Source organism: Pseudomonas sp. 24 E 13, from assembly GCF_900004715.1.
Lineage (GTDB): Bacteria > Pseudomonadota > Gammaproteobacteria > Pseudomonadales > Pseudomonadaceae > Aquipseudomonas > Aquipseudomonas orientalis_A.
Window position 1 is genome coordinate 123,539 of the sequence record NZ_CVTO01000145.1, and the last position, 56,339, is coordinate 179,877.

54 protein-coding genes and 1 pseudogene (1 of these 55 cut by a window edge) are annotated in these 56,339 nt (G+C 61.1%); 31 read left to right on the forward strand and 24 right to left on the reverse strand.

The window, feature by feature from the left end; translation table 11 throughout:
- Positions 1 to 126: 126 nt before the first annotated feature.
- Together BFP90_RS20450 and BFP90_RS20455 are read right to left on the reverse strand one after the other, a co-directional pair.
- The gene (locus tag BFP90_RS20450; RefSeq protein ID WP_065897847.1) at positions 127 to 786 is read right to left on the reverse strand and encodes an HAD family hydrolase; all 660 of its coding nucleotides are present in this window, start codon (positions 784 to 786) and stop codon (positions 127 to 129) included.
- The gene (locus BFP90_RS20455; RefSeq protein ID WP_065886751.1) at positions 783 to 1,325 is read right to left on the reverse strand and encodes a gamma carbonic anhydrase family protein; all 543 of its coding nucleotides are present in this window, start codon (positions 1,323 to 1,325) and stop codon (positions 783 to 785) included. Before BFP90_RS20455 ends, BFP90_RS20450 begins: the two co-directional genes overlap by 4 nt.
- Before the next feature lie 101 nt (positions 1,326 to 1,426).
- On the opposite strand from BFP90_RS20455, the gene prlC reads away from it, so the two are divergent.
- Both prlC and BFP90_RS20465 read left to right on the forward strand, forming a co-directional pair.
- Entirely contained in the window at positions 1,427 to 3,478 is a 2,052-nt protein-coding gene (gene prlC, locus BFP90_RS20460; RefSeq protein ID WP_065895261.1) for an oligopeptidase A, read from the forward strand.
- Positions 3,475 to 3,750, forward strand: coding sequence for a YheV family putative zinc ribbon protein (locus BFP90_RS20465; protein WP_065886753.1), 276 nt, complete (start codon positions 3,475 to 3,477; stop codon positions 3,748 to 3,750). The genes prlC and BFP90_RS20465 overlap by 4 nt, the downstream gene beginning before the upstream one ends.
- Positions 3,751 to 3,858: 108 nt before the next feature.
- On the opposite strand, the gene BFP90_RS20470 is transcribed toward BFP90_RS20465, so the two are convergent.
- Positions 3,859 to 4,518, reverse strand: a complete 660-nt coding sequence (locus BFP90_RS20470) for a dual specificity protein phosphatase family protein (protein WP_065897848.1) — start codon at positions 4,516 to 4,518, stop codon at positions 3,859 to 3,861.
- Positions 4,519 to 4,790: 272 nt separating this feature from the next.
- Between BFP90_RS20470 and BFP90_RS20475 the strand changes: the two genes are divergently transcribed.
- The 6 genes from BFP90_RS20475 (at position 4,791) to BFP90_RS20500 (ending at position 12,360) form a co-directional block, all read left to right on the forward strand.
- Positions 4,791 to 5,543, forward strand: a complete 753-nt coding sequence (locus BFP90_RS20475) for a gluconate 2-dehydrogenase subunit 3 family protein (RefSeq protein WP_065895263.1) — start codon at positions 4,791 to 4,793, stop codon at positions 5,541 to 5,543.
- A gap of 2 nt (positions 5,544 to 5,545) precedes the next feature.
- Entirely contained in the window at positions 5,546 to 7,330 is a 1,785-nt protein-coding gene (locus tag BFP90_RS20480) for a GMC family oxidoreductase (protein WP_065895305.1), read from the forward strand.
- Between the two features lie 12 nt (positions 7,331 to 7,342).
- Positions 7,343 to 8,641 carry a cytochrome c gene (locus BFP90_RS20485; protein WP_065897849.1) on the forward strand — a complete coding sequence of 433 codons (1,299 nt, stop codon included), beginning with the start codon at positions 7,343 to 7,345 and terminating at the stop codon, positions 8,639 to 8,641.
- A 70-nt stretch (positions 8,642 to 8,711) separates the two neighbouring features.
- Positions 8,712 to 9,770 (forward strand): PA0069 family radical SAM protein, encoded by a 1,059-nt coding sequence (locus BFP90_RS20490; RefSeq protein ID WP_065895265.1) that lies wholly within the window; start codon positions 8,712 to 8,714, stop codon positions 9,768 to 9,770.
- Between the two features lie 225 nt (positions 9,771 to 9,995).
- On the forward strand, positions 9,996 to 10,727 hold the full coding sequence (locus BFP90_RS20495) for a carbonic anhydrase (RefSeq protein WP_065895266.1): 732 nt from the start codon (positions 9,996 to 9,998) through the stop codon (positions 10,725 to 10,727).
- 85 nt (positions 10,728 to 10,812) lie between these two features.
- Positions 10,813 to 12,360 (forward strand): SulP family inorganic anion transporter, encoded by a 1,548-nt coding sequence (locus tag BFP90_RS20500; protein WP_065897850.1) that lies wholly within the window; start codon positions 10,813 to 10,815, stop codon positions 12,358 to 12,360.
- A 137-nt stretch (positions 12,361 to 12,497) separates the two neighbouring features.
- On the opposite strand, the gene BFP90_RS20505 is transcribed toward BFP90_RS20500, so the two are convergent.
- On the reverse strand, positions 12,498 to 13,145 hold the full coding sequence (locus tag BFP90_RS20505; RefSeq protein WP_065895268.1) for a hypothetical protein: 648 nt from the start codon (positions 13,143 to 13,145) through the stop codon (positions 12,498 to 12,500).
- A 370-nt stretch (positions 13,146 to 13,515) separates the two neighbouring features.
- Here BFP90_RS20505 and coxB point away from each other — a divergent pair, with 370 nt between their 5' ends.
- The 4 genes from coxB to BFP90_RS20525 all read left to right on the forward strand — a co-directional run bounded on the left by coxB (position 13,516) and on the right by BFP90_RS20525 (position 17,898).
- Entirely contained in the window at positions 13,516 to 14,643 is a 1,128-nt protein-coding gene (gene coxB, locus BFP90_RS20510) for a cytochrome c oxidase subunit II (protein ID WP_065895269.1), read from the forward strand.
- Between the two features lie 58 nt (positions 14,644 to 14,701).
- Entirely contained in the window at positions 14,702 to 16,288 is a 1,587-nt protein-coding gene (gene ctaD, locus BFP90_RS20515; protein ID WP_065895270.1) for a cytochrome c oxidase subunit I, read from the forward strand.
- A 135-nt stretch (positions 16,289 to 16,423) separates the two neighbouring features.
- The gene (locus tag BFP90_RS20520) at positions 16,424 to 16,975 is read left to right on the forward strand and encodes a cytochrome c oxidase assembly protein (protein ID WP_065895271.1); all 552 of its coding nucleotides are present in this window, start codon (positions 16,424 to 16,426) and stop codon (positions 16,973 to 16,975) included.
- A 35-nt stretch (positions 16,976 to 17,010) separates the two neighbouring features.
- A complete protein-coding gene (locus BFP90_RS20525; protein ID WP_065897851.1) occupies positions 17,011 to 17,898 on the forward strand; it encodes a cytochrome c oxidase subunit 3 in 888 nt (295 codons plus the stop codon).
- Between the two features lie 6 nt (positions 17,899 to 17,904).
- Here BFP90_RS20525 and BFP90_RS20530 read toward each other — a convergent pair whose 3' ends face one another.
- Positions 17,905 to 18,108, reverse strand: coding sequence for a twin transmembrane helix small protein (locus BFP90_RS20530; RefSeq protein ID WP_057725706.1), 204 nt, complete (start codon positions 18,106 to 18,108; stop codon positions 17,905 to 17,907).
- Between the two features lie 31 nt (positions 18,109 to 18,139).
- On the opposite strand from BFP90_RS20530, the gene BFP90_RS20535 reads away from it, so the two are divergent.
- Genes BFP90_RS20535 through BFP90_RS20555 form a run of 5 tightly spaced genes read left to right on the forward strand, consistent with a single transcriptional unit; the run spans position 18,140 to position 22,063 of the window.
- On the forward strand, positions 18,140 to 18,904 hold the full coding sequence (locus BFP90_RS20535; protein ID WP_065895273.1) for an SURF1 family protein: 765 nt from the start codon (positions 18,140 to 18,142) through the stop codon (positions 18,902 to 18,904).
- A complete protein-coding gene (locus tag BFP90_RS20540) occupies positions 18,870 to 19,454 on the forward strand; it encodes a hypothetical protein (protein WP_065897874.1) in 585 nt (194 codons plus the stop codon). The genes BFP90_RS20535 and BFP90_RS20540 overlap by 35 nt, the downstream gene beginning before the upstream one ends.
- Positions 19,455 to 19,464: 10 nt before the next feature.
- The gene (locus tag BFP90_RS20545) at positions 19,465 to 20,544 is read left to right on the forward strand and encodes a COX15/CtaA family protein (protein ID WP_065897852.1); all 1,080 of its coding nucleotides are present in this window, start codon (positions 19,465 to 19,467) and stop codon (positions 20,542 to 20,544) included.
- Positions 20,532 to 21,431 (forward strand): heme o synthase, encoded by a 900-nt coding sequence (gene cyoE / locus BFP90_RS20550; RefSeq protein WP_065897853.1) that lies wholly within the window; start codon positions 20,532 to 20,534, stop codon positions 21,429 to 21,431. The genes BFP90_RS20545 and cyoE overlap by 13 nt, the downstream gene beginning before the upstream one ends.
- Positions 21,428 to 22,063 (forward strand): SCO family protein, encoded by a 636-nt coding sequence (locus BFP90_RS20555; protein ID WP_065897854.1) that lies wholly within the window; start codon positions 21,428 to 21,430, stop codon positions 22,061 to 22,063. The genes cyoE and BFP90_RS20555 overlap by 4 nt, the downstream gene beginning before the upstream one ends.
- 161 nt (positions 22,064 to 22,224) lie before the next feature.
- Here the strand turns inward: BFP90_RS20555 and BFP90_RS20560 are convergent, their stop codons facing one another.
- Genes BFP90_RS20560 through BFP90_RS20570 form a run of 3 tightly spaced genes read right to left on the reverse strand, consistent with a single transcriptional unit; the run spans position 22,225 to position 24,728 of the window.
- Complete coding sequence (locus tag BFP90_RS20560; RefSeq protein ID WP_065886768.1) at positions 22,225 to 22,995, reverse strand: MetQ/NlpA family ABC transporter substrate-binding protein; 771 nt, start codon at positions 22,993 to 22,995, stop codon at positions 22,225 to 22,227.
- A gap of 51 nt (positions 22,996 to 23,046) precedes the next feature.
- Entirely contained in the window at positions 23,047 to 23,721 is a 675-nt protein-coding gene (locus tag BFP90_RS20565; protein ID WP_065897855.1) for a methionine ABC transporter permease, read from the reverse strand.
- Positions 23,721 to 24,728, reverse strand: a complete 1,008-nt coding sequence (locus BFP90_RS20570) for a methionine ABC transporter ATP-binding protein (RefSeq protein WP_065895278.1) — start codon at positions 24,726 to 24,728, stop codon at positions 23,721 to 23,723. Before BFP90_RS20570 ends, BFP90_RS20565 begins: the two co-directional genes overlap by 1 nt.
- Before the next feature lie 265 nt (positions 24,729 to 24,993).
- Here BFP90_RS20570 and katE point away from each other — a divergent pair, with 265 nt between their 5' ends.
- On the forward strand, positions 24,994 to 27,135 hold the full coding sequence (gene katE / locus BFP90_RS20575; RefSeq protein WP_065897856.1) for a catalase HPII: 2,142 nt from the start codon (positions 24,994 to 24,996) through the stop codon (positions 27,133 to 27,135).
- A gap of 109 nt (positions 27,136 to 27,244) precedes the next feature.
- Here katE and BFP90_RS20580 read toward each other — a convergent pair whose 3' ends face one another.
- From BFP90_RS20580 to zur, 4 genes are read right to left on the reverse strand one after another with little or no spacing between them, the layout of a single operon-like run.
- Positions 27,245 to 27,964: a PA5502 family lipoprotein gene (locus BFP90_RS20580; protein WP_065895280.1), complete on the reverse strand. Its 720-nt coding sequence runs from the start codon at positions 27,962 to 27,964 to the stop codon at positions 27,245 to 27,247.
- A gap of 37 nt (positions 27,965 to 28,001) precedes the next feature.
- Positions 28,002 to 28,790 carry a zinc ABC transporter permease subunit ZnuB gene (gene znuB / locus BFP90_RS20585; protein ID WP_065897857.1) on the reverse strand — a complete coding sequence of 263 codons (789 nt, stop codon included), beginning with the start codon at positions 28,788 to 28,790 and terminating at the stop codon, positions 28,002 to 28,004.
- On the reverse strand, positions 28,783 to 29,562 hold the full coding sequence (gene znuC / locus BFP90_RS20590; protein WP_065895281.1) for a zinc ABC transporter ATP-binding protein ZnuC: 780 nt from the start codon (positions 29,560 to 29,562) through the stop codon (positions 28,783 to 28,785). The genes znuB and znuC overlap by 8 nt, the downstream gene beginning before the upstream one ends.
- On the reverse strand, positions 29,562 to 30,044 hold the full coding sequence (zur, locus tag BFP90_RS20595) for a zinc uptake transcriptional repressor Zur (RefSeq protein ID WP_065895282.1): 483 nt from the start codon (positions 30,042 to 30,044) through the stop codon (positions 29,562 to 29,564). The genes znuC and zur overlap by 1 nt, the downstream gene beginning before the upstream one ends.
- Positions 30,045 to 30,102: 58 nt before the next feature.
- Between zur and BFP90_RS20600 the strand changes: the two genes are divergently transcribed.
- Positions 30,103 to 31,032, forward strand: a complete 930-nt coding sequence (locus BFP90_RS20600) for a zinc ABC transporter substrate-binding protein (protein WP_065895283.1) — start codon at positions 30,103 to 30,105, stop codon at positions 31,030 to 31,032.
- A 143-nt stretch (positions 31,033 to 31,175) separates the two neighbouring features.
- Here the strand turns inward: BFP90_RS20600 and BFP90_RS20605 are convergent, their stop codons facing one another.
- Both BFP90_RS20605 and BFP90_RS20610 read right to left on the reverse strand, forming a co-directional pair.
- Complete coding sequence (locus BFP90_RS20605; RefSeq protein ID WP_065897858.1) at positions 31,176 to 32,129, reverse strand: homoserine kinase; 954 nt, start codon at positions 32,127 to 32,129, stop codon at positions 31,176 to 31,178.
- A gap of 56 nt (positions 32,130 to 32,185) precedes the next feature.
- A complete protein-coding gene (locus BFP90_RS20610; protein ID WP_017528747.1) occupies positions 32,186 to 32,476 on the reverse strand; it encodes a DUF2782 domain-containing protein in 291 nt (96 codons plus the stop codon).
- A gap of 74 nt (positions 32,477 to 32,550) precedes the next feature.
- Here BFP90_RS20610 and polA point away from each other — a divergent pair, with 74 nt between their 5' ends.
- Positions 32,551 to 35,346: a DNA polymerase I gene (gene polA, locus BFP90_RS20615; protein WP_065897859.1), complete on the forward strand. Its 2,796-nt coding sequence runs from the start codon at positions 32,551 to 32,553 to the stop codon at positions 35,344 to 35,346.
- A gap of 269 nt (positions 35,347 to 35,615) precedes the next feature.
- Here polA and yihA read toward each other — a convergent pair whose 3' ends face one another.
- Complete coding sequence (gene yihA / locus BFP90_RS20620) at positions 35,616 to 36,257, reverse strand: ribosome biogenesis GTP-binding protein YihA/YsxC (protein WP_042943980.1); 642 nt, start codon at positions 36,255 to 36,257, stop codon at positions 35,616 to 35,618.
- A gap of 211 nt (positions 36,258 to 36,468) precedes the next feature.
- Between yihA and BFP90_RS29290 the strand changes: the two are divergent.
- The 6 genes and pseudogenes from BFP90_RS29290 to BFP90_RS20645 form a co-directional block, all read left to right on the forward strand.
- Positions 36,469 to 36,570: pseudogene (locus BFP90_RS29290) on the forward strand (cytochrome); the annotation flags it as partial.
- 33 nt (positions 36,571 to 36,603) lie between these two features.
- Positions 36,604 to 37,215 (forward strand): c-type cytochrome, encoded by a 612-nt coding sequence (locus BFP90_RS20625; RefSeq protein WP_065895286.1) that lies wholly within the window; start codon positions 36,604 to 36,606, stop codon positions 37,213 to 37,215.
- A gap of 168 nt (positions 37,216 to 37,383) precedes the next feature.
- Positions 37,384 to 38,019: a thiol:disulfide interchange protein DsbA gene (dsbA, locus tag BFP90_RS20630; RefSeq protein WP_065895287.1), complete on the forward strand. Its 636-nt coding sequence runs from the start codon at positions 37,384 to 37,386 to the stop codon at positions 38,017 to 38,019.
- 10 nt (positions 38,020 to 38,029) lie between these two features.
- Positions 38,030 to 38,908, forward strand: a complete 879-nt coding sequence (locus BFP90_RS20635) for an endonuclease/exonuclease/phosphatase family protein (RefSeq protein WP_065895288.1) — start codon at positions 38,030 to 38,032, stop codon at positions 38,906 to 38,908.
- Positions 38,905 to 40,953: a GGDEF domain-containing protein gene (locus BFP90_RS20640; protein ID WP_065897860.1), complete on the forward strand. Its 2,049-nt coding sequence runs from the start codon at positions 38,905 to 38,907 to the stop codon at positions 40,951 to 40,953. The genes BFP90_RS20635 and BFP90_RS20640 overlap by 4 nt, the downstream gene beginning before the upstream one ends.
- Before the next feature lie 89 nt (positions 40,954 to 41,042).
- Positions 41,043 to 41,819, forward strand: coding sequence for an N-acetylmuramoyl-L-alanine amidase (locus tag BFP90_RS20645; RefSeq protein ID WP_065897861.1), 777 nt, complete (start codon positions 41,043 to 41,045; stop codon positions 41,817 to 41,819).
- A gap of 8 nt (positions 41,820 to 41,827) precedes the next feature.
- Here the strand turns inward: BFP90_RS20645 and BFP90_RS20650 are convergent, their stop codons facing one another.
- Positions 41,828 to 43,615 (reverse strand): ATP-binding protein, encoded by a 1,788-nt coding sequence (locus BFP90_RS20650; protein WP_065895291.1) that lies wholly within the window; start codon positions 43,613 to 43,615, stop codon positions 41,828 to 41,830.
- Positions 43,616 to 43,625: 10 nt separating this feature from the next.
- Positions 43,626 to 44,972 (reverse strand): sigma-54-dependent response regulator transcription factor AlgB, encoded by a 1,347-nt coding sequence (gene algB / locus BFP90_RS20655; RefSeq protein WP_057725682.1) that lies wholly within the window; start codon positions 44,970 to 44,972, stop codon positions 43,626 to 43,628.
- Positions 44,973 to 45,376: 404 nt separating this feature from the next.
- Between algB and BFP90_RS20660 the strand changes: the two genes are divergently transcribed.
- From BFP90_RS20660 to BFP90_RS20680, 5 genes are all read left to right on the forward strand, one after another.
- Positions 45,377 to 45,661, forward strand: a complete 285-nt coding sequence (locus BFP90_RS20660) for a hypothetical protein (RefSeq protein WP_065895292.1) — start codon at positions 45,377 to 45,379, stop codon at positions 45,659 to 45,661.
- Positions 45,662 to 45,739: 78 nt separating this feature from the next.
- Entirely contained in the window at positions 45,740 to 45,904 is a 165-nt protein-coding gene (locus BFP90_RS20665; protein ID WP_003187386.1) for a DUF1328 domain-containing protein, read from the forward strand.
- A gap of 2 nt (positions 45,905 to 45,906) precedes the next feature.
- Positions 45,907 to 46,374, forward strand: coding sequence for an inhibitor of vertebrate lysozyme family protein (locus BFP90_RS20670; RefSeq protein WP_065886785.1), 468 nt, complete (start codon positions 45,907 to 45,909; stop codon positions 46,372 to 46,374).
- A 715-nt stretch (positions 46,375 to 47,089) separates the two neighbouring features.
- Positions 47,090 to 48,421, forward strand: coding sequence for a glutamate/aspartate:proton symporter GltP (gltP, locus tag BFP90_RS20675; protein ID WP_065886786.1), 1,332 nt, complete (start codon positions 47,090 to 47,092; stop codon positions 48,419 to 48,421).
- Positions 48,422 to 48,518: 97 nt separating this feature from the next.
- Positions 48,519 to 49,748, forward strand: a complete 1,230-nt coding sequence (locus BFP90_RS20680) for a nucleoside recognition domain-containing protein (RefSeq protein ID WP_065895293.1) — start codon at positions 48,519 to 48,521, stop codon at positions 49,746 to 49,748.
- Positions 49,749 to 49,788: 40 nt separating this feature from the next.
- On the opposite strand, the gene BFP90_RS20685 is transcribed toward BFP90_RS20680, so the two are convergent.
- From BFP90_RS20685 to BFP90_RS20715, 7 genes are all read right to left on the reverse strand, one after another.
- Positions 49,789 to 50,400: an ABC-type transport auxiliary lipoprotein family protein gene (locus BFP90_RS20685; RefSeq protein ID WP_065897862.1), complete on the reverse strand. Its 612-nt coding sequence runs from the start codon at positions 50,398 to 50,400 to the stop codon at positions 49,789 to 49,791.
- A complete protein-coding gene (locus tag BFP90_RS20690) occupies positions 50,397 to 51,335 on the reverse strand; it encodes an MlaD family protein (protein WP_065886788.1) in 939 nt (312 codons plus the stop codon). Before BFP90_RS20690 ends, BFP90_RS20685 begins: the two co-directional genes overlap by 4 nt.
- A 1-nt stretch (position 51,336) precedes the next feature.
- A complete protein-coding gene (locus BFP90_RS20695; RefSeq protein ID WP_065895295.1) occupies positions 51,337 to 52,140 on the reverse strand; it encodes an ABC transporter ATP-binding protein in 804 nt (267 codons plus the stop codon).
- Positions 52,137 to 53,285 carry an ABC transporter permease gene (locus tag BFP90_RS20700; protein WP_065897863.1) on the reverse strand — a complete coding sequence of 383 codons (1,149 nt, stop codon included), beginning with the start codon at positions 53,283 to 53,285 and terminating at the stop codon, positions 52,137 to 52,139. The genes BFP90_RS20695 and BFP90_RS20700 overlap by 4 nt, the downstream gene beginning before the upstream one ends.
- A gap of 54 nt (positions 53,286 to 53,339) precedes the next feature.
- A complete protein-coding gene (locus BFP90_RS20705) occupies positions 53,340 to 54,371 on the reverse strand; it encodes a DUF5924 family protein (protein WP_065897864.1) in 1,032 nt (343 codons plus the stop codon).
- Positions 54,372 to 54,441: 70 nt separating this feature from the next.
- Positions 54,442 to 55,824, reverse strand: a complete 1,383-nt coding sequence (locus tag BFP90_RS20710) for a M16 family metallopeptidase (protein WP_065897865.1) — start codon at positions 55,822 to 55,824, stop codon at positions 54,442 to 54,444.
- A 58-nt stretch (positions 55,825 to 55,882) separates the two neighbouring features.
- Positions 55,883 to 56,339, reverse strand: partial view of a Na/Pi cotransporter family protein gene (locus BFP90_RS20715; RefSeq protein WP_065895299.1) — the end only. Its footprint extends 1,202 nt past the window's final position; the window shows 457 of its 1,659 coding nt (coding positions 1,203-1,659); its start codon lies beyond the right edge, outside the window; it ends in the stop codon at positions 55,883 to 55,885.

Sequence of the window (56,339 nt, forward strand, 5' to 3'; positions counted from 1 at the left end):
TGGGGCAAGAGCGTTTTGCTTACTTTTGCGCTTTTCAAAAGTGAGCCGCCGTCAGGGCGGAACCCTAAGTTGCCGTTACCTAAAGAATGGATATGTACTCGATCTGATCCAACATCCTGGTCGGCCTCAAGTCCGCCGCAAAAACGCCTGATGCATTTCTGCCAACGTCTCAAAATGCCAGGTCGGCGCTTCGGCATTCAGCTCTTCAAAGCTGCCAAACCCATAACCCACTGCCACCGAGTCGAGCCCATTGCTGCGCGCGCCGATCAGGTCATGCTTGCGATCACCGATCATCAAGGTGGTTTCCGGGTCCAGCCCTTCTTCACGCATCAGGTGGGCGATCAGCTCGACCTTGTTGGTGCGTGTGCCATCCAGCTCGCTGCCGTAAATCACCTTGAAGTGCTTGGCAAAGTCGAAATGCCGCGCGATCTCACGGGCGAATTCCCACGGCTTGGAGGTCGCCACATACAGTTGGCGGCCCTGGCTGTTCAGTTCTTCGAGCAATGGCATCACGCCGTCGAATACCTGGTTTTCATACAGCCCCGTGACCTTGAAGCGCTCGCGATAGAAATTCACCGCTTCCCAGGCTTTGGCCTCGTCGAAGCCATAGAACTGCATGAACGCTTGCAGCAACGGCGGGCCGATGAAGTGTTCGAGCCGGGTCAGGTCCGGCTCGTCGATGCCCAGTTTGCCGAGGGCGTACTGGATCGAACGGGTAATGCCCTCGCGCGGGTCGGTGAGGGTGCCGTCCAGGTCGAACAGCACGGTCTGGTGGTGCAGGGTCATTGGTCGAATCCTTGCGCGATGTGCAGGTCTTTTAGCTTCACGTAGTTCGCCGCGCTGTAGGTGAAAAAGGCACGCTCCTTGTCGGTCAACGGGCGGACCTGTTTAACCGGACTGCCGACATACAAAAAGCCGCTGTCGAGTTTCTTGCCCGGCGGCACCAGGCTGCCGGCCCCGATGATCACGTCATCCTCCACCACGGCGCCGTCCATGACGATGCTGCCCATGCCGATCAGGATGCGGCTGCCCACGGTGCAGCCATGCAGCATGACTTTATGGGCGATGGTCACGTCGTCACCGATCAACAGCGGGAAACCGTCCGGGTTGAACGGGCCGGCGTGGGTGATGTGCAGCACACAGCCGTCCTGCACGCTGGTGCGCGCACCGATACGGATGCGGTGCATGTCGCCGCGAATCACCGTCAATGGCCAGACCGAGCTGTCGGCGCCGATTTCGACATCGCCGATCACCACCGCCGAAACATCGACAAACGCCCCGGTGCCCAGGGTTGGCGTGTGATTCTGATAGGTGCGAAGGGTCACGATAGCCTCTCTCTGTTGTACTGATAGCTGCGGTGGGTGTTGATTGTAATTAAGATGGCCCCATCTTTGTCTTATCTGTTTCTTCAGCCAAGGTGCCAACCGTGAGCGCGAACAACCCTCTTCTGCAGCCCTACGACCTGCCGCCGTTCTCGGCGATCCGTGCCGAGCATGTCCAGCCGGCCATCGAACAGATCCTGGCCGACAACCGTGCAGCGATCGCAGACATCCTGCAAAGCCAGGGCAAAAATCCGACATGGGCGGGCCTGGTCCTGGCCATGGACGAGCTTAATGATCGCCTGGGCGCGGCCTGGAGCCCGGTCAGCCACCTCAACGCCGTGTGTAACAGCGCCGAGTTGCGCGAAGCCTATGAGGCTTGCCTGCCGGCATTGAGCGCCTACTCCACCGAGATGGGGCAGAACCGTGAACTGTTCCAGGCCTTCGAAGCCCTGGCCAACAGCCCCGAAGCCGCCGGTTTCGATGTGGCGCAAAAAACCATCCTGGAACACGCCCTGCGCGACTTCCGCCTGTCGGGTATCGATTTGCCGCCCGAGCAGCAGAAGCGCTACGCCGACGTGCAAAGCAAGCTGTCGGAGCTGGGCAGCAAATTCTCCAACCAGTTGCTGGACGCCACCCAGGCCTGGACCAAACACGTCACCGACCAGGCCACCCTCGCCGGCCTGACCGATTCGGCCAAGGCGCAAATGGCCGCCGCCGCACAGGCCAAAGGTCTGGATGGCTGGCTGATCACCCTCGAATTTCCCAGCTATTACGCGGTAATGACCTACGCCCAGGACCGTGCCCTGCGTGAAGAAGTCTACGCGGCCTACTGCACACGCGCGTCGGACCAGGGCCCGAATGCCGGTCAGAACGATAACGGTCCGGTGATGGAACAGATCCTCGACTTGCGTCAGGAACTGGCTCAATTGCTGGGCTACGCGTCGTTCGCCGAACTGAGCCTGGCCACCAAAATGGCCGAGTCGAGCGATCAGGTGTTGAGTTTCCTGCGCGACCTGGCCCGGCGCAGCAAGCCGTTCGCCACCCAGGACCTGCAGCAGCTCAAAGCCTACGCCGCTGAACAGGGTTGCCCTGATCTGCAAAGCTGGGACAGCGGTTTCTACGGCGAAAAACTGCGCGAGCAGCGCTACAGCGTGTCCCAGGAAGCCTTGCGCGCCTACTTCCCGATCGACAAGGTATTGGGCGGCCTGTTCGCCATTGTGCAGCGCCTGTACGGCATTGAAATCGCCGAACAGAAAGGTTTCGACGCCTGGCACCCGGACGTGCGCCTGTTCGAGATCAAGGAAAACGGCCAGCACGTCGGCCGCTTCTTCTTTGATTTGTATGCCCGCGCCAACAAGCGTGGCGGTGCCTGGATGGACGGCGCCCGCGACCGTCGCCGCACCATTGATGGCGTCCTGCAAAGCCCGGTGGCCAACCTGGTGTGCAACTTCACCCCGGCCGACAGTGGCAAGCCTGCCCTGCTGACTCACGATGAAGTCACCACCCTGTTCCACGAGTTCGGTCATGGCCTGCACCACCTGCTGACCCGCGTTGAACACGCCGGCGTATCCGGTATCAATGGCGTGGCCTGGGATGCGGTGGAGTTGCCGAGCCAGTTCATGGAGAACTGGTGCTGGGAGCCTGAAGGCCTGGCGCTGATTTCCGGTCACTACGAAACCGGTGAACCGCTGCCCCAGGACCTGCTGGAAAAAATGCTCGCGGCGAAGAATTTCCAGTCCGGCCTGATGATGGTGCGCCAGCTGGAGTTCTCGCTGTTCGACTTCGAACTGCACGCCACCCACGGCGACGGTCGCAGTGTGGCGCAGGTGCTCGACGGTGTGCGCGATGAAGTCTCGGTGATGCGTCCGCCGGCCTACAATCGTTTCCCCAATAGCTTTGCGCATATCTTCGCCGGCGGTTATGCGGCGGGTTACTACAGCTACAAGTGGGCCGAAGTGCTCTCGGCGGATGCCTTCTCCAAGTTCGAAGAAGACGGCGTGCTCAATGCCCAGACCGGCCGCGCCTTTCGGGAAGCGATCCTCGCACGGGGCGGTTCCCAGGAACCGATGGTGTTGTTCGTCGACTTCCGCGGACGGGCGCCGTCGATTGACGCACTCTTGCGCCACAGCGGCCTGAGTGAGGACGCGGCAGCATGAGTGAAGGGCCTGTGATTACCAAAAAGCAATTTATCGCCGGGGCGGTCTGCCCGGCGTGCAGCGAGCCGGACAAGCTGAAGATGTGGACCGAGGACAATGTGCCGCACCGCGAATGTGTGGCCTGCGGCTATACCGATACGCTCAATGATCAGGGGCTGTCAGTGCCCAGGGAGTTGGGCACGCGGGTCAATACCTCGGCGTTGAAAGCGCCGGCGGACCCGAAGGTGCAAGCGGTGCAGTTCTTTCCTAACCCGAAGCTGAAAAAAGACTAAAGCGGCACTTAACTGTAGGAGCGAGCTTGCTCGCGAAAAACGTTAACGATAACGCGTGTTTCCCGGATAAACGTGGCGTAATCGAGTTTTTCGCGAGCGAGCGCGCTCCTACAATTCTTTATCTTCCTTGCCCGTTGTGGTGATCCAATCTTTCATCGAGCACAGCGCAAACGCGCTGGTGCTGCAATCGCCATTCGCCAAGGCTGTGCGCAACTTGTCGATATCGGCTTTCATCATGTAACGAACGCCATCCTTGAAGCCGTTACTGCTGCCATAGCCGCCCAGAGTCATCTCGTTGAGTGCGTCTTCCTTGCTCCATCCCTGAATCACTACCCGATACATCGCGGCCATCAGCCCGGTGCGGTCAGAGCCGTGTTTGCAATGCATCAACACCGAGCCGTTGGCCTGAGCCTCTTGAATCGCTCGCAGTGCCGCCAGCACATCGGAATCGTCGACATGGTTGGTACGATAAATAATTTGCACCTGCTTTATATCCGCTGACTTCAGCCAAGCCGAATCGGACTCCGGCAAAAAGTTGATCACCGTGCCAATCTTCAGTTTTTCCAGCACGGGCACTGCATCACTGTCTGGCAACGCGCTGCGATAGAGCGTGGGCGTCATCTGGTGCAGATTGTATTGATCACCCACTGGCTGGGCCCACTCAGGCGAGCGAATGGAAGAGGTGGTGCTATCGGCGTGGACATTAACGGCAGTGATCAGGGCCATCAGTGCCAAGCCGAAGGCCGGCAACAGTCGAATCTTGAACATTTTTAACGTAACCGAATTGGGCAATGTGGATGATGTCCAGAGTCGTACGCACGGGGTGAATGGGGCGTGAGGTGCTCGTCAAAGAATTGTGAATCATCAGATCTGATCCGCTGTTTTTGTTATTGAAGAGATTCTTCCCAATTCTTAGCCTGCTATCATTTGTAAATATTGTTTGCGAAAGTGTTCTGTCTTTGGATCCCACTCGTTGGCAAACCTTCACGCTGCTCCCAGAAGCGGCTGATATACCCGTGACCACATGATGAGGTGCACCCATGTCTGATCAAGATCAAGACAACCCCCGGCGTGATTTTTTGCGCAAATCCTTGACCTTGATCCCGGTGGTCACGGTTGCCAGTACCGGCCTTGGCGGTTCGATGCTGATGGCCACGCCCGAGCCTGTCCAGGCCGCGCCAGTCCAGCCGGCTCCCAGTGACAAGGCGTATGAACCGACTTATTTCACCGCCGAGGAATGGGCGTTTATCAACGCCGCCGTCGAGCGTTTGATTCCCGCCGATGCCCAGGGCCCAGGCGCTCTGGAAGCCGGTGCGCCGGAATACATCGACCGTCAGATGAACACCCCGTACGCCAGTGGCGCGCTGTGGTTCATGCAAGGCCCCTTCAATGCCGACGCCGCGCCGGAGATGGGCTGGCAGAGCAAATTGGTGCCCAAGGAGATCTATCGCCTGGGTATCGCCGCGACGGATGCCTGGTCGAAGGCGTTCAACGGTAAAGCTTTTGCTGCGCAAGACAGCGCTACCCGAGACGACATGTTGCGCCGCCTTGAGGCGGGTGGCAGTGAAGTGAGCGCTCACTTCGCGGCAGTGCCGCCAAAGATGTTCTTCAACCTGCTGTTGCAGAACACCAAGGAAGGCTTCTTCTGCGACCCCATCCACGGTGGCAACAAAGGCATGGTCGGCTGGACCATGATCGGTTTCCCCGGCGCCCGCGCCGATTTCATGGATTGGGTGGAGCGCAACGAGCAATACCCCTTCCCGGCTGTTTCCATTCGCGGCGAGAGGGCATGAGCGTGGCGACCATCATGAAGAAAGTGGACGCGGTGATCGTGGGCTTCGGCTGGACCGGTGCGATCATGGCCAAGGAACTGACCGAGGCCGGCCTCAACGTGGTAGCGCTGGAGCGCGGCCCGATGCAGGACACCTACCCGGACGGCAACTATCCCCAGGTCATCGACGAATTGACCTACAGCGTGCGTAAAAAGCTCTTCCAGGACATTTCCAAAGAAACCGTGACCATTCGCCATAGTGTGAATGACGTCGCCCTGCCCAACCGTCAGCTCGGCGCCTTCTTGCCGGGTAACGGCGTCGGCGGTGCAGGCCTGCACTGGTCGGGCGTGCATTTTCGCGTCGACCCCATCGAGTTGCGCATGCGCAGCCACTACGAAGAACGCTATGGGAAGCACTTCATTCCCAAGGACATGACCATCCAGGACTTCGGCGTCAGCTACGAAGAACTGGAGCCGTTTTTCGACTACGCGGAAAAAGTCTTTGGCACTTCCGGCCAGGCCTGGACCGTCAAGGGTCAATTGGTCGGTGAAGGTCGCGGCGGCAACCCCTATGCACCGGATCGCTCCAACCCCTTCCCGCTGGAGGCGCAGAAAAACACGGTCTCCGCGCAGTTGTTTCAGAAAGCGGCTGCTGATGTGGGTTACAAACCCTACAACCTGCCGTCGGCCAATACCTCCGGGCCCTACACCAACCCTTACGGCGCGCAGATGGGGCCGTGCAACTTCTGCGGCTTCTGCAGTGGCTACGTGTGCTACATGTACTCCAAGGCGTCGCCGAACGTGAACATCCTGCCGGCGTTGCGCCAGGTGCCGAATTTCGAGTTGCGGCCCAACTCCCACGTGCTCAAGGTCAACCTCGACAGCACCGGGAAGAAAGCCACCGGTGTGAGCTATGTCGACGGCCAGGGTCGCGAGTGCGAACAACCGGCGGACCTGGTGATCCTCGGCGCATTCCAGTTCCACAACGTGCGCCTGATGCTGCTGTCGGGCATCGGCAAGCCTTACGACCCGATTACCAATGAAGGCGTGGTCGGCAGGAACTTTGCCTACCAGAACATGGGCACCATCAAGGCGTTCTTCGACAAGGACACCCACACCAACAACTTTATCGGCGCGGGCGGCAATGGCGTGGCCATCGACGACTTCAACGCCGACAACTTCGACCACGGCCCCCACGGCTTCGTGGGCGGCTCGCCGATGTGGGTCAACCAGGCGGGCAGCCGGCCGATTGCCGGCACTTCCAACCCGCCGGGCACGCCGGCCTGGGGCAGCGCGTGGAAGCGTGCCACCGCCGATTACTACACCCACCAGGTGTCGATGGATTCCCACGGTGCGCATCAGTCCTACCGCAGCAATTACCTGGATCTGGACCCGGTTTACCGCGATGCCTACGGCCTGCCGCTGTTGCGAATGACCTTCGACTGGCAGGAAAACGACATCAAGATGAACCGCTTCATGATGGAAAAAATGGGCAAGGTCGCCCAGGCCATGAATCCCAAGGCCATCGCCGTGTTGGGCAAAAAAGTCGGCGAGCATTTCAATACCGCGTCGTACCAGACCACGCACCTCAACGGTGGCGCGATCATGGGCACCGACCCGAAAACCAGCGCGTTGAACCGCTACCTGCAGAGCTGGGATGTACACAACGTGTTTGTCCCGGGGGCGTCTGCTTTCCCACAAGGTTTGGGCTACAACCCTACCGGTCTGGTGGCAGCTTTGACCTATTGGTCGGCTCGGGCAATCCGCGAGCAGTACCTGAAAAACCCCGGCCCGCTGGTTCAGGCATAAGGAGCGATGACCATGAAAGCACTCGTTATCGCCTCTCTGGCGCTGCTGAGCAGTTGCTCGGTCAGTGCGGCTGAAACCGACCTGATCAAGCAAGGTGAATACCTGGCCCGCGCCGGTGATTGTGTGGCTTGCCACACCGCCAAGGGCGGCAAGCCATTCGCCGGCGGCCTGCCGATGGAAACCCCCATTGGCGTGATTTACTCCACCAACATCACACCGGACAAGACCGGCCTGGGTGACTACAGCTTCGAAGACTTCGACAAGGCCGTGCGCCATGGCGTCGCCAAGAGCGGTAGTACGCTTTACCCGGCAATGCCCTACCCGTCTTACGCACGCGTCAGCGACAGCGATATGCAGGCGCTATATACCTACTTCATGAAAGGCGTCGAGCCGGTCGCCCAGCAGAACCGGGACAGTGATATTCCCTGGCCGTTGAGCATGCGCTGGCCCCTGGCGGCATGGCGCTGGATGTTCGCGCCATCGGTCGAGGAGCATCAGGTACCGACCACCGCCGATCCGGTGGTCAGTCGTGGCGCCTACCTGGTCGAAGGCCTCGGCCATTGCGGTGCGTGCCATACACCGCGCGCCCTGACCATGCAGGAAAAAGCCCTGAGCGCCGCCGACGGCAGTGCATTCCTGTCCGGCAGCGCGCCGCTGGAAGGCTGGATTGCGAAAAGCCTGCGCGGCGACCACAAGGACGGCCTCGGCAGCTGGAGCGAAGAGCAACTGGTGCAATTTCTCAAGACCGGTCGCAGTGATCGCAGCGCGGTGTTCGGCGGCATGAGCGATGTGGTGGTCCACAGCATGCAATACATGTCCCAGGACGACCTGACCGCTATCGCCCGTTACCTCAAGAGCCTGCCGGCGGTGGACCCCAATGACCAGCCGCACCAGTACGACCAACAAGTGGCCCAGGCGCTCTGGAAAGGGGATGACAGCAAGCCGGGCGCCTCGGTGTACATCGACAACTGCGCGGCCTGCCACCGTACCGATGGGCATGGCTATACCCGGGTGTTCCCGGCGCTCGCGGGCAACCCGGTGCTGCAGACGGCGGATGCCACGTCGTTGATCAACATCGTGCTGAACGGCGGCACCTTGCCCGCCACCCACGCTGCGCCATCGACCTTCACCATGCCGGCATTCGCCTGGCGCTTGTCGGACCAAGAAGTGGCGGATGTGGTCAGTTTCATCCGCGGCAGCTGGGGCAATCAGGGCGCACCCGTGAGCGCAAGCGACGTGGCCGACCTGCGCAAGAGCGATATGCGCACCACCTCGGGTGACGATCTGGGGCAGGTCACGCAAAAGCACTGACCGCCAAACGGCACTGGTCAGATAGCGCGCGCCTCGATACTGTATATAAAAACAGTATCGAGGCGTTTTCATGACCACTGCACTGCCACCCCGTGGCCGGGGCACGGCCACCAACCTGCACAACCGTTTCGCCCCCACCGTCAGCGTGGCCGAGGACGACGGCTGGTTCCAGGAAGTGCCGCCCACCCAGGGCACCGAAGTGCGTATCGAAACGGCCAAGACCATCATCACCCGCAATAACTCGCCGGACTTGCCGTTCGATCGCTCCATCAACCCCTATCGCGGCTGCGAACATGGCTGCATCTACTGCTATGCACGGCCCAGCCATGCCTACTGGGACATGTCACCGGGGCTGGATTTCGAAACCCGGTTGATCGCCAAGAGCAATGCCGCCGACGTGCTGGAGCAGCAACTCTCGAAGCCGGGATATGTGTGCGCGCCGATCAACCTGGGCTCCAACACCGACCCGTACCAGCCTATCGAGCGTGAATACAGGATCACCCGGCAAACCCTCGAAGTGCTGCTGCGCTATCGGCACCCGGTGACTATCATCACCAAGGGCTCATTGATCCTGCGCGACCTGGACCTGCTCGCCGAACTGGCCCGCCAACGGCTTGTGGCGGTGATGATCAGCCTCACCAGCCTCGACGATGAGCTCAAGCGCATCCTGGAGCCGCGTGCGGCGGCACCCAAGGCGCGGTTGCGGGCGATACGGGTGATGCGGGAGGCGGGTATTCCGGTCGGCGTGCTGTGCTCGCCGATGATTCCGATGATCAACGACAGCGAGTTGGAAAGCCTGCTCATCGAGGCCCATGCCGCCGGTGCGCAAAGTGCCGCGTACATGATGCTGCGCCTGCCGCTCGAGGTGGCGCCGCTGTTCGAGGAGTGGCTGGCGGCGCATTACCCGCAGCGCGCGGCGCATGTGATGAGCCTTGTGCGTCAGGTGCGTGGTGGCGAGGTGTATGACAGCCGCTTCGGGGTGCGCATGCGCGGTGAGGGCCCGTTTGCCGATCTGCTGGCACAGCGTTTCAGCAAGGCGATCAAACGCCTGGGGCTCAATCGCCGGGAAGGCTTCAATCTCGATTGCACCGCATTTTGCCCACCGGGCAGGCAAATGGCATTGTTGTAGGAAGAAGACAAATGGGAAACTACCGTAGGAATAGTCGCGTTTTAATATCACTGAAACCCTCGATCTAGAGCGGTTCATTCAGTTTGAGTTAAGTTTCGACGGGTACCTTGTTCGACGAGTGATTAATGAGTCGGCGCCCTGGTCGGTGGAGTTTCCCAACTATTTCACCGCCCGAGCGTCGAACTGACTTGAACACTTCCCCTGCATTGATCAAGAGGTTGAATCATGAGTGATAAGGATAAACAGCCGTTGGCTGCGTCGGCTTCAGCCCCTCAAGTGGCGGAAACCGCCGATGCAGCGCTGCAGCACATCGTCGACGGTTTTTTGCATTTTCATCACGACGTCTTCCCCCAGCAGGAAGAACTCTTCAAGAAACTCGCCACGGCCCAGAGCCCGCGCGCGATGTTCATTACCTGCGCCGACTCGCGCATCGTGCCCGAGTTGATTACCCAAAGTTCGCCCGGCGACCTGTTCGTGACCCGCAACGTGGGTAACGTGGTCCCTCCTTATGGCCAGATGAACGGCGGTGTTTCCACGGCCATCGAGTACGCGGTACTCGCCCTTGGCGTACAGCACATCATCGTGTGCGGGCATTCCGATTGCGGCGCCATGCGCGCGGTGCTCAATCCCGACAGCCTCGAGAAGATGCCGACGGTCAAGGCCTGGTTGCGTCATGCCGAGGTCGCCAAGACGATGGTCCACGACAACTGCGACTGCGCCAATGAAGGCGAGAGCATGAAGGTACTGACCGAAGAAAACGTCATCGCCCAGTTGCAGCACTTGCGCACCCACCCTTCCGTGGCTTCGCGCATGGCCAATGGCCAATTGTTTATTCATGGCTGGATCTACAACATCGAGACCAGCGAAATCCGGGCCTACGATGCGGATCAGTCGGCGTTCCGACCGTTGGGCGGCGAAGGCCCGATTCCATCCGCGACGCCTAAAGCGCGCTTCTAACACACTTCCCTGCCGGGTAATGCGGTGGCTGCCATGGATGCAGCCAGGCTTTACCGCGCCCGGCGAATGCCTCGGGAGAGTCATCATGCGTGCTGCTCAATTAAAAGCTGTTCTGCCGCGGGAGCTGCTTGCCTCCGTGGTGGTGTTCCTGGTCGCCCTGCCCTTGTGCATGGGGATTGCAATCGCGTCCGGCATGCCGCCGGCCAAGGGCTTGATCACCGGTATCATCGGTGGTCTGGTGGTGGGCTGGTTGGCGGGGTCTCCGCTGCAAGTCAGTGGCCCGGCAGCGGGCTTGGCGGTGTTGGTGTTCGAGTTGGTGCGCCAGCACGGCATGATGATGCTGGGACCTATCCTGCTGCTGGCGGGTTTCCTGCAATTGGTGGCCGGGCGTCTGCGCCTGGGCTGCTGGTTCCGCGTGACGGCGCCGGCGGTGGTATACGGCATGCTGGCGGGGATCGGCGTATTGATCGTGCTGTCGCAGATCCATGTGATGCTCGACGGTGCGCCCAAACCGTCGGGGTTGGATAACCTGGCGGGCTTTCCGGCCGCCTTGGTCGAAGCGATTCCCACCCTCGGCGGCGGGCTCGGCTGGCAGGCGGGCCTGCTCGGTTTGTCGACCATGCTGGTGATGTACCTGTGGGATAAATTCCGGCCGCAAAAACTGCGCTTTGTGCCAGGCGCTCTGCTGGGCGTGGGCCTGGCGACGGTGACCAGCCTGGTGCTGGCATTGCAGGTCAAGCGTGTGGAAGTACCGGAGAACCTGTCCGATGCCATCGATTGGTTGCGCCCCAGCGACCTGCTCAACCTGGCTGACCCGCAACTGCTGATCGCCGCATTTGCCGTCGCGTTTATCGCCAGTGCCGAAACGCTGCTGTCCGCCGCAGCGGTCGACCGCATGCACAGCGGGCAGCGCTCGGATTTCGATAAGGAATTGTCCGCCCAGGGCGTGGGCAACATGCTGTGCGGATTGGTCGGTGCGTTGCCGATGACCGGTGTGATTGTGCGCAGTTCGGCCAACGTCCAGGCGGGCGCCACCACGCGGTTGTCGGCGATGTTCCATGGCGTGTGGTTGCTGGGCTTCGTGCTGTTGCTGTCGAGTGTGCTGCAAAGCATCCCGGTGGCGAGCCTGGCCGGCGTGCTGGTGTATACCGGGATCAAGCTGGTGGACGTGAAGGCGTTCAAGGCCTTGGGACGTTATGGCCGGATGCCGATGTTCACCTATGCCGCCACGGCGTTGGCGATCATCTTCACCGACCTGCTGACGGGGGTGCTGGTGGGCTTCGGGCTGACGCTGGTCAAGCTGGCCTTCAAGGCATCACGGCTGAAAATCAGCCTGGTCGATTTGCCTCAGGACGGTGAGATGGAGTTGCGCCTGACCGGCGCGGCGACGTTCCTCAAAGTACCGGCGTTGACGCAGGTGCTGTCGACCGTACCGACCGGAACCACCGTGCATGTGCCGCTCAATAACCTGAGCTATATCGACCATTCCTGCCTGGAGTTGCTGGAGGAATGGGGACGGGCCAATGCGGCCAAGGGCTCGAAGCTGGTGATCGAAGCGCGTGGCTTGAAGCGTCGGTTGGAAGGTCGGGTAAGGACAACGGTGGGGATTGGCTCTGCGCCGTCTACTACCTGATACCTGACGAAACCGGATAAAAAATGTGGGAGGGGGCTTGCCCCCGATAGCGGTGGACCAGTCGAAATCTCTTTGGCTGACACACTGCTATCGGGGGCAAGCCCCCTCCCACATTGGAGTTTTATCGGACTCGAGATTCAGGCAGGCTGATCCAGTGCCAGCTCAACGCCCAACTGGCGCGACAGGCATGGCCAGCGCTTCCACGCGGCTTCTGTGTTCGGGCTTTTGAGCGTTTCGCGATAAGCCTCGACCGACTCCAGCGCAAAGCTCTCCTCATTAAGCATCTCATCCACCGCCAGGTGCACGGCTTCATCCAGCTGGTTGGCGAAACCTTCACCGATCAATTGATGGGCAATCAGGTTGGCGACGGTGGTATCGGCCGGAATCAGCGGCTGGCCGAAATGCTTGATGTACAGATCGTTGACCTCTTCCACCAGACGATGGGCCAGGTAGGCCTCGTCCAGCAGGCCGTCCAGGCCTTCGTGGCCGGCCAGAATCGCCGGCGGCTGCAGGAAGAAATGCTCGGCGATCTTCAGCACGGGCTTTATCTGGCTTTCGATCCCGGCTTCGCGTGCCACGTCATTGGCAGCGTCGAGCAACTCGGGGACAAGGTCGATGTAGGCGGTGACAAAGCGGGTCATGACAATGTTGCGATCACCGTCAGCCAGGGAAATGGCCGAATGCAGGTGCGGCAATTGTTTTTCCAGTTGCCGGGCAAGCTGGCCCGTCGTGGCTTCGTGTTGATGGGCACGGGAAATCTGCTCGCGCAATGCGGCGGTGTTCATGAAGGCTCCAGTCATGCAGGTGTAGGAAAAGGGAGAGGATAAGGTAGCTCGTTTATACGAGCGCCTAAGACGCATTTGTCATAATTATTTCATGGTTATACGTAGACGTTATATCGAAATACCAGCCTTGGCCGGATAAACGATTCTGCCGCCCATTGCATTGGGCCCCGGTCCGTCTGTTTTCACTCATTTGCCCCTACACATTGCGGGGTCGCTACGGCTGTCTATACTCGGATTTGTACGCAATTAGCTGATGACGCCCAACTGCAGAAGCAGGCAAGGCTTGGCGGTTGTAAGCAGTCTGGAAGCCGCTCCCTTGGCCGCAGGTGCAAACCGGCGGGATAACAAGAAACATAAAGGGGAACCCGCAATGACGCGACATCCACACGTTTGGATGGGCTTACTGTTGTGGTCGGTATTCGGCCAGGCCCACGCGGCCTGGACAACGAATATGGCGCCAGGGGCCACTGAAGTCAGTCACGCTGTGTTTGACCTGCACATGACCATTTTCTGGATTTGTGTGGTGATCGGCATCGTCGTGTTTGGCGCGATGTTCTGGTCGATGATTCTGCATCGCCGGTCCACGGGCCAGGTAGCGGCCAAATTCCATGAGAGCACCACCGTAGAAATTCTTTGGACCGTGGTGCCATTGCTGATCCTGGTGGCCATGGCCATTCCAGCGACCAAGACCCTGATCAACATCTACGACAGCAGTGAGTCGGATATCGATATCCAGGTCACCGGCTATCAGTGGAAGTGGCATTACAAATACCTGGGCCAGGATGTGGAGTTCTTCAGCAACCTGGCCACGCCCGCCGAACAGATCCATAACCAGGCCACCAAGGGCGAACATTACCTGTTGGAAGTCGACCAGCCGCTGGTGTTGCCGGTGGGCGCCAAGGTGCGCTTTCTGGTGACCGCCGCCGACGTGATCCACTCCTGGTGGGTGCCGGCCTTTGCCGTCAAGCGTGACGCCATCCCCGGCTTCGTCAACGAGGCCTGGACCCGTGTCGAGAAGCCCGGCATCTATCGCGGCCAGTGCGCCGAGTTATGCGGCAAGGACCATGGGTTCATGCCCATTGTGGTCGAAGTCAAATCCAAGGCTGACTACGACACCTGGCTCGGTGAGCGCAAACAAGAGGCGGTCAAGCTCAAGGAGCTGACCTCCAAGGAGTGGACGCTGGAAGAGTTGGTCGCGCGCGGCGACAAGGTCTACCACACCACCTGTGTGGCCTGTCACCAGGCCGAAGGCCAGGGCCTGCCGCCGATGTTCCCGGCGCTCAAGGGCTCGAAAATCGCCACCGGCCCGGCCGCCGATCACCTGAACATTGTCTATCACGGCAAACCCGGCACCGCGATGGCGGCCTTCGGCAAGCAACTTTCGGAAGTCGATATCGCCGCTGTCGTGACCTACGAGCGCAATGCCTGGGGCAATAACAAAGGCGACATGGTCACGCCCAAAGACGTGCTGGCTCTGAAACAGGCGCAAAGCAAATGACTACCTTCATTGCACATGCACTGAATCGCCCCGCTTACTCGCTTGCAGGAGAACGGCCATGAGCACTGTGATCGATGACCATGGTCACGCCGACCACGCCCACGGCCCCGCCAAAGGGTTGATGCGCTGGGTGCTGACCACTAATCACAAGGACATCGGCACGATGTACCTGTGGTTCGCCTTCACCATGTTCCTGCTGGGCGGTTCGTTCGCCATGGTGATCCGCGCCGAACTGTTCCAGCCCGGCCTGCAGATCGTGGAGCCGGCGTTCTTCAACCAGATGACCACCATGCATGGCCTGATCATGGTGTTTGGCGCGGTGATGCCGGCCTTTGTCGGCCTGGCCAACTGGATGATCCCGCTGATGATCGGCGCGCCGGACATGGCCCTGCCGCGCATGAACAACTTCAGCTTCTGGCTGCTGCCGGCGGCGTTCCTGCTGCTGGTGTCGACCCTGTTCAGCCCCGGCGGCGGGCCGAATTTCGGCTGGACTTTCTACGCCCCGCTCTCCACCACCTATGCGCCGGAAAGCGTGACGTTCTTCATCTTCGCCATTCACCTGATGGGCATCAGTTCGATCATGGGCGCGATCAACGTGGTCGCAACCATCCTCAACTTGCGCGCACCGGGCATGACCCTGATGAAAATGCCGCTGTTCGTGTGGACCTGGCTGATCACCGCGTTCCTGCTGATTGCGGTGATGCCCGTGTTGGCCGGTTGCGTGACCATGATGCTGATGGACATCCACTTCGGCACCAGCTTTTTCAGTGCGGCGGGTGGTGGTGATCCCGTGCTGTTCCAGCATGTGTTCTGGTTCTTCGGCCACCCCGAGGTGTACATCATGATCCTGCCGGCCTTTGGCGCCGTCAGCTCGATCATCCCGACCTTCTCGCGCAAGCCGTTGTTTGGCTACACCTCGATGGTCTACGCCACGGCCAGCATTGCGTTCCTGTCGTTCATCGTGTGGGCGCACCACATGTTCGTGGTCGGCATTCCGTTGGTGGGCGAGCTGTTCTTCATGTACGCCACCCTGCTGATTGCGGTGCCTACCGGGGTCAAGGTGTTCAACTGGGTCAGCACCATGTGGCAGGGCTCGTTGACCTTCGAGACGCCGATGCTGTTCGCGGTGGCCTTCGTGATCCTGTTCACCATCGGCGGCTTTTCCGGGCTGATGCTGGCGATTGCGCCGGCGGACTTCCAGTACCACGACACCTACTTTGTGGTGGCGCATTTCCATTACGTACTGGTACCCGGCGCGATCTTCGGCATCTTCGCTTCGGCGTACTACTGGCTGCCGAAATGGACCGGCCACATGTATGACGAAACCCTCGGCAAGCTGCACTTCTGGCTGTCCTTCGTGGGCATGAACATGGCGTTCTTCCCGATGCACTTCGTGGGCCTGGCCGGGATGCCGCGCCGGGTGCCGGACTACAACCTGCAGTTCGCCGACTTCAACATGGTGTCCTCGATTGGCGCCTTCATGTTCGGCGCCACGCAGATTTTCTTCCTGTTCATCGTGATCAAGTGCATCCGCGGCGGCCCTCCCGCACCGGCCAAGCCGTGGGATGGCGCCGAAGGGTTGGAATGGAGCGTGCCCTCGCCCGCGCCGTACCACACCTTCACCACGCCGCCGGAGGTCAAATGAGTACGCTCGTGATCCCCTGTGGGAGGGGGCTTGCCCCCGATAGCTATGTCACAGCCAGTGATAGTGTCGACTGGTACACCGCCATCGGGGGCAAGCCCTCTCCCACATTGATTGTGTTCGCTTTGGGTGGGTGTCATGGCTGACTCCGTGCCGCTCAAACGCCTGGTCACACGCCTGCTGATCCTGGTGCTGGCCATGTTCGCCTTCGGCTTTGCCCTGGTGCCGATTTACGACGTGATGTGCAAGGCGTTTGGTATCAACGGCAAGACCGGCGGGCAATACGAAGGCGAGCAGGTCGTCGACCCATCGCGTCAGGTGCGGGTGCAGTTTTTGTCCACCAACGCCATCGATATGGTCTGGGATTTCCATGCCAAGGCCGACGAAGTCGTGGTCAATCCGGGCGCGGTGACCGAGATGCTGTTTGTGGCCTACAACCCCACCGACAAACCGATGACCGCCCAGGCAGTGCCCAGCATTTCCCCGGCCGAAGCGGCGATGTACTTCCACAAGACCGAGTGCTTTTGCTTCACCCAGCAAGTGCTGCAGCCGGGCGAACGTATCGAGATGCCGGTGCGCTTTATCGTCGATCGCGCGATGCCCAAGGATGTGAAGCATTTGACCCTGGCGTACACGCTGTTCGATATCACCGCGCGCCAGCCGCCCGGAGCGGCCCGCAGCGGCGGCTAGCTACTGTTTGCCCGCTCAATCAGGAGAGCGAATACATGTCGACTCATGATACGTACTACGTACCGGCGCAAAGCAAATGGCCGATAATTGCCACGATTGGCCTGTTGGTGACCGTGTATGGACTGGCCGTGTGGTTCAACGACCTCAAGGCCTTGCGCGCGGAATCCCACGGCCCTTGGATCTTTTTCGTTGGCGGCCTGTTGCTGGCGTACATGCTGTTCGGCTGGTTCGGCGCAGTGATCAAGGAGAGCCGCGCCGGTTTGTACAGTGCGCAAATGGACCGTTCGTTTCGCTGGGGCATGAGCTGGTTCATCTTTTCCGAAGTGATGTTCTTCATCGCGTTCTTCGGCGCGCTGTTTTACGTGCGCACCTGGTCGGGGCCATGGTTGGCGGGCGAGGGGCCCAAGGGCATCGCGCATATGTTGTGGCCCAATTTCGAGTTTGCCTGGCCTTTGCTGAACAACCCGGACCCCAAGCTGTACCCGGCGCCCAAAGGCACCATCAGCCCGTGGGGCCTGCCGCTGGTCAACACCATCCTGCTGGTCAGCTCCAGCGTGACCATCACCATTGCCCACCATGCCCTGCGCAAAGGGCATCGCGGTGCGCTGAAGCTCTGGCTGGCGCTCACCGTACTGCTGGGCCTGGCCTTTCTCGGGTTCCAGGCCGAGGAGTACATCCACGCCTATAAAGAGCTGGGCCTGACGCTGGGTTCGGGCGTGTACGGCGCGACTTTCTTCATGCTCACCGGGTTTCACGGCGCCCACGTGACCATCGGCACGATCATTCTGTTTGTGATGCTGATGCGCGTCCTGAAGGGGCATTTCAATGCCGAGCACCAGTTCGGTTTCGAAGCGGCCAGTTGGTATTGGCACTTCGTGGATGTGGTGTGGATTGGGCTGTTTTTCTTTGTGTATGTGCTGTGAGCCGTTCTACCACGGCGCATGCGAGACCAACTGGCCGCTGAAAAAGCCCCAGGCGATCAGCCCCACGGTGATTGCGGCCAACACCACACGTACGGTCAGGGCAGTGACGAGGCGGTTGGAACGACCCTCGTCCTTGACCAGGAAGAACAAGCCACTGAACAGGCTCGCAACGGTCGCGATCAGCATCAGGGCAATCAGTGCTTTGAGCATGGTCTGGCTCCGGGCCATACGGGGAGGGGCAATGAAATCCAGTATAGCCAGTGCCCGGCAGTGCTTCAGGCCCGGCATCGCACCGACGTTGGTGGTGCTGATGCTGCTGCCGTTGATGATTGGCCTGGGGTTCTGGCAGCTGTCGCGCGGTCAGGAAAAACAGCAGCTGGTCGACACCTACGCCGAGCGGCGTGCCGCCGAGCCTATTGGCAGCGAGCAGCTTGAGACGAGCGCCGATCCAGCCTTTCGCCGGGTGCATCTGCGTGGCAGCTTCGATGCCGACCACAGTGTGTTGCTCGACAACCGTATGCGCGACGGCAAGGCCGGTGTCGAGTTGCTGCAACCCTTTCATGATCAGGCCAGCGGCCTTTGGGTACTGCTCAATCGCGGCTGGCTGCCCTGGCCGGATCGCCGTACGCCACCGGCGTTCGCCACGCCGGGTCAACCGGTGAATCTGGTCGCCTGGGTGTACGTCGCTCCCGGCGAAACCTTCCAGTTGCAGGTTGATCCCGCGACGGTGCAATGGCCGCGCCTGCTGACCGCGTTGCATCCCGTCGCCCTGTGGGCCGAGTTGGGCCGCAATGGGTTCGCCTTTGAACTGCGCGCCGAAGCCGGCCCCGGTACGTACGACACCCACTGGCCTGTGGTCGCCATGGGGCCGGAAAAACACCTGGGGTATGCGGTGCAGTGGTTTGCCATGTCACTGGCGCTGCTGGCGCTTTACCTCTACCTCGGATGGCACAACGCAAAGGAGAAGCACCATGGGAGCCGTCATGAATCCACTCAACGTGTTTGAAGCGCCGGACCGGCGTAAGGGCCGCTGGCAGTTGATCCTGATCCTGCTGATGGTGGTGGGGCCGATGGTGCTGGCGACCTTTATGTACAAACTGCAATTCTGGGTGCCGGACAGCCGCAGTTATCACGGTGAACTGATCGGTAACGGTCAGACCCGCGCAGACATAGGCGTGCAGGCCGCTGAGGATCGCTGGCAGTTGCTGGTCACCGCGCCCGCCAGCTGCGCCGCCGAGTGCCAGCAACTCGTGTACCTGGCGCGCCAGCTGCAGATCGGCCTGGGTCGCGATGCGTCCCGCGCCAGCCACGCGCTGGCCAGTGCGCAGCCGGTCGGCACCGACTACGACACCCGGCTCAAGGCCGAATACCCGCAATTGCAGCGCTATTCACTGGACCTGTCGACCTTTAACCGCAACGCCGCCGCGCCTGGCGATGCGCAACTGTGGGTCATCGACCCCCACGGCAACCTGGTGCTGCGCTACGACGCCAAGGTCAACGGCAAGGACTTGCTCAACGACCTGCGCCTGCTGCTGAAACTGTCGAACATCGGATAAGGGCATCGTCATGGCCAAGCCTGGATTTCGCCTCGCGCTGTTTGCCACCTTGCTGGCGCTGATTGTCGTGTTGCTCGGTGCCTATACCCGCCTGACCCATGCCGGCCTTGGTTGCCCGGACTGGCCGGGGTGCTATGGCTTTATCGGCGTGCCGCAAAGCGCAGCCCAGCTGGCCCATGCCGAACTGCACTTTCCTGATACGCCAGTGGAGGCCGACAAGGGCTGGGCCGAGATGACCCATCGCTACTTTGCCGGCACCCTCGCCATCCTCATCGCGCTGTTGGCGGCGCGGGCCTGGAGCCACCGGCGTGACCCGGGCCAGCCGGTGAAATTGCCGCTGTTCGTGTTGATAGTGGTGTGCGCCCAGGCGGCGTTTGGCATGTGGACGGTGACGCTGAAACTGTGGCCGCAGGTGGTGACGGGCCACTTGCTGGGCGGCTTTGCCACCTTGAGCCTCCTGTTCCTGCTGAGCCTGCGTCTGTCCGGCGTGTTGCCCGCATTGATCGTACCCAGGCGCCTGCAATATTGGGCAACGGCGGGGCTGGTGCTGGTGATCGGGCAGATTGCCTTGGGCGGTTGGGTCAGCGCCAACTATGCGGCGGTGGCCTGTGTAGATTTGCCGACGTGTCACGGTCAATGGTGGCCGGCGGCGGACTTCGCCAATGGCTTTCACCTGACCCAGCATATCGGGCCCAATTACCTGGGCGGTCAGTTGGACAGCGATGCGCGCACGGCGATTCATCTTACCCATCGCGTGGGTGCGGTGCTGGTCACGCTGGTGCTGCTGGGCCTGGCCTGGCAGTTGCGCGCGGTGGGCATGACGCGCCTGGCCGGCTTGCTGTTGATCGCCCTGGCGGCGCAAATCAGCCTGGGCCTGAGCAATGTGGCGTTCGGCTTGCCGCTGCTGGTGGCGGTGGCGCACAACGCCGGGGGCGCAGCGCTCTTGCTGACCCTGGTGCTGGTCAATTATCACGCACGCACCAGCCTGGTTCGGGTGCGCTACCCACACCCAATCACCTGGCGGTTCATTGCGCGAAAACCGGCATCGGGCCTGATGACCCTTAAAGGAGAGTTGCCATGGCGTCCCTGACCGGCGCGCGTCACGGCCAGGCGGTCTGGCGTGACTATCTGGAGCTGACCAAGCCGAAAGTGGTGGTGCTGATGCTGATCACCTCGCTGGTGGGCATGTTCCTCGCCACCCGCGCCGGGGTGCCGTGGACGGTGCTGGTGTTCGGCAACCTGGGCATTGCCCTGTGTGCGGGCGCGGCGGCGGCGGTCAACCATGTGGTGGATCGGCGCATTGATGCGCTGATGGCGCGCACTCACAAACGGCCACTGGCCGAGGGGCGGGTCTCGGCCGTTGCGGCGCTGGTCTTTGCGTTGGTGCTGGCGGTGACGGGCCTGGCGCTGTTACTGGCGTTCACCAACCCTCTGGCGGCCTGGCTGACCCTGGCGTCGTTGCTGGGCTACGCGGTGATCTATACCGGGTTTCTCAAGCGCGCAACGCCGCAGAACATCGTCATCGGTGGCCTGGCCGGTGCCGCGCCGCCGTTGTTGGGCTGGGTCGCCGTGACCGGGCATGTCAGCGCCGAGCCGTTGCTGCTGGTGCTGATCATCTTCGCCTGGACGCCGCCGCACTTCTGGGCGCTGGCCATCCATCGCAAGGAGGAGTACGCCAAGGCCGACATCCCGATGCTGCCGGTCACCCACGGCGAGCATTACACCAAAGTGCATATCCTGCTCTACACCTTCGCCCTGCTGGCGGTGAGCCTGATGCCCTATGTGATCCATATGAGCGGGTTGTTGTACCTGGCCTGTGCGACGGTATTGGGCGGGCGCTTTCTGCAATGGGCCTGGGTGCTGTACCGTGGCAGCCAGCCGCACGCGGCGGTCAACACCTTCAAGTACTCTATCTGGTACCTGCTGTTGCTGTTTATCGCCCTGCTCGTAGACCACTACCTACTGTTGAACCTATGACTCGAACTCAAAAAACTGTCTTCATTCTGGTGGCCCTGGTGGCATTGATCATGGGCCTGACCGTCAACAAGGTGCTCTCGGGCAAAGGCCAGGGCGACCCGACCGCGCTGATCGACGCCGGCATTATCCTGCTGCCGCAAAGCCGCCAGCTGCCTGCGGTGAGCATGACCAACCAGGACGGCCAGCCGGTGCTGGTCAATGAGCTCAAAGGCAAGTGGAGCCTGCTGTTCTTCGGCTACACCTTCTGCCCGGACATCTGCCCCACCACCCTCGCCCAACTGCGCCAGATCAAGAGCGAACTGCCCAAAGAGGCGGTGGACAAGTTGCAAGTGATCCTGGTCAGCGTCGACCCGAACCGCGACACCCCGACCCAGCTCAAGCAGTACCTGGGCTACTTCGACCCGCAATTTCAGGGGTTGACCGGCACCAATGTGCAGGAGGTGCAGAAGGTCTCGAATGCCGTGAGCATTCCCTTCATTCCTGCGGACACCAGCAAGCCGAACTACACCGTCGACCACAGCGGCAACCTGGCGCTGATCGGCCCGGATGGCACCCAGCGCGGGTTCATCCGTGCGCCGTTGAACAACCAGAAGCTGGTGGCGCAGCTGCCGGGGTTGCTGCAGCGAAAATAACGCACAACACAATACAAATGTGGGAGGGGGCTTGCCACCGATAGCAGGGTGTCAGTCGATGAAGATGTTGACTGACCCGCCGCTATCGGGGGCAAGCCCCCTCCCACATTTTGATCTCCAGTGTGTTGGAGATCGTTCCTACGCTCTGCGTCCGCTTTGAATCAGAACGCCGGCTTGATCGCGCCTTTGTACTTCTCTTCGATAAATTGCTTCACTTCAGGCGTGTGCAGGGCTGCAACCAGCTTCTTCACGGCGTCCGAATCCTTGTTGTCTTCGCGGGTCACCAGGATGTTGACGTAAGGCGAGTCGCTGCCTTCGATCACCAGGGCGTCCTTGGACGGGTCCAGCTTGGCTTCCAGCGCGTAGTTGGTGTTGATCAGCGCCAGGTCGACCTGGGTCAGTACGCGCGGCAGGGTGGCGGCTTCCAGTTCGCGGAATTTCAGGTTTTTGGTGTTACCGGTGATGTCCTTGATGGTCGACAGGATGTTGGTCGGGTCCTTCAGGGTAATCAGGCCATTGTTGGCCAGCAGCAACAGGGCGCGGCCGCCGTTGGTGGCGTCGTTCGGGATCACCACGTTGGCGCCGTCAGGCAGGTCGGCCAGCTTCTTGTATTTGCTCGAGTACGCGCCCAGCGGTTCCAGGTGCACGCCGCCGACGCTCACCAGGTGAGTGCCCTTGGCCTTGTTGAACTCATCCAGGTACGGCTGGTGCTGGAAGAAGTTGGCGTCCAGGCGCTTTTCAGCCACCTGTACGTTCGGCTGTACATAGTCGGTGAAGACTTTGACCTGCAGGTCTACGCCTTCTTTGGCCAGCGCAGGTTTCACGAATTCGAGGATTTCCGCGTGCGGCACCGGCGATGCGGCGACCGTGATGGTCTCGGCATGGGCGGAAAACGCGGCAACGGCGGCGAAAGCAACCAGTAGTTTTTTCATCCAGCAAGCTCCTTGTTCGGGCATCTGCCGGCAGAAGGCCGGCAATGGCCGTTATTTTCGAGAAAAGTGCACCACCAGCCTGTCGCCGACGGTTTGCAGAATTTGCACCAGGATCAACAGCATTACCACGGTGACCACCATTACATCGGTCTGGAAGCGTTGGTAACCGAAGCGGATCGCCAGGTCGCCCAGGCCACCGGCACCGACTACCCCGGCCATCGCCGTGTAGGACACCAGTGTAATCGCCGTCACCGTAATCGCTGCAAAGATGCCGGGGCGGGCTTCGGGCAGCAGGGCGTTGGTGATGATCTGACGCGTCGTTGCGCCCATCGACTGAGTGGCCTCGATGATGCCGCGGTCGACTTCACGCAAGGCGGTTTCCACCAGTCGCGCAAAGAACGGTGTGGCGCCCACGACCAGCGGCGGAATCGCACCTGCCACACCCAGCGATGTCCCGGTGATCAACACCGTGAACGGAATCATGACGATCAGCAGGATAATGAACGGCAGCGAGCGCAGGATGTTCACGACCAGCGACAGCAGCGCATATAGGCCCTTCTGTTCGAACAGTTGGCGCGGGCTCGTCAGAAACAGCAGTACGCCCAACGGCAGGCCGAGCACGACCGTGAAGAGCAGCGAACCGAACAGCATGATCATGGTATCGCCAGTGGCGAGCCAGATTTCGGACCAGTCGATGTTGGCAAAGAAACTCAGGAAAACGTCCATTAGCGCAGCACCTCCATATGAACGTCGGCGGCGGTGAAGCGCGCAAACGCGGCGTCCATGTCACCGCCGGTGACGGCGAGGGTCAATTGCCCGTAGGGAATGTCTTTGATGCGGTCGATACGACCGGCGAGGATGCTGTAGTCCACCCCCGTTTCCCGGGCGACGGTACCCAGCAATGGCGCGTAGGTCGCGTCCCCCTGGAAGGTCAGGCGCACGATACGGCCCGGCACGTGGGCGAAGTCGTCGCGTTGCTCGCCTTCGTCGACCTGTTCAGCTTCCTGGACGAAGCGCTTGGTGGTCGGATGCTCTGGATGCAGGAACACGTCGGCCACCGAGCCTTGCTCGACGATCACGCCGGCGTCCATCACGGCCACCTGGTCGCAGACGCGGCGAATCACATCCATTTCATGGGTGATCAACACGATGGTCAGCTTGAGTTCGCGGTTGATCTCGGCCAACAGTTGCAGGACCGAGGCGGTGGTCTGCGGGTCGAGGGCGCTGGTGGCCTCGTCGCACAGCAGGATCTTGGGTTTGGTGGCCAGGGCGCGGGCGATGCCGACGCGCTGTTTCTGGCCGCCGGACAATTGCGCCGGGTACTTCCTGGCGTGGTCCGACAGGCCCACGCGGGCGAGCAGTTCAGCCACGCGCAGGTCGATGTCCTTGCGCGACAATTCGCCGGCCAATGTCAGCGGCAGCGCCACGTTGTCTGCAACGGTCTTGGACGCCAGCAGGTTGAAGTGCTGGAAGATCATCCCGACCTGCTGGCGAAAACGGCGCAGGCCGTTGGCATCCAGCGCGGTGACTTCTTCACCGTCAACCGTGATCTTCCCGCCACTGGGTTCTTCGAGGCGGTTAATCAGGCGCAGCAGGGTACTTTTTCCCGCACCCGAGTGGCCAATCAGGCCAAACACCTGGCCGTTTTCGACGCGCAGGCTGGTGGGGTGCAGGGCGGGAATATCCTTACCGGCGACGCGGTAGGTTTTATGGACGTTTTGAAACTCGATCACGTAGCGAACCTTGTGGGGCGCATGGAAAAGGGATCAGCGGTTAGCCGGGCGCGCATTTTAGCCTGTCCGTATAGCGTTTCTTAGCATTTATTTCGCATCCATCCAGCGATTTGGCAATAACGAGACCAAAGGTCATAAAAAAGGAACGGCTCAAAACCCTGTCAGTCACTACTTAAGCAATTCGATCTCCCGGGTGCCGTGTCCGGGGTTTCGCTCAAATGAGCCGGGGACCGCTCTGGCCACTTTGACTAAGGAGTTTTGACTGATGAGTACCAAGAAGCCAGCCACCCCGCCGAAGAGTGAACTCGCGGGCACTGATACCCTGGACCGAGGCAATACCAACGCCAAACTGCAGGCGCTGGAAGAATTCCGTTCCGATGCGACCGGTCAGGCCCTGCGCACCAACCAGGGCGTGAAGATCTCCGACAACCAGAACACCCTGAAGGTCGGCGCGCGTGGCCCGTCGCTGCTGGAAGACTTCATCATGCGTGAAAAGATCACGCACTTTGACCATGAGCGTATTCCGGAGCGCATCGTGCATGCCCGTGGTACTGGCGCCCATGGCTATTTCCAGAGCTACGGCGACCATTCGGCGCTGACCAAGGCCGGTTTCCTACGGACTCCAGAGCATAAAACCCCGGTGTTCGCGCGTTTTTCCACAGTGCAGGGCCCGCGCGGTTCCGGTGACACCGTGCGTGACGTACGCGGTTTCGCCGTGAAGTTTTTCACCGAGGAAGGCAACTTCGACCTGGTGGGCAACAACATGCCGGTGTTCTTCATTCAGGATGCGATCAAGTTTCCTGACTTCGTGCATGCCGTTAAGCCCGAACCGCACAACGAGATTCCTACCGGCGGGTCGGCGCACGATACCTTCTGGGATTTTGTCTCGCTGGTGCCCGAGTCGGCGCATATGGTGGTGTGGGCAATGTCTGACCGCGCCATTCCAAAAAGCCTGCGTGCCATGCAGGGCTTTGGCGTGCATACCTTCCGTTTGATCAACACCGAAGGCAAGTCGAGCTTTGTGAAGTTTCACTGGCGGCCAAAAGTCGGCACTTGCTCGCTGGTATGGGACGAAGCGCAAAAGCTGGCCGGTAAAGACACCGACTACCACCGTCGCGACCTGTGGGAATCGATCGAAAGCGGCGACTACCCCGAGTGGGAACTGGGTGTTCAGATCGTTGCAGAAGAAGACGAGCATAAGTTCGACTTCGACCTGCTCGACCCGACCAAGATCATCCCGGAGGAACTGGTACCGATCACGCCGCTGGGCAAGATGGTGCTCAACCGTAACCCGGACAACTTCTTTGCCGAGGTCGAGCAGGTTGCGTTCTGCCCGGGCCATATCGTGCCGGGTATCGACTTCACCAACGACCCACTGCTGCAAGGTCGTCTGTTTTCCTACACGGACACCCAGATCAGTCGTCTCGGCGGCCCGAATTTCCATGAGATCCCGATCAACCGCCCAGTGGCGCCGTTCCATAACGGCCAGCGCGACGCTCAGCATCGCACCGTGATCGATAAAGGGCGTGCGGCTTATGAGCCCAACTCCATCGATGGGGGCTGGCCGAAGGAAACACCTGCCGGTCCTACGGATGGTGGCTTCGAGACTTACTACGAGCGCGTGGATGCCAACAAAGTGCGCGAGCGCAGCGAATCGTTCGGCGACCACTTCTCCCAGGCCACGCTGTTCTTCAACAGCATGAGCCATCACGAGAAAGAGCACATCATCGCCGCCTACAGCTTCGAGTTGGGCAAGGTCGAGCGCGAGCATATTCGTGCCCGCCAGGTGAATGATATTCTGGCCAACATCGACCTGGAACTGGCCAAGCGCGTTGCGCAGAACCTGGGCTTGCCGGCGCCGACCAAAGGCACGGTGCCTGTGCGTGAGACCTCGTTGAAGGAATCGCCGGCCTTGAGCCAGGTGAACTTGCTGTCGGGCGATATCAAGACGCGCAAAGTGGCAATTCTGGCGGCGAACGGCGTGGACGGTGCGGCGATTGCTGCACTCAAGGCAGCCCTGGAGGCTGAAGGTGCGCATGCCAAGCTGCTCGGGCCGACGTCGGCGCCTGTGACCACGGCCGATGGCAAGTCGCTGCCGGTGGATGCGTCGATGGAAGGCATGCCGTCCATTGCGTTTGACGCGGTGTTTATCCCGGGCGGCAAGGAGTCGGTCAAGGCCCTGAGCGGCGACGGCGTGGCATTGCATTACGTGCTGGAAGCGTACAAGCACCTGAAGGCCATTGCGGTCGCCAGCGACGTGAAGCCATTGCTCGACCTGTTGAAGCTGGAAGCGGATGCGGGGTTGATCGTGGGGGCGGATGCCAAGGCGTTCAAGGCGTTCTTTGCCGCGATTGCTCAGCATCGGGTATGGGAGCGGGAGCCGAAGGCTAAGGCTATTCCGGCTTAATTTGTTGGTTGTTTGTTAGATCGTCATCGGGGGCAAGTCGAATCGTCGCACCGCCCCTCCCACATTTGAACTGAATTCCAATGTGGGAGGGGGCTTGCCCCCGATGCTTTTAGTCCGCCTTACGCGGAATCAGCACAACCTGCGCCGGAATGTGCTTCAGAATCTGCCGGTGAATCTTCAGGTCATACCCCGAATCAATTCGCTTCACCCGTTTGGTCAGCAATGTGGCCAGCCACGGGTAATCCTCGGTGCGTGGCACCTGGATGCTGACGTCGCACTGGTAATTCACCACGTCGGTGGCGATGGCATCCAGCTGATGGCGCATGGCTTCGACATCCGCCAAATTCAACGCCACGGTGGTGCTCGGCGCCGCCGGGTCGATGACCTTGGCGGCGGGCTTGGCTTCGGCCGCTTTCAGGGCGGCCTCGGCCTGATCCAGCTCGGCTTTGCGCGCATGACTGATGGCGCTGTTGACGCCGCCGGTCAGGGCCGGGGCCTTGGGCATCAGCGCGCGGGCACGGCTTAGCGCCGTGGCGGCGGCGTTGACGTCACCCTTTTGCAGCACGATCTGGCTGCGCTGCAAGTAGGCTTCGGCCAGCTGGCGCTGGTAAGCCTCGAGCGCCGGGTCATTGGGCGATTGGGCCTGCAAGGTGGCGAGCTGGTCTTCGGCCGTGGCCAATTCGCTGCTGGCCAGGTTTTGCTCCAGCTGCGCGATGGCCGCAGCGCGCGGGTCCGGCGCTTCGGGGGCGGCGGGCGGTGTGCTTTGACAGGCGCCCAGCAGCAGGGAAAATGCGGCAAGGAGCAGATAACGGAAAGTGAACGGCTTCATTCCTGCGACTCTCTATTTGCGCAAAAAGCGAGCAAGTCTACACCCCTCGACGGGGCAGGACAAAACTCAGCAGAAACAGGGCGGCCGCCGACACCACAATCGACGGCCCGGCCGGCGTGTCTTTGAACCATGACAAGGCCAGGCCCCCACACACTGCCAGCATGCCCAGCAGACTGGCGCCGATGGCCATTTGCTCCGGCGAACGGGCATGGCGCTGAGCGGCGGCGGCTGGAATGATCAGCAGCGAGGTGATCAACAATACGCCGACAATCTTCATCGCGACAGCGATCACCACCGCGATCAACAGCATCAGCGCCAGGCGCAGGGCCGGCACGGGCAAACCTTCGACCGTTGCAAGCTCCTCATGCACGGTGATTGCCAACAGCGGGCGCCACAGGCTCACCAGTACCGCCAGCACCGCCGCGCTGCCACCGAGGATCCACGCAAGATCGGTAGGGCTGATCGCCAGCAGATCGCCAAACAGGTAGGCCATCAGGTCGATGCGCACTTCATGCATGAAGCTCAGTACCACCAGTCCCAGGGACAGGGTGCTCGGCGCCAGGATGCCCAGCAGCGTGTCGGACGCCAGCGGCTGGCGCTGCTGCAGCGTCACCAGTAACACCGCCAGCAGCAGGCAGCCGACGGTTACGGCGATGGTCGGGCTCACGTCGAGCAGGAAGCCCATGGCCACGCCAAGCAGTGCGGCATGGGACAAGGTGTCGCCAAAGTACGCCATGCGCCGCCAGACCACGAACGAGCCCAGCGGGCCCGCCACCAACGCCAGAGCCAAGCCTGCCAGCAGGGCGTAGAGCAGAAAATCAGCCATGCTTGCAGCTATCTCCATGAACGTGGGGGGTAGAAGTGTCATCGACAACGGCGCCATGCAGATCGTGGGCGTGGTCGTGATGGTGGTGATAGATCGCCAGACTTTGCGCGTTCTTACCGAACAGCTCGACGAACGCCGGGTCGCCGCTGACCTGTTCCGGGTGGCCGGAGCAGCACACGTGACGGTTGAGGCAGACCACTTGATCGGTGGTGCTCATCACCAGGTGCAAGTCGTGGGAGACCATCAGCACGCCGCAGCCATGGCGATCGCGCAAACGGGTAATCAGGCTGTACAGCTCGGCCTGGCCGGCGACGTCGACGCCTTGCACCGGCTCATCGAGCACCAGCAACTCCGGCTCGCGCAGCAGGGCGCGGGCCAGCAGCACGCGCTGCATTTCACCGCCGGAGATGCTCTGCACCGGGCTGTCGATCACCTGTTCGGCGCCGACTTCCTTGAGCGCCGCCTGGGCGCGGGCGCGGTCTACACCGGGCACCAGGCGCAGAAAGCGCAATACCGACAGCGGCAACGTGGGGTCCACGTGCAGCTTCTGCGGCATATAGCCCACGCGCAGCCGGGGCTTGCGCCATACGCTGCCGCGGTCGGGCTTGAGCAGGCCGAGCACGGCGCGCACCAGGGTGGTCTTGCCGGCGCCATTGGGGCCGATCAGGGTCACGATCTGCCCCGGCTCCACGCTCAGCGCAATGTTGTCCAGCACGTGTTGCCCGGCGAACGTGACCCCGACCTGCTCCAGGCGGATTAACGGGTTGCTCATCAAGCCCCCTGACAGCCCGAGCACAGGCCGACCACTTCGACCGTTTGCCCTTCGACGCTGAAGCCGACTCCGGCGGCGCTTTTGACGATGGCATCACTGATGCTTTTCTGTTCAAGCTCGATGGCGGCGTGGCACTCGCGGCAAATCAGGAACTGGCCCTGGTGCGCGTGCTCCGGGTGGTTGCAGCCGACAAATGCGTTGAGCGAGGCGATGCGGTGCACCAGACCGTTTTCCAGCAGGAAATCCAGCGCGCGGTAAACCGTAGGTGGCGCGGCGCGGCGGCCGTCCTGTTCGCTCAGCACGCCAAGGATGTCGTACGCGCCCAGCGGCTTGTGGCTTTGCCACACCAGCTCCAGCACGCGTCGACGCAGCGCGGTCAGGCGCAAGCCCTTCTGCGCGCATAGGGTGTCGGCCTCCGACAATGCGGTGTGAACGCAGTGAGAGTGGTCATGGGGACGGCTGGCAAGCGGTGTTATAGGCATGAGCGGCGACAGATATTTGATAGAGACGTTATTATGTTACCTGTTCCTATGCCATTGAGTGGTCATCGTGTCCCGACTTTTTCCCGTTTTTGTCGTATTTGTCACCAGTTTGTTCGTGGCTGGCGCCGCTCAGGCCGACGTCAAGGTGCTGACCAGCATCAAGCCGCTGCAACTGATCGCCGCGGCTGTGCAGGACGGAGTGGCCGTTCCGGAGGTGTTGTTGCCGCCGGGTGCGTCGCCGCATAACTTCGCCTTGCGTCCATCCGACGTACGGCGCGTGCAGTCGGTCGACCTGCTGTACTGGATCGGGCCTGACATGGAAACTTTTCTGCCGCGCGTGCTGAAAGGCCGTACCGCGGCGACGGTCGCCGTGCAGGACCTGCCAGGCATGAAACTGCGCCGTTTCGGCGAAGATAGCCACTCCCATGCCGACGAAGCCGACGAGCATGATCACGATCATCGTCCCGGCAGCGTTGATGCGCATTTGTGGTTGTCGACGGTGAACGCGCGTGTCATCGCGGCGCGCATGGCGGCTGACCTCAGTGCGGCCGACCCGGCCAACGCCGAGCGTTACCAGAGCAACGCCAAAGCCTTTGCGGGTCGCCTGGATGCTTTGGATATACGCTTGAAGAAGCGTCTGGCAGGTGTTGAAGGCAAGCCTTACTTTGTGTTTCACGAGGCCTTTGATTACTTCGAAGACGCTTACGGCTTGAAGCACACCGGCGTGTTCAGCGTAGCCGCCGAAGTGCAGCCCGGCGCCCAGCATGTGGCGGCGATGCGTACGCGGCTGCAGGAAGTGGGCAAGACGTGCGTGTTCAGCGAGCCGCCGCTGCGGCCGCGATTGGCCGAAACATTGGTTGCCGGGTTGCCGGTTAAATTGGCAGAGCTGGATGCGCTGGGCGGCTACACCCCGGCCACTGCGCAGGGGTATGAGCAGGTGCTGGAGAAATTGGGCAACGACCTGGCTGGATGCCTGGAGTCACTCTAAATGTGGGGCAAGCGTTAAGGCTTGTTGTAGGAGCGAGCTTGCTCGCGAAAAACTCACAGGCGCCGCGTTCATTCAGAAAGCACGCGTTATCGTTGACGTTTTTCGCGAGCGAGCTCGCTCCTACATTTGGAGCGAGCAGGTCTTTAGAGCGCGAACGGCAGATGCACAGCCACCTGTTGGCGCTGCAGCAGGCGATGCTCGAATTCGGCAGGGTCGTGAATAAGCACATCCTGCCCGGCAAACGACTCGGCTGCGATCAGCCGCGACAGCCAGAACCGCACGCACGCCACACGCAACATGGTCGGCCATAGCTCGGCTTCCTTGGCGGTAAACGGCCGCAACCCCGCATAAGCACCCAGCAGCGCACGGGCGCGCGGCCCATCAATCACGCCGTCGGCGTTCGAACACCAGTCATTCAAGGCGATGGCGACGTCATACAGCATCGGCCCGGAGCAGGCGTTGTAGAAGTCGATCAGGCCGGTCAGGTGCGTGCCTTCGAACATCGCGTTGTCGCGGAACAGGTCGGCATGAACGTTGGCGCGTGGCAGGGCGAGAATCTGCGCCTTGTGGGCTTCTATCTCGTTCAACGCGTCCTGCAACAGGCGCTGTTGTGCGTCGTTCAGATGGGAAATCAATTGCGCGCCTTCACTGAGCATCCACTCCAGCCCGCGATCGGTCTTGCGCTCCAGGACCTTGGCGCCCTGGGTCGCCAGGTGCAGGTGGCCGAGCAGGTCGCCGACCTGGGCGCAATGCTGGGCGTTGGCGTGCGTGATGTGCTTGCCGGCCAGGCGCGGTTGCAGCAAGGCGGGTTTGCCCTTGAGTTCGCGCAAAGCGATACCGTCGGTGGTACGCAGGGCGTAGGGCACCGGCAGGTCGGCGTCGTGGAGCACGTCGAGCAGTTCGATAAAAAATGGCATTTCTGCCACGGGGCCGCGCTCGACCAGGGTCAGGACGAACTCGCCCTGCTCCAGGCTGATAAAGAAATTGGTGTTTTCGCTACCGGCGGCAATCCCCTGGAAATCAAGCAGGCGGCCGAGCCCATAAGGGGCAAGAAAGGTTTCCAGCTCGGACCGAGCCAGGGGGGTGAACACAGACATGGTTAAAACTGCCGTTACGGGCACCGCTCAGGGCGGCGCCGGTTGAAATTAGGGAATCATTTCCATTCGAAGATCTTCCATGACGGGATCAGCATATCCGGCTGGTCAGAACGGATGAAGTTCGCGTCGGTTCCATCCGCGCGTACCAGGAAATACGGTGGAGCGCCTTTTGGCGTTACCTTGATGGCATACAGGAAGCCGTTTTGACGGTACTCCTGGATGGTCTTGTCGCCTTCCGTGCGAATGGTCACTTCCGGATCGCCCGATGGCGCATCGTCTGCCGCCATGGCAGCCATCGGAGCGAGTGCAATCAAGCCAGTCAACAGCAGGCGATTGAATGTACGCATGATAACCTTGTCCCTTTGTTTTCATTGGTCCGGCTATTCTAGCGCCTGACCCGCCGAAAAGGTTGATCCTGCTCATGAGCCAAGCGCCCCTCGTCCTGGTGGACGGTTCTTCTTATCTGTACCGCGCCTTCCACGCGCTGCCACCGTTGACCACCTCCAAAGGCCTGCCGACCGGTGCGGTCAAGGGCGTGTTGAACATGCTCAAGAGCCTGCGCAAGCAATACCCGGACAGCCCGTTCGCCGTGGTATTCGACGCCAAGGGCGGGACCTTTCGCGATGAAATGTTCGCCGACTACAAGGCCAATCGCCCGAGCATGCCCGATGACATGCGCCTGCAGATCGAACCCCTGCACCAGAGCGTGATCGCCCTGGGCTTCCCGTTGCTGTGCGTCGAAGGCGTCGAGGCCGATGACGTGATCGGCACCCTGGCCCGCAGCAGCGCCGCCGCTGACCGCCCGGTGGTGATCTCCACCGGCGACAAGGACATGGCGCAACTGGTGGACGGGCACATTACCTTGGTCAATACCATGACCGGTAGTTCGATGGACATCGAGGGCGTAAAGGAGAAATTCGGCGTCGCTCCGGAGCAGATCATCGATTATCTGGCGTTGATGGGCGATTCCTCCGACAACATCCCTGGGGTTCCCGGCATTGGTCCGAAGACCGCCTCCGGTCTGCTGGTGGGGGTCAATGGCGGTCTCAAAGAGCTGTATGAGCAGTTGGACATTGTGCCGACCCTGCCGATTCGTGGCGCCAAGACGCTGCCGGCCAAGCTGGAAGAGCACAAGGAGATGGCATTCCTGTCCTATCGACTGGCGACGATCAAAATCGACGTGCCCCTGGACATCGGCCTGGACGACTTGCACCTGATCGAGCCGGATCGCGAAAAGTTGCTGGAGCTGTACACGCTGCTCGAGTTCAAGAGCTGGTACGACGAGATCCAGCGCGATAGCAAGCGTGTCGAACTCAAGGCGACCAACGAAGTTGCACCTGCCGCCGAGCTGCCTGCCGAGGCGGTTCTCGCGGTGCCGGTGGAGACGGCGTACACCACCATTCTTGACCAGGCCACGTTTGATCTGTGGCTGAAGAAACTCAACGACGCGACGTTGTTTGCCTTCGATACCGAGACCACCGGGATCGACGCCCAACAGGCCCAATTGGTTGGGCTGTCGTTTGCGGTGCAGGCCCACGAAGCCGCCTATATCCCGCTGACGCATGCCTACACGGGTGCGCCGGAGCAATTGGACCGTGACACCGTACTGCTGGCCTTGAAGCCCTTGCTGGAAGATCCGGCCAAGCTCAAGGTCGGCCAGCACGCCAAGTTCGACATGAACATCCTGGCCAACTGCGCCATCGGTGGCGACCCGGCGCAGGGCATCACCGTGCGCGGCATCGCCTTCGATACCATGCTCGAATCCTACGTGCTGAACTCCACCGCGACCCGCCATGACATGGACAGTCTGGCGAAGAAGTACCTTGACCACGCCACCGTCAGCTTCCAGGACATCGCCGGCAGGGGCGCCAAGCAGCTGACCTTCGACCAGATCGCTCTGGAGCAAGCCGGCCCTTACGCGGCCGAAGATGCCGACGTGACCTTGCGCCTGCATCAGGCACTGCACGCGAAGTTGACCGCGATCCCGAGCCTGGCCAGTGTGCTGACGGATATCGAAATACCGCTGGTGCCGGTGCTGGCGCGTATCGAGCGCCAGGGTGCCTTGGTGGACAAGGATCTGCTGGGCATCCAGAGCATCGAGCTGGGCAACAAGATGATCGAGCTGGAGCGCCAGGCCTTCGAAATCGCCGGCGAGACATTCAACCTGGGCTCGCCCAAGCAGCTCGGGGCGATCCTCTACGAGAAGCTCGGCATGCCCGTGTTGAAAAAAACCGGCAAGGGCCAGGCATCCACCGCTGAAGAAGTGCTGGCCAAACTGGCGGAGGATGATTTTCCATTGCCCAAGGTACTCATGCAGTACCGCAGCATGAGCAAGCTAAAAAGCACCTACACCGACCGCCTGCCGGAACAGATCAACCCGCGTACCGGGCGTATTCATACGTCCTACCACCAGGCGGTGGCGGCGACCGGGCGTCTGTCCTCCAGCGATCCGAACCTGCAGAACATCCCGGTGCGCACCGCCGAGGGGCGACGCATTCGCCAGGCGTTTATCGCGCCCAAGGGTTACAAGCTGCTGGCGGCGGACTACTCGCAGATCGAACTGCGGATCATGGCGCACCTGTCCAAGGACGAAGGGTTGATGAATGCCTTTCGCAACGATCTGGACGTGCACACCGCCACGGCTGCCGAGGTGTTCAAGGTTGAATTGAGCGAAGTCACCTCCAACCAGCGCCGCAGCGCCAAGGCGATCAACTTCGGCCTGATCTATGGCATGGGCGCCCAGAAGCTGGGCAAGGACATTGGCGTCGACACCAAGACCGCCAAGGCCTATATCGATGTGTACTTCGCCCGCTACCCCGGTGTGCGCGAGTACATGGAGCGCACCCGTGCCCAGGCGGCGGACCAGGGCTACGTGGAAACCTTCTTCGGGCGGCGCCTGTACTTGCCGGACATCAACTCCAACAAGCCCCAGGAGCGCGCGGCGGCAGAACGCACCGCGATCAACGCGCCGATGCAGGGCACGGCAGCGGACATCATCAAGAAAGCCATGGTGAAGGTGGACAACTGGCTGACTGAGTCAGGCCTGGACGCCAAGGTTATCCTTCAGGTGCACGACGAACTGGTAATGGAGGTCCGTGAGGATCTGGTCGCCGAGGTCAGCGAAAGAATTCGCGAGCACATGAGCGCTGCCGCTCAGTTGGACGTGCCCCTGGTGGTGGACGTGGGCGTGGGCGATAACTGGGACGAGGCGCATTGATTCTGCGGTTTCGCCGTCACACCCGGTGATGGCGAAACGCTTTAGATCGGAAGCTACCGTCAGTTATTTCCAAGTGTTTTTTGAACCTGCCGGAACTTAACCTGTGAACTGCCACTCAGAGTTACTGAATGGGTGGTGAAGCCCTTCAATGCTCCTATGTTGTGTTAAGTGTTGGCAGATATCCGGACCCCGCCCTAGCGGTTCGGAACTTGGACCCCGAACTTCCCCTCCCCATACGAAGTCCGGGGTTTTTTTTGCCTGTAGAAAAGTTATTCGGCGATTTCCGCGCCCTTGTCCGCCAATTCCATCCAGCCGGCCAGTACGGTGTAGGCGTCTTCCAGGCCCATGCGCTTTGGCGCGGAGAACAATTGGATGGTGATGGCATCGCCCCAACCCTTGCGGATTTCGGACTGCACTTTGAGCAGGGTGTTCTTGGCCGCGCCGTAGGTCAGCTTGTCGGCCTTGGTCAGCAGGATATGCATCGGCATGCCGCTGGCGACCGCCCAATCGAGCATCAACAGGTCGAAATCGGTCATTGGATGACGGATGTCCATCATCAGGATCAGACCTTTCAAACTCTCCCGACCACCCAGGTAAGCCTCCAGGTGACGCTGCCAGTGCAGCTTCAACGGGATAGGGACTTTTGCATAACCGTAGCCCGGCAGGTCGACCAGACGCCGATCATCGTCTAGCTTGAAGAAATTGAGTAACTGCGTGCGACCCGGGGTTTTCGAGGTGCGTGCCAGGCTGGCATGGGTGAGCGTGTTCAGGGCGCTGGACTTGCCAGCGTTGGAACGGCCGGCAAAGGCGACTTCAAAGCCTTCGTCATCGGGGCATTGGTCCACTTTGGCGGCGCTGAGCATGAAGGTGGACTGTTGGCACAGGCCGAGGATGGGATTCTTGAGTTGCATGAGATTTCCGATGTGGGCGGTGCCGAAAAAGGGTGCGGCAAGCGGTGTCGTTTCCGTTTCAGTAGCGCCAGTATATAATGCCGCAGATTTTGTGTGTGCTTTGTCCCAGCGAAGGATGACGTTCACGGGAGCGAAAAGACCTTTATTGCGCATTAGAACGCAAAACGCTCTCAAACCCTGAATTGATCGCCACATGATCAAGTGATTGCCCCAGGGTTTCAAGGCAATGCCGCCGCGTGGTTTGTGCATGGACTGCAGTACCGAGGATTACCAGGCCATCAATGAGTTGATGGTGAGTAAACCCGGTAGATAACTCTTAAACCCTTAGCCGTAGTTGGATTAGCTGATGAACAAACTGATCGTGAGTCTGCTGTTGACCTTGGGCATCACCGGTGTTGCCCATGCCGCAGGCGACGCTACCGCGGGGCAGGCGAAAGCCGCCGTGTGTGGTGCTTGCCATGGACCGGACGGTAACAGCCCGGCGCCGAACTTCCCCAAATTGGCCGGCCAGGGTGAACGTTACCTGGCCAAGCAGATGCGCGAAATCAAGGATGGCAAGCGCGTGGTGCTGGAAATGACCGGCTTGCTGGCCAACTCCAGCGATCAGGACATCGCTGACATCGCGGCGTATTTTGCCAGCCAGAAAGGCAGTGTGGGAGCTGCTGATCCGAAACTGGTCGCCCGCGGCGAGAAACTGTTCCGTGGCGGCGACCTGGACAAGGGCCTGCCCGCCTGTACCGGCTGCCATTCGCCAAATGGCGCAGGCAACGCCGCCGCCGGCTTCCCGCACTTGAGCGGCCAGCACGCTGCCTACATCGCCAAACAGCTGACCGACTTCCGCAAGGAAGACGCCGGCCGGGCCAATGATGGCGACGCAATGACCATGCGCACCATCGCCCGCAAACTGAGCGATGAAGACATTGCTGCAATCTCCAGTTACATCCAGGGCCTGCACTGACAGACGGCAACGTTAACGCTCGATTAATCCGTCGATGCAAGCATAAAAAGGGTGGCCACGGCCGCCCTTTTTTGTGGCCGCTGCCGTTACACTAACGAACTCATGTCCGCGTAGACCTGTCACACATAAAGGTCGCGTGAGGCGACTTTATTTGTCCAGGAGTAAAGCATGCGTAAACTGATCCTCAGCGCCGCTCTCGTCACTGCCAGTCTCTTCGGCATGACCGCACAAGCTGCCGACGTGCCGCTTGAAGCCGGTAAAACCTACGTTGAACTGACTAACCCGGTCCCGGTTTCGGTGCCCGGCAAAATCGAGGTGGTGGAGCTGTTCTGGTATGGCTGCCCGCATTGCTACGCCTTTGAACCGACCATCAACCCTTGGGCCGAGAAGCTGCCCAAGGACGTGAACTTCAAACGCATTCCGGCCATGTTCGGTGGCCCATGGGATGCCCACGGCCAGCTGTTCCTGACCCTGGAAGCCATGGGTGTGGAGCATAAGGTCCACAACGCGGTATTTAACGCGATCCAGAAAGAAGGCAAGCGCCTGACCAAGCCGGAAGAAATGGCTGACTTCGTGGCCACCCAAGGTGTCGATAAAGACAAGTTCCTGGCCACCTTCAATTCCTTTGCCATCCAGGGCCAGATCAAGCAGGCCAAGGAACTCGCGCAGAAGTATGGCGTGCAAGGCGTACCGACCCTGATCGTCAACGGCAAGTACCGTTTTGACCTTGGCACTGCCGGTGGTCCTGAAGCGGTCCTCAATGTCGCCGACCAGCTGATCGCCAAAGAGCGCGCAGCCAAGTAAGGGGCTCGCCATGCGTCGTTGGGGTACCGAGCGTGTCGTCGGCCTGCATGATCCGCAGGTCAACGAACATCACCTGGAGTCCACAGGCCTGCCGGCGGACAGCCGCTTGCGCCTGCTCAGTTTCAATATTCAGGTGGGTAACAGTACCGAGAAATATCGGCACTACCTCACGCGTGGCTGGCAGCACTTGCTGCCCCACAAGGGGCGTACCGGCAACCTGCAGAAAATCGGCGACCTGCTCAGCGACTTCGACCTGGTCGCCCTGCAGGAAGCCGACGGCGGCAGCCTGCGCTCCGGCTACATCAATCAGGTGGAGCACCTTGCCCAGCTCGGTGCCTTCCCCTACTGGTACCAGCAACTCAATCGCAACCTCGGGCGCCTGGCGCAGCACAGCAATGGTGTGCTCAGTCGCCTGAAGCCGACAGTCATCGAGGATCACCCGTTGCCAGGCCCCAAGGGGCGTGGTGCGATCCTGGTGCGCTTCGGCGAAGGCCCGGAAGCCTTGGTAGTGGTGATGATGCACCTGGCCCTCGGCGGGCGTACGCGCAACCTTCAGTTGGCCTACGTGCGCGACTTGATTGGCAACTACAAGCACCAGGTGTTGATGGGGGACATGAACACCCACGCCAACGACCTGCTGCAGAATTCCCCGCTGCGTGACCTCGGCCTACTGGCGCCGCAAGTCGAAGCCACGTTTCCCAGTTGGCGCCCGCAGCGCTGTCTGGACCATATCCTGCTCAGCCCGAGCCTCACACTGGAAAGTGTGCAGGTGCTGGCGCACCCCATTTCCGATCACCTGCCGGTCGCGGTGGAAATTCGTCTGCCGGGCTTTCTGACGGCTGATGCGTTCCCCGCGTTGAGTCCTGGCCCCGGCGGACCTGTTGCATGAGCGACGACGCCCAGCGCTGGAAAGAAAAGTACCTTAAAGGCGTTGAGCAGCAAGACAAGCTCGAACGCCGCTGGGCCGCCCGCCTCGATCTGTTACGTCGAGGGCTGGTGCGCAGCACGCTGGCGGCGGAAGGGACTGACCGCGCTGTCGATCAATGCATGAAGGAAATGCGCGATGTCGTGCGCACTGACGACATGGACGCTGCCCTGGCCGCCCTGCTGCCGCGTCTGGAAAAGGCCGTGCTGGATTCCGAGCAGCGCCGCGAAACCCGGGTTGACCAAATCAGTACCGCCCTCACCGCCCTGGTCGCGCAGTTGCAGAAACTGCCGCTGCCCCGTGAGGTGGCGCGCCCGCTGAAAACCTTCGCCAAGCAGCTTGACGGTCGAGTCGGGCAGGCACGGGAAATACCGCTGCTGCTCAGCGAGTTGAGCAGCCTGCAGGAACAGGCGCTGAATAACCTGGAGCCGGATGGCGAAACGCCGCGCTCCGGGCCCGGGTTATTGCAGCGCCTGTTTGGTGCCAAGGAGCACTCGAGCGAAGCGCCCGAGCCCGAGACACCCCCTGCGCCGCTCTCCGTCGCGCCCTCGCCTGCAGCGCCTGAAGCCCCGGAGCCCGCGCAGTCCGAGGAACTGACCCAGGCATTGCGAGCTTTCGCGCCGTTGCCGCCGACAACGGACGTCTCTGCGCCTGAGCCTGCGGCCGCCGTCAAAGAGGCACCGGCCAGCGTAAAGTCCGAGCTCCAAGTGCCTGCTCAAACGTCGCTCGCGCCCATGCCCGACGAAGCCTTCGATCGTGAGGCGCCTGACACCCCAGCCGAAGACGCCGCTGCCGAAAGCGCACTCGCGGCTTTTATCGAAGCGCCCCAAGACCCCGTCGATACGCCAGAGGAAACGCTGATCGGCAGCCTTTCACTCCCGCCCGTATTGGATACCGCAGAGCCTGACTCCCACGCCCTGCAGTCGGATGGTCTCTACGCCCTGCCCGATTCGCCCGAGCCTTCCTATAGCTCGGTTGCCAAGCATATTGAAGACACCTTACTCGGCCTGCTGGAAGACCTGGCCCTGCCCGAGGGCCACCGACCACAGGCCGAAGCCATGCGCGAACGTCTGGCCCATGGCTTGAACTGGTACGAGCTGCTGCCGATCCTCGATGACCTGGCGGTGCTGATGCTGGCGGTTACCGACAGCGGCCAGCATGAGTTCGAGGCTTACCTTAAGCAGCTCAACGAGCGTCTTGAGGCATTCCAGGGTCACCTGCAGGTCGCCAGCGAAGGGCACGCCGACAGCCGCTCCGCCGCGCGGGAGCTGGACACGCAAATTCGCGAACAGGTAGACGGCCTGCAAAGCAGCGTGCAGGACGCCGCCGATCTGGACAGCCTCAAGCAGGTGCTGGAGAGCCACCTCGAGGGCTTGCTCGGCACCATGGACGAGCACCGACAACAGCGCGACCAGCGCGAGCAGGAAGTGGCCGCGCGGCTCCAGGGCCTGGCTGAACGGGTGGCGAACATGGAGCAGGAAGCCCAGGGCTATCGTGAGCATTTGGAGATACAGCGCCAGAAGGCGCTGATCGATCCGCTCACCGGCCTGCCCAACCGCGCGGCCTGGAGTGAGCGCCTGGATCATGAGGTCAATGCCTGGCACCAGCGTGGCAACAGCCTGTCACTGGCCATGCTGGACCTCGACCACTTCAAGCGCATCAACGACGGCTACGGCCACCTGGCCGGCGATAAAGTCCTGAAGATCATCGCCAATGTGCTGCGCAAACGCCTGCGTCCGACTGATTTCATTGCGCGCTTCGGTGGCGAAGAATTTGTGTTGTTGATGCCCGATTCAGCCCTGGCGGACGCCTTGGCTGTCGGTGACATGCTGCGAGTGGCCATCGAGGCTTGCCCGTTCCACTTCAAGGGCGAGCCGGTGACCATCACGGTATCCATGGGGGTGGCGCAGTTCCAGCCGGGCGAGCGCAGTGATCTGGTACTCAAGCGTGCCGATGAAGCGCTTTACAGGGCCAAGGCGGCGGGGCGTAATCGGGTGCAGGCGGCGTAAAAAATGTTCTGAATATGTAATTTGACCGCTTGCCCGCCAGCGGTACGTTACACTGTTGCATTATCGTCCTTTGTGTAATGCCTTCTCCTATGAAATCTTTCTTCATCGCCGTTGCCGTTGTTCTGCTTGCCGGCTGCTCCAGCGGCCCGCGCCTCAATACCAGCCATCCTTCCGTGAATCACGACAACCGCGTGCAGTTCGTGGTGGTGCATTACACCTCTGCCAACCTCGAGCGCTCCCTGGCGCTGCTGACCCACGGCCAGGTCAGCAGCCATTACCTGATCGGCGATGACGCCTCAGGCACAATTTACAAGCTGGTTGATGAAAGCCAGCGTGCCTGGCATGCGGGGGAAAGCGAGTGGATGGGGCGTACCTGGCTCAACTCCAGCTCCATCGGCATCGAGATCGTCAACCCCGGCTATAGCGATACTCCGACCGGCCGGGTCTGGTACCCGTACTCCGAGGCGCAGGTGAAGTCGCTGGTGGTGCTGCTCAAGGACATCAGCAAGCGTAACGGTATCAACCCCAGGAACATCATCGGGCATAGCGATATCGCGCCGCTGCGCAAATTGGACCCGGGCCCGTTGTTCCCATGGAAGCGCCTGGCCGATGAGGGCCTGGGGGTCTGGCCGAATGCCCAGGCAGTGGCGCAATTGCAGCAGCAGTACGCCGCGCAGTTGCCGAGCATCACCTGGTTCCAGGAAGAACTGGCGCGTCTGGGCTACCCGACGCCGCAAACCGGTGAGCTGGACGTGGCCACGCGTCACGTGATCGCCGCATTCCAGATGCGTTTCCGCCCATCGTTGTTCGACGGAACGCCGGATGCACAAAGCGCGGCAATCCTGCGCGCCTTGAACCAACGCTGAATGGGTGCTTACAGAGGCAAGGCCATATAGAACTGTGTGCCCTGCCCCGGCCGTGAATACACGCCCATGCGGCCGCCGTGCAATTGCACGATCTCCTTGCACAGCGCCAGCCCCAGGCCGGCGCCGCCTTTCTTGCGCCCTACCTGCACGAAAGGCTCGAAAATGCGCCCTTGCTGGCCGTAGGCAATGCCTTCACCGTTGTCCTCGACGCTGATAATTACCCGTTCGCCATGACGTCGCGCCTGCAAGCGAATCTGCCCATCCTCCGCAGTATGCCGCAGGGCATTGCCCAGCAAGTTGTCGAGCACGCGTTCCAGTTGCGCCTGGTCGGCGTACAGGCGTGGCAGGCCTGACTGGGCTTCCACCAGCAGTTCGACGCGTTGCGCGTTCGCCGGTTCGGCGAACCGGGCCCGGGCATGTTCCAGCAGATCGGTGACGTCGCACGGCCCCAGCGTGAGTTTCTGCAGGCCGTTCTGGTAGCGCGAGAAATTGAGCAAATCGTTGATCAGTTGCATCAACCGCTGCATTTCTTCGTTGACCGTATCCAGCAGGTCGGCTTCGCGCGACTCAGCCGGGAACTTGGCTCGCTCGCGGAAAAGTCCGAAGGCCATGTGCATGCCGGTCACCGGTGTGCGCAATTCATGGGAGGCGCGCAACACGAACTCGCTGCGCACCCGCTCAAAGGCACGTTGCTCGGTGACGTCATGCAGCACCATCACGGCGCCCAGAATATGCCCCTCGGTGTGGCTCACCGGGGTCAGGCTGTACGTCAGCAGGCGCAGCTCACCTTCGACTTCCACTTCCAGATCTTCCGGCGCCCGCTCCAGGTTGCCGCCGCGCAGCACCAGATGCAGTTGTTCATCCATTTCCGGGCGGCCCAGCGCTTCGCCCAGGCCCTGGCCGAGGCGCTCCTCGTCCCAACCCAGCTGGCGTTGCGCGACGGGGTTGAGGTGTTCAAGGCGGCCTTGGCGGTCGATCATCAGCAGGCCATCGTCGATGCTGTCGAGCACCGCCTGCAAGCGCTGCTGACCGGCGAGCAACTCATCGACATTGGTGGCCTGGTGTTGGCGCAAGGCCTCGGCCATGATGCCGAAGCGACGGGTCAGCAGGTTCATTTCCGCCGCCGTCGATATCGGTAATGTCACTTCGAAATCGCCTTGCCCGATTTTATCGGCAGCCTTGGCCAGCGCTTCGATGGGTGCACCGAATCGCCGGGCAATGCCATGGGCGGTCACGAAGCCGATGATCAACACCGCAAGGCCCACTAGCCCCAGCAAGCTGGCGACGAGCAGCGCACGTTCACGGGATTTATGCTCGCTGGTGCTGATATTTTCCAGCGCCAGCTTGTGGTGGACGATCAGCCCGTTGCGCAGGGTATTGAAGGCTTCAGTGAGCTTTTGCCTGCTGCTCGGCAGAGACGGGTTCTGTTGAGACTCGTCAAAAGCCTGCAGCAGGTTCTGATAGTCCTCGCGTGCCTGCTCGAAACCGTGGGTGTGACCGTCACTCTGTTCATGGGCTATGCCCTGGTCCAACAGGTCAAAGTAGCGCTGTTTGGAGGCTTGCAGGGCAGCCGGATCAGGCCGCTTTTCGAGCATCATGATCAGTTGATCGCCCAGGCTCTGGCGCAACTTCACGCCCAGGTCGAGGGTGACGAAATTGCTGCGAATCAACGACTCCTGGGTCTTGGCCATCTGCATCACGCTGACCAGGCCCAGGATCAGCCCCAGCAGGGCCACGGTGATCAGCGCCGAGATGCTCAGGAATAACCGGGTGCGCAGTTTCATCGCGAGCTTCATGAGGTACAGCTCATAAGTTGTACTGTTTGCGTTTGCGATACAGGGTCGACGCATCGATGCCGAGGGTGCGGGCGGCTTGATCCAGCGTATCGCTGGTGGCAAGTACCGCGCCGATATGGGCTTTTTCCAATTCGTCCAGGCTCAGTGCCGCACCGATGCGTGGGGCGTTGTTGGTCGGTTGCTCGGCCATGCCGAGGTGGCTGATCTCGACCTTCTCCTGAGGGCAGATGATGCTGGCGCGCTCCACCACGTTGCGCAGCTCGCGGATGTTGCCGGGCCAGCGATAGTTGAGCAGCGCTTCGCGCGCCTGATCGCTGAAGCCGCGCGCCGGGCGGGCATATTCCTTGACGAAACGCGCCAGGAAGCGGTCGGCCAGGGTGAGGATGTCTTCGCTGCGCTCGCGCAGCGGCGGCAGGTGCAACGTGATGACATTGAGGCGGTACAGCAAGTCTTCACGGAAGCGGCCGTCGCGCACCATGTCTTCCAGGTTCAGGTTGGTGGCGGCGAGAATGCGCACGTCTGCGCGGCGGGTAACCGGGTCGCCCACTCGCTCGTATTCCTTGTCCTGAATGAATCGCAGCAACTTGGGTTGCAGAGTCAGCGGAAAGTCGCCGATCTCGTCGAGAAACAGCGTGCCGCCGTCGGCCTGGTTGACGCGGCCCAATGTGCTCTCGCTGGCGCCGGTAAATGCGCCGCGGCTGTGGCCGAACAGTTCGCTCTCCATCAGTTCTGCGGTCAACGATGGGCAGTTGATGGTCACGCAGGATTTTTTCGAGCGTTTGCTCCAGCCGTGAATGGCCCGCGCCAACTCGCCTTTACCGGTGCCTGACTCGCCGAGGATCAAGATATTGGCATCGGTGCCGGCGACCTGCCGTGCGGTTTCCAGTACCACCATCATGGCCGGGCTATGGGAGTCGAGGCCGTCCTTGGGCTGGCGCACCGCGCCTTCCAGGGCTTCCAGGCGTGCCGAGAGCTGGCGTACTTCAAGCTGCTTGGCGGTGGCCAGGCGCAGTTGGTCCGGGCTGCAGGGCTTGACCAGGTAGTCGGCGGCGCCGGCCTGGATCGCATCGACTGCAGTGTCCACCGCCGAATGGGCGGTAACGATCACGACACGCATCCATGGCGCTTGAATACGCATATGCGCCAATACATCCAGGCCGTTGTCCTCGCCCAGGCGCAAGTCGAGAAAGCACAGGTCGAACACTTGGCGTTGCATCAAGGCATCGGCTTGGGCTGCGCTGTTGGCGGTGGCGACGGTGTAGCCTTCATCTTCCAGGCAATAGCGGAAGGTCCGGAGGATCGCGGACTCGTCATCCACTAAAAGAATGCGGCCTTGAAGTTCCTTGGCTGATTCCATCTGTCCCGCGCTCCTTAACTGTGAATGTTGGTGTTTAGTCCCGGAATAATCGGGCAAGTTGCATGGTTTATTCTGATCGATAAAAGGAAGCATCGCGTAGCTATCTGCACATCTTCCTACACGCCCTAGTAAAAGGCCCGATCTAGTGGCGTTTTCATAGCTTCTCGCCCCTTCGGCAATCGCCCATTCGCTTTCGATCCCTCGACCCGACCACTGACCATCGTGCATTTCGCACGGCCCCTGACAGTGCATCGTGCAGGATGCTGTGCTGTGTGCCGATAGATAATTCTTAAGTGTCTGATTTTATTGAGTTTTATTTTATAAAAAAGCTGGCATGAGCTCTGCAATAGTTGTTACTGCATAGAGCGTCATGACCGAATAATCAGAATGCGGGAGAAAGCAGTATGACTCGCCAAAGCCTCAGCCAATTGCGTGTATCGCCGCTTCATGTGCAGCAAGGTCTGTTCGCCAGCCTGGCGTTGATGGTCACGCTGATTGCCGGCCAGCAGATGCAGCATTGGCAGCAGAGTCAGCAGCAGGCCCCGCAGTTCGAACGTCCCGTCATGACCCAGACCCATTTCCGTTCCGTTGGCAGCACGACTGCTGATGCAACAGCCCCGCAACTGCGACTGGCAGACCAGGAGTCCACCCTGAGCGAACTGCCGGTTCAAGAACGCTGGGTGTTCTAAGCAACACATCGTCGCTCGCGTCGAGCGACTGCATGGCATCACCGCTGTTACCCCTATGAAAGCTTAAGGAGAATCACCATGTTGAGTTGGGCAATCACATTTCTGATCATCGCCATTGTGGCTGCAGTCCTGGGCTTCGGTGGTATCGCCGGCACCGCTACGGGTATCGCCAAGATTCTCTTCGTGGTCTTCCTGGTGATGTTTATCGCGTCGTTCTTCTTTGGTCGCAAAGGCCGAGGCTGAATATGACCACTGTGCCTTTTAAAGCCATAGCCGCCGCCCTGCTGTTGGGCGGCAGCAGCCTGGTGATGGCCGCCAATGACGGCCAATCCCGGGCCAATGAATTGCTCAGCACGGATGCGCAATACCGTGAAACCTGGCAAGGCGTGGTCAAGAAAGAGCAGCGCCTGCCCGAATGGGTGATGAACCTGTCGGGCGCGGCGGAGCAGATGAACGCTGTCGAAGAAGACGGTGAGAAGTACTTGGTAGGGCCGCTGTGTGAAACGGCAGATACCTGCCGGAACAAGCGCCTGATCGTCGCCTTCAGCTTCGATAAGGAAGATGCCTACGCCATGTTGGTGGAAGTCCCGGCCGGTTTGCCGGCGGACAAATCGCCGACGCGGCATGCCGATTACCGGTTTATCGGTAAACCGGATGAAGGTATGCAGAAGCTGCTCATGGAGCAGCTGAAGAAAGATCCGAATTGGTACTAGGTTCCGTCTTACGGAGCCGGCGTCCATAGAAAGAAGCCAGTTCGCTTCTTTCTGTTTGCATCGCATACCAAATGCGATGCATGACCAGGGGGCCGGGTTGCTCTGATCGATCAGGATCGGCGTGACCTACGGGTACAGGGAGTGCCTGCGCAAGGGCCGGGTCAGGTGAAAAGCTGCGACGCAAGTTCACAAGTCCTCAAGCTTGCTGAACTTGCGGCGGGCTTATGACTCTCAAAGCCCGGGCATCATGCCGGCCATAGCTGGCATTCCTCGTTTTGCCTCTCGCCAATCATTACGTAGTGTGTCGGCGCGACCATCCATCGATAAATTTTTCCGAGCGCAATAGGCTGTTTCTTACGCCATGCCGCGGATATTCCAAGCATTTCTACCCAACACCCCGAGTCCTCAGCTACCTCTGCGCAAGCCGGAATTGGCAGCTTCACGGCCGGTTCACCCGCTTCAATGGCGTATCCGAACTGACCGTTCAGACAATTATTTTCAAAAAAAACCATGCCGATTCGGCATAGGGTAGGCGTTTACGGCATTAGACGTCGCCGCCTTGCATGGGAATAGTTGCGCCTTTTTTCGCCTGCCAGTAAGCCATTTCGGCCACGCTGCGGTGACCTTCCATGGAGGCAGATGCTCACACTTTTTCGCTTTCGAGCGGTCCAGCTGGCGCATTTGCCTTAAGTTCACTTGAAGTAAGGGTAATGACATGAAGAAGGCAAAGCTAAGCCTCGCCTGGCAGATCCTCATCGGTTTGGTGCTGGGGATCGCAATCGGTGCAGTGCTCAACCATTTCAGTGCTGAAAAGGCCTGGTGGATCAGCAACGTGCTGCAGCCGGCAGGCGATATCTTTATCCGCCTGATCAAGATGATCGTTATCCCAATCGTGATTTCGTCGCTGATCGTCGGTATTGCCGGTGTGGGTGATGCGAAAAAGCTGGGTCGCATCGGCGTCAAGACCATCCTTTACTTTGAAGTCGTCACCACCATCGCCATCGTGGTCGGCCTGTTGCTGGCCAACCTGTTCCATCCGGGCGCGGGCATCGACATGAGTACCCTGGGTACTGTCGATATCTCCAAGTACCAGGCCACCGCCGCCGAAGTGCAGCATGAGCATGCGTTCATCGAGACCATTCTCAACCTGATCCCGTCGAACATCTTCGCAGCCGTCGCCCGTGGCGAGATGCTGCCGATCATCTTCTTCTCCGTGCTGTTCGGCCTGGGCTTGTCGAGCCTCAAGCCGGAACTGCGCGAGCCGCTGGTGACCATGTTCCAGGGCGTGTCCGAGAGCATGTTCAAAGTCACTCACATGATCATGAAGTACGCCCCTATCGGTGTATTTGCACTGATCGCGGTGACGGTCGCCAACTTCGGCTTCGCCTCGCTGCTGCCATTGGCCAAGCTGGTGATCCTGGTTTACGTCGCGATTCTGTTCTTCGCGTTTGCGGTGCTGGGCCTGATCGCCCGCCTGTTTGGTTTCTCGATCCTAAAACTGATGCGCATCTTCAAGGACGAGTTGGTGCTTGCCTACTCCACCGCCAGTTCCGAAACCGTACTGCCGCGTGTGATCGAGAAGATGGAAGCCTACGGCGCGCCCAAGGCGATCTGCAGCTTCGTGGTGCCGACGGGTTACTCGTTCAATCTCGATGGTTCGACCCTGTATCAAAGCATCGCCGCGATCTTCATTGCGCAGCTGTACGGCATCGACCTGTCGATCGGCCAACAACTGATGCTGGTGCTGACCCTGATGGTCACCTCCAAAGGCATCGCCGGCGTGCCGGGTGTGTCCTTCGTGGTGTTGCTGGCTACCCTGGGCAGCGTGGGCATCCCACTGGAAGGCCTGGCGTTTATCGCGGGTGTCGACCGTGTGATGGACATGGCGCGTACCGCGCTGAACGTGATCGGCAACGCCTTGGCCGTTCTGGTTATCTCGCGCTGGGAAGGCATGTACGACGATGCCAAGGGCGAGCGCTACTGGAATTCGCTGCCGCACTGGCGCAGCAAAGAGGTGCTGCCGGCCGGCGAGATCACTCGCGGTTGATCGCTCGAATGCTCTGACACAAACCCCGGATAATTCCGGGGTTTGTCGTTTCTGTCAGCCCCGTTATCATTCGCCCATCTTTCGGGGGATTCAACTGATGCTCAATGGCCTGTGGCTTGGCTTCTTTGTGGTGGCAATGGTGTCAGCACTGGCGCAATGGCTGGTGGGCGGTAACGCCGGAATTTTTGCGGCGATGGTGGAAAGCATTTTCGCCATGGCCAAATTGTCGGTGGAGGTCATGGTGCTCTTGTTCGGCACCCTGACGTTGTGGCTGGGTTTTCTGCGTATCGCCGAAAAAGCCGGGATCGTCGACTGGCTGGCCAGGGCCCTGGGCCCGCTGTTTCGTCGCCTGATGCCGGAGGTGCCCGCCGGCCACCCTGCCATCGGCTTGATCACCCTCAATTTCGCCGCCAACGGCCTGGGCCTGGACAACGCCGCCACGCCCATCGGCCTCAAGGCCATGAAGGCGCTGCAGGAACTCAACCCCATCCCCAATACGGCAAGCAACGCACAGATCCTGTTCCTGGTGCTCAATGCGTCCTCGCTGACGCTGTTGCCGGTGACCATCTTCATGTACCGGGCCCAGCAAGGCGCTGCCGACCCGACGCTGGTGTTCCTGCCGATCCTGCTGGCCACCAGCGCGTCGACGCTGGTCGGCCTGCTGTCGGTAGCGGTGATGCAGCGCCTGCGCCTGTGGGATCCGGTCGTGCTCGCCTACCTGATTCCCGGCGCGTTGGTGCTGGGAGGCTTCATGGCGTTGCTGGCGACCCTGTCCGCCACAGCGCTTGCCGGGTTGTCTTCGATCCTGGGCAACCTCACGCTGTTTGGCTTGATCATGCTGTTCCTGGTGATCGGCGCCTTGCGCAAGGTCAAGGTGTATGAGGCCTTTGTCGAAGGTGCCAAGGAAGGTTTTGACGTCGCCAAGAATCTGCTGCCCTATCTGGTAGCGATGCTCTGTGCGGTGGGCGTGTTGCGTGCCTCCGGCGCGTTGGACTTCGGCCTGGAAGGGATTCGCCACCTGGTGGCCTGGACCGGCATGGACACGCGGTTTGTCGACGCACTGCCCACTGCGATGGTCAAGCCCTTCTCCGGCAGCGCGGCGCGGGCGATGCTGATCGAGACGATGCAGACCCAGGGGGTGGACAGCTTCCCGGCGTTGGTGGCGGCGACGATCCAGGGCAGTACCGAGACCACGTTTTATGTGTTGGCGGTGTACTTCGGGTCAGTGGGCATCCAGCGGGCGCGGCATGCGGTGGGGTGTGCGTTGTTGGCGGAGTTTGCCGGTGTGGTGGCGGCTATTGCGGTGTGCTACTGGTTCTTTGGTTAAGGCTCAGGTAGCTATCGGGGGCTTGCCCCCGATAAGGCCTTCAGTGTTTCGCAGCAGTATTGCCTTGCGCCACAACCCAATCCACTACCTGCCTATTCAGTTGATCCCCGGCTTGCCCAAAAGCAGCCACCACCGAAGGCACCTTGGTATCCCCCACCTGCTGCCTCACCTCAAACCGCCGGCTGGCAATAATCCGCTGATCACTGCCGCGCACCAGCCGCGCATCCAGGCGAATCACCACCTCCACTGCCGTGCCGTGGTATTCGCTCTGAAACGCCTGTAACTGGCCTCCCAGCTCATAGTCCGCCTGCAGGTTGGTCTCATCGGTACTCAACAGCGTCACCCGCCCATCACGCTGGAAGCCATCCAGCAGGCGATTGCGCAACAGCACCGGCGCCGGGTCGCTCCAGCGCGAGTGGGCATAGCTGCTGATCAGATCGCCATTGGGCACCACCGCGATGCGTGGGCTGTCGAGAAATTCGCTGGTCTGTGGCTTGGTCACGCGCAGTGACCAGCTCACCGGCGTACCTTGGCTGACGGGCTGGGTCGACGCCAGGCGGTAGACGTCGGACGGGTCCGGCTTGGGCAGGATCGAGCACGCGCTCATCAATGCAAAAACCACGGGAGCGATGATTCGGTAAGCACGCTTCATGGCGTGAACTCCTTGTTCTTGTCACTGCCCAGCAGGTAACCGCTGGGGTTGGCTTCCAGGCGGCGGGAGATGGCGCGCAGCGAACCGAGGGTTTCGCGCAGTTCGCGCACGGCCGGCGCCAGTTCATTGAGGCCCTGCAGGCCGCTGTTCACCGAGTCCTTGTTGTTGGCCAGCAAGGTGTTGAGGGTGGCGGTGCTTTGCTCAAGGGACTTCATTGCCTGCTCCGCGCTGCCAAAGGCTTGCTTGCCTTGGTCGTTGAGCAAACCGTTGGCGTTGCGCATCAATACGGTGGTCTGTTCCAGCGCGCCGCCGGCCTGCTTGCTCACTTGCATCAATTGCTGCATCACCACTTTGATGTCGCCGCGCTGTTCTGCAATGGCGCCGGTGGTTTGCTGCAGATTGTCCAGGGTGGTGCTCAAGCGTTCGACATTTTCCCGGGAGAACAGCTGGTTGGCGTTATGCAGCAGTAGGTTGACGCTGGTCATCAGGTCGTTGCTGTTATTGAGCAGGCGGGCGATGGGCGACGGCGACGCGATGATTTCCGGCAGGTTGCCGTCCTTGCCCTTGAGTTCCGGGCTCTGCGGGGTGCCGCCGCTGAGTTGGATGATCGACGTGCCGGTGATGCCGGTCAGTGCCAGTTTGGCCTGGGTGTCTTCCTTGATCGGCGTTTGCCCGGCGAGGCGGATGCGCGCCAGCACGCGGCGCGGGTCCTTGGGGTCCAGGCGCAGGCTGGTGACATCGCCCACCTTGATCCCGCTGTACTGCACCGAGCTGCCCTGGGACAGGCCGCTGACCGCTTCGTTGAACACCACCTCATAGTCCTGGAAGGCGCTGTCGACGCTGGATTTGGCCAGCCACAGGCCGAACAGCATCGCGCCGACCACCACTATTACGCTGAACAGTCCGATCATCACATGATGGGCTCGGGTTTCCATGTCATACCTCGTTGAGCGATTGAGCGGCATCCAATGCCGCGCGGCCTCGGGGGCCGTGGAAATAGTCGTGGATCCAGGCGTCATCGGTTTCCGAGACGACATCGATGGCGTCCGCCACCAGGACTTTCTTCTGCGCCAGCACCGCCACGCGGTCGGTGATGGTGTACAGCGTGTCGAGGTCGTGGGTGACCAGGAACACACTCAAGCCCAGCGCGTCGCGCAGGGTCAGGATCAGTTGGTCGAATTGCGCCGCGCCAATCGGGTCGAGGCCGGCGGTGGGTTCGTCGAGAAACAGGATGTCCGGGTCCAGGGCCAGCGCGCGCGCCAGGGCGGCGCGCTTGATCATGCCGCCGGACAGCGACGCCGGGTACTTGTCGGCCGCCGACAACGGCAGCCCGGCCAGGGCCAGCTTGACCGCCGCCAGATGCTCGGCATCGGCGCGGCTGAGCCCGGCATGCTCGATCAACGGCAAGGCGACGTTCTCGGTGACGGTCAGCGAGGAAAACAAGGCGCCCTTCTGGAACAGCACGCCGAAGCGCCGTTCCACCAGTGAACGTTCATGCTCGGACAAATTCGGCAGGTCCTTGCCCAATACCCGCACTTGCCCTTCGCTGGGCCGCCGCAGGCCGACGATGCTGCGCAGCAACACCGACTTGCCGCTGCCGGAGCCGCCGACCACCGCCAGGATCTCGCCCTTGTACAAATCCAGGTCGAGATTCTCGTGCACGCTCTGGCTGCCAAAGCGATTGCACAGGCCGCGAACTTCAATCACCGCCTCAGTGGGCGCTCGATGCAGACGACTCACCAGCCCATCTCCATGAAAAACATTGCCGCGACCGCGTCCAGCACGATCACCACGAAAATCGACTGCACCACGCTGGAGGTGGTGTGCGCGCCGACCGACTCGGCACTGCCGCTGACCTTGAAGCCTTCCAGGCAACCGATCGCGGCGATCAGGAACGCGAAGATCGGCGCTTTCACCATGCCCACCAGAAAATGCTGCACGCCGATGTCCGATTGCAGCAGCGACAGAAACATCGCCGGCGAAATATCCAGGGCCACCGCACACACCACGCCGCCGCCGACAATCCCCGAGAGCATCGCCAGGAATGTCAGCATCGGCAGCGCCACCAGCAATGCCAGGACCCGCGGCAGCACCAGCAGCTCCATCGGGTCCAGGCCCAGGGTGCGGATCGCGTCGATTTCTTCGTTGGCCTTCATCGAGCCGATTTGTGCGGTAAAGGCGCTGGCCGTGCGACCGGCGATCAGGATGGCGGTGAGCAACACGCCAAATTCGCGCAGGAATGAAAACGCCACCAGGTCCACGGTGAAGATCGTCGCGCCGAAGCTCTTGAGCACGGTGGCGCCGAGGAAGGCCACCACGGCGCCGACCAGAAAGGTCAGCAGCGCAACGATCGGCGCGGCATCCAGGCCGGTCTGTTCGATATGCGCGACCACCGGCGTCAGGCGCCAGCGCTTGGGCCGCAGGATGCCGCGCACGAAGGTTTCGAGGATCAGGCCGATGAAGCCCAACAGTTTCATCCCGTCTTGCCAGACGGTGTCCACGGCGCGGCCGATGCGCGCCAGCAGTTGCACACCGGCGCCCTCTTCCGGCTCCTTGAGCGGTACGCAAAAATCATTGAGCGAGCGGTAGACCGTCTTGAGCAGTGCCCGGTCGGCGGCGGACAGGCTGCAATCGCTCTGCTCGGCGGAGCGTTCGATACGTTCGGGGCCCAGCAACTCCACCAGCAGCGAAGCGCCGGCAGTATCCAGGGCGCCGAGGCCGTTAAGGTCGATGTGCGCGCCGGCGTCGTATTGGCCGTCGAGTGTGTTCGACAGCTTCTTCAGCTTTGCGTAATGGGCAAGCGTCCAGTCACCGGTAATGCGCAGCAACGGCGGTGTGCGGGACGTATCGAGTTGGGCCGCGCCGGCCGTCGTGGGAGTGGTCATAAGCTCCGAGCGTATTTGGCTGTCCACAATTGCTACGTAATAGCACGATCGGGCCTATGGCGGGTTGTCCGTTTGTGCTGAGTCGGTGACGTTAAAGCGCAGCACGCCAATCACTTGCCCGTCTTCGGTGAGCACCCGCACCTGCCAGCGGCCTACCGCATCCGGCGGGAAGTTCTGCTTGTGCGTCCAGGCGCGGTAGCCCTCCTTGCGGCCGCCATGGATATCCAGGGCAATGCGGTCGACTTCCTTGCCGTTGAATTTCCACACATGGTAGATCCGCTCATCGAGGCCGCGCGGCGCGTTGATTGCGGTGTAGGCGTACAGTCCGCCGCTGCGCAGCTGGGCGGCGCTGACTTGCTTGAGGTCGTCGCCCGGTGTGCGGTCTTGCAGCTGGGTGCTGATGGCCACTTCAGTCATCCACAGGGTGGCAGGTGGCACCCAGCTACGCAGCAACCAGCCGGCGCTGCCAATAGCGGCTGTCACCCCCAGCAGCATTGCCCAGCCTTTGACGCTGCGCAGCGGCAGGCTGGCGGCCAGGCTCGGAATCGACAGGGCCATGGCGACGCCCAGTGCCAGTTTGTAACTTTCGGCGGTCGTCAGGTGCAGGATGATCGGCAGCGCGGTCAGCAGTGCGGCGAACAATGTCAGCGTATGCAAGGCGAGGAACAGCGAGCGCTTGGGCGCCAGCCACTTGTAATACAGCGGGTCGATGATCGAGACCAGCGCCGCCGCGCCGAGCAGGCCGGTGAACGCAGATTGGCCGCTGTTCCAGGCCGTGGTGACGAAAAAGAACGGCAACACGAAAAACAGACTTTCCTGGTGGATCATCTGGGTCGCATAGCGCAGCAGCGGTTCCGGTATCTCGCGGTTGAACATCTTGGTGAACAGCTGGGTGAAGCTGTTTTCCAGCATCAGCCACAACCAGCTCACCAGCAGGATCACGGCGATCCAACTGGCCATGCCTTGCTGGCGGTCCACCAGGATGAAGCTGCCCACACCCGAGATGAAGCCGCCGAGTGCGATCACCCCAGGGTAGCGCTTGATCAGTTCTATAACGCGCTGGATAAGGGGCGGCAGGTTTGGCATGGGCGATTCACAATAAGGGTTAGAAAAATCCGCGACAGAATAACGTCTTGGTCCGCTGTTCGGCGCCTCATTAAGCGAGCCGTTTGCGATAAAACCGCAGGGCGATCCACGCAAGCCCGATCAGTCCCAGCACGCCCGCGCCTATCCAGCTCAGGGCGTTGTAGCTCAACAGCGGTTTTTCGATGCGCCAGTAGCCCGGCTGCTCGAATAACTGGCGCATGGCCTGATTGGTCTGGGCCAGGGTCACGGCCTTGATACGTTTGGCCGGGTCGCTGAAGCGCCCATCGTCATATTCGCCGGCGGCGCTCCAATAATAGTCGGCCAGCGCGCTGTTGCCCTGCACGGCCCAGGCCTGACGTGCAATGGCGGCTTGCTGCAGGCGCGCGAACACCGCCGGGTCGAGGCCATCCTTGAGCAAGCGGGCCTTGAGGTCTTGCAATACCTGCTCGGCTTGCTCGAGGTTTTCCCGTTCGAGGTCGGCGTTCAGGCTCAGGAAGCCAACGCCGCCGAGCACTTCACGCTCGCTCCAGGGCCCGTAGGACAGGCCGTGCCTGAGGCGCAATTGGCGGTACAACGCCCAGTCGAGGTAGTCCTTGAGCAGGTCGTAGGTTTCATCATGCTGGTCTTCCAGCACCGGCTCCGGGAACAGCCAGTGCAGCTTGGCATTGTCGCCGACCCAGCCGTGGATCAGGTCGCGATGACTGGCGGCGGCCTGCTGGATTTGCGGCAGCGGTCGATGTTCGCTCGGCTCTACCGGGTCGAGCTGGCCATAGGTGCGTTCCAGGTAGGCCGGCAGCAGTTTGTCCAGGTCGCCGACGACGATCAGGGTCATGTTGTTCGGTGCGTACCAGTTTTTGCGCAGCGCCTCCAACTGGTCGCGGGTCAGAGCGTTGACCTCGGCGCGTTCGGCGCACTTGAGGCCCAACTCGACGGCCAGCTGGTTGCTGGCGTTGTGGCCCAAGTCCTGGCGGTCCAGCAGGCGTTGCAAGTGGGAATAATGGCCACCGTCCTCGCGCTCGACCACCTGCTTGGCGGCGTTGATATTGGCGTCGGTCAGTTGGGTGCGGGTGACGATTGCCAGCAGCAGATCCAATACCTTGCGCTGGTTCTGCGCGGGCGCCTCGATCACGAACGTGGTGTCGGCGTTGCTGGTGTAGGCGTTCCACTCCCCGCCCAGGGCCTGCATGCGGTCTTCGAGGTCGCCTTCGTTACCGCCGTCGATGCCGCTGAACAGCAGGTGCTCGAACAAATGCGGCAGCTCTTTCTGGTCGCAGCTGAAATCGTCCAGGCCCACGCCGACTACCAGGCGGATCGCCACATGCCCGCGCTCGGTGCCCGGTTTGAGCAGCAATTGCAGGCCGTTGGGCAAGGTATAGCCTTCGACCTGCAGGCGGTCAAAGGCAAAGGTGTGTGCCGAGCCCATGAGCAGGCAGGCGAGTAACAGGCGACGCATAACAAGCTTCCTGGCGAATGAGGTCCGTTGTTAACTGACTTCGCTCGCTGGCGTACGTTCAGGGCGAATGGGTGATGTCGGCAATATCGTCGGCAGAGAGTGCGCCGGTGTCGGACGTTTCCAACACGACATAAGCGCTGCTGCAAAACAACGAGTTCAGGCGCTTCATGTCAGCGATCAGCTCCAGGTGCAGGGAGCTGGTTTCCAGGCTCTGTACGATTTTACGCTGCAAGCGGCTGACGTGAGCGTGGGCCAGGCGCCGCTCCTGGGCGCGAAAGCGGCGTTTCTCCCGCAGTAATTGGCGGGCGCTTTCCGGGTCGCCGCTGAGGAATACCGACAGGCCCAGGCGCAGATTGGCGATCAGTTGGCTGTGCAGGCCGCTGAGTTCTTCCAGGCCGACTTCGGAAAATTGCCGGCGCTGGGACGTCTTCTGCTGCTGCACTTTGCGCAGCATGCGCTCGATCAGGTCGCCTGCCAGCTTCAGGTTGATCGACAGTTCGATGATTTCTGCCCAG

Coding starts and splice junctions, on each gene's coding strand:
- BFP90_RS20450 (WP_065897847.1), bottom strand. CDS start 786: ATGACCCTGCACCACCAGACCGTGCTGTTCGACCTGGACGGCACCCTC.
- BFP90_RS20465 (WP_065886753.1), top strand. CDS start 3,475: ATGAGTGAAGGGCCTGTGATTACCAAAAAGCAATTTATCGCCGGGGCG.
- BFP90_RS20470 (WP_065897848.1), bottom strand. CDS start 4,518: ATGTTCAAGATTCGACTGTTGCCGGCCTTCGGCTTGGCACTGATGGCC.
- BFP90_RS20475 (WP_065895263.1), top strand. CDS start 4,791: ATGTCTGATCAAGATCAAGACAACCCCCGGCGTGATTTTTTGCGCAAA.
- BFP90_RS20485 (WP_065897849.1), top strand. CDS start 7,343: ATGAAAGCACTCGTTATCGCCTCTCTGGCGCTGCTGAGCAGTTGCTCG.
- BFP90_RS20490 (WP_065895265.1), top strand. CDS start 8,712: ATGACCACTGCACTGCCACCCCGTGGCCGGGGCACGGCCACCAACCTG.
- BFP90_RS20495 (WP_065895266.1), top strand. CDS start 9,996: ATGAGTGATAAGGATAAACAGCCGTTGGCTGCGTCGGCTTCAGCCCCT.
- BFP90_RS20500 (WP_065897850.1), top strand. CDS start 10,813: ATGCGTGCTGCTCAATTAAAAGCTGTTCTGCCGCGGGAGCTGCTTGCC.
- BFP90_RS20505 (WP_065895268.1), bottom strand. CDS start 13,145: ATGAACACCGCCGCATTGCGCGAGCAGATTTCCCGTGCCCATCAACAC.
- coxB (WP_065895269.1), top strand. CDS start 13,516: ATGACGCGACATCCACACGTTTGGATGGGCTTACTGTTGTGGTCGGTA.
- ctaD (WP_065895270.1), top strand. CDS start 14,702: ATGAGCACTGTGATCGATGACCATGGTCACGCCGACCACGCCCACGGC.
- BFP90_RS20520 (WP_065895271.1), top strand. CDS start 16,424: ATGGCTGACTCCGTGCCGCTCAAACGCCTGGTCACACGCCTGCTGATC.
- BFP90_RS20525 (WP_065897851.1), top strand. CDS start 17,011: ATGTCGACTCATGATACGTACTACGTACCGGCGCAAAGCAAATGGCCG.
- BFP90_RS20530 (WP_057725706.1), bottom strand. CDS start 18,108: ATGCTCAAAGCACTGATTGCCCTGATGCTGATCGCGACCGTTGCGAGC.
- BFP90_RS20535 (WP_065895273.1), top strand. CDS start 18,140: ATGAAATCCAGTATAGCCAGTGCCCGGCAGTGCTTCAGGCCCGGCATC.
- BFP90_RS20540 (WP_065897874.1), top strand. CDS start 18,870: ATGGGAGCCGTCATGAATCCACTCAACGTGTTTGAAGCGCCGGACCGG.
- BFP90_RS20545 (WP_065897852.1), top strand. CDS start 19,465: ATGGCCAAGCCTGGATTTCGCCTCGCGCTGTTTGCCACCTTGCTGGCG.
- cyoE (WP_065897853.1), top strand. CDS start 20,532: ATGGCGTCCCTGACCGGCGCGCGTCACGGCCAGGCGGTCTGGCGTGAC.
- BFP90_RS20555 (WP_065897854.1), top strand. CDS start 21,428: ATGACTCGAACTCAAAAAACTGTCTTCATTCTGGTGGCCCTGGTGGCA.
- BFP90_RS20560 (WP_065886768.1), bottom strand. CDS start 22,995: ATGAAAAAACTACTGGTTGCTTTCGCCGCCGTTGCCGCGTTTTCCGCC.
- BFP90_RS20565 (WP_065897855.1), bottom strand. CDS start 23,721: ATGGACGTTTTCCTGAGTTTCTTTGCCAACATCGACTGGTCCGAAATC.
- katE (WP_065897856.1), top strand. CDS start 24,994: ATGAGTACCAAGAAGCCAGCCACCCCGCCGAAGAGTGAACTCGCGGGC.
- BFP90_RS20580 (WP_065895280.1), bottom strand. CDS start 27,964: ATGAAGCCGTTCACTTTCCGTTATCTGCTCCTTGCCGCATTTTCCCTG.
- znuB (WP_065897857.1), bottom strand. CDS start 28,790: ATGGCTGATTTTCTGCTCTACGCCCTGCTGGCAGGCTTGGCTCTGGCG.
- znuC (WP_065895281.1), bottom strand. CDS start 29,562: ATGAGCAACCCGTTAATCCGCCTGGAGCAGGTCGGGGTCACGTTCGCC.
- zur (WP_065895282.1), bottom strand. CDS start 30,044: ATGCCTATAACACCGCTTGCCAGCCGTCCCCATGACCACTCTCACTGC.
- BFP90_RS20605 (WP_065897858.1), bottom strand. CDS start 32,129: ATGTCTGTGTTCACCCCCCTGGCTCGGTCCGAGCTGGAAACCTTTCTT.
- BFP90_RS20610 (WP_017528747.1), bottom strand. CDS start 32,476: ATGCGTACATTCAATCGCCTGCTGTTGACTGGCTTGATTGCACTCGCT.
- polA (WP_065897859.1), top strand. CDS start 32,551: ATGAGCCAAGCGCCCCTCGTCCTGGTGGACGGTTCTTCTTATCTGTAC.
- yihA (WP_042943980.1), bottom strand. CDS start 36,257: ATGCAACTCAAGAATCCCATCCTCGGCCTGTGCCAACAGTCCACCTTC.
- BFP90_RS20625 (WP_065895286.1), top strand. CDS start 36,604: ATGAACAAACTGATCGTGAGTCTGCTGTTGACCTTGGGCATCACCGGT.
- dsbA (WP_065895287.1), top strand. CDS start 37,384: ATGCGTAAACTGATCCTCAGCGCCGCTCTCGTCACTGCCAGTCTCTTC.
- BFP90_RS20635 (WP_065895288.1), top strand. CDS start 38,030: ATGCGTCGTTGGGGTACCGAGCGTGTCGTCGGCCTGCATGATCCGCAG.
- BFP90_RS20640 (WP_065897860.1), top strand. CDS start 38,905: ATGAGCGACGACGCCCAGCGCTGGAAAGAAAAGTACCTTAAAGGCGTT.
- BFP90_RS20645 (WP_065897861.1), top strand. CDS start 41,043: ATGAAATCTTTCTTCATCGCCGTTGCCGTTGTTCTGCTTGCCGGCTGC.
- BFP90_RS20650 (WP_065895291.1), bottom strand. CDS start 43,615: ATGAAGCTCGCGATGAAACTGCGCACCCGGTTATTCCTGAGCATCTCG.
- algB (WP_057725682.1), bottom strand. CDS start 44,972: ATGGAATCAGCCAAGGAACTTCAAGGCCGCATTCTTTTAGTGGATGAC.
- BFP90_RS20660 (WP_065895292.1), top strand. CDS start 45,377: ATGACTCGCCAAAGCCTCAGCCAATTGCGTGTATCGCCGCTTCATGTG.
- BFP90_RS20665 (WP_003187386.1), top strand. CDS start 45,740: ATGTTGAGTTGGGCAATCACATTTCTGATCATCGCCATTGTGGCTGCA.
- BFP90_RS20670 (WP_065886785.1), top strand. CDS start 45,907: ATGACCACTGTGCCTTTTAAAGCCATAGCCGCCGCCCTGCTGTTGGGC.
- gltP (WP_065886786.1), top strand. CDS start 47,090: ATGAAGAAGGCAAAGCTAAGCCTCGCCTGGCAGATCCTCATCGGTTTG.
- BFP90_RS20680 (WP_065895293.1), top strand. CDS start 48,519: ATGCTCAATGGCCTGTGGCTTGGCTTCTTTGTGGTGGCAATGGTGTCA.
- BFP90_RS20685 (WP_065897862.1), bottom strand. CDS start 50,400: ATGAAGCGTGCTTACCGAATCATCGCTCCCGTGGTTTTTGCATTGATG.
- BFP90_RS20690 (WP_065886788.1), bottom strand. CDS start 51,335: ATGGAAACCCGAGCCCATCATGTGATGATCGGACTGTTCAGCGTAATA.
- BFP90_RS20700 (WP_065897863.1), bottom strand. CDS start 53,285: ATGACCACTCCCACGACGGCCGGCGCGGCCCAACTCGATACGTCCCGC.
- BFP90_RS20705 (WP_065897864.1), bottom strand. CDS start 54,371: ATGCCAAACCTGCCGCCCCTTATCCAGCGCGTTATAGAACTGATCAAG.
- BFP90_RS20710 (WP_065897865.1), bottom strand. CDS start 55,824: ATGCGTCGCCTGTTACTCGCCTGCCTGCTCATGGGCTCGGCACACACC.